General features: G+C 61.1%; 49 protein-coding genes and 1 pseudogene (1 of these 50 running past the window's edge). 14 read left to right on the top strand and 36 right to left on the bottom strand.

All coding sequences use genetic code 11. The features are described 5' to 3' along the window. The 4 genes from CV770_RS22645 to CV770_RS22630 form a co-directional block, all read right to left on the bottom strand. Positions 1-350, bottom strand: partial view of a monovalent cation/H+ antiporter subunit D gene (locus CV770_RS22645; RefSeq protein ID WP_104463920.1) — the 5' portion only. 1,267 nt of this gene lie to the left of the window's left edge; only the first 350 of its 1,617 coding nucleotides appear in the window; it begins with the start codon at positions 348-350; its stop codon lies beyond the left edge, outside the window. Continuing rightward, the gene (locus CV770_RS22640; protein ID WP_104463919.1) at positions 347-688 is read right to left on the bottom strand and encodes a Na+/H+ antiporter subunit C; all 342 of its coding nucleotides are present in this window, start codon (positions 686-688) and stop codon (positions 347-349) included. Before CV770_RS22640 ends, CV770_RS22645 begins: the two co-directional genes overlap by 4 nt. Further along, complete coding sequence (locus CV770_RS22635; RefSeq protein ID WP_104463918.1) at positions 688-3,609, bottom strand: monovalent cation/H+ antiporter subunit A; 2,922 nt, start codon at positions 3,607-3,609, stop codon at positions 688-690. Before CV770_RS22635 ends, CV770_RS22640 begins: the two co-directional genes overlap by 1 nt. A 538-nt stretch (positions 3,610-4,147) precedes the next feature. Beyond that, entirely contained in the window at positions 4,148-4,339 is a 192-nt protein-coding gene (locus tag CV770_RS22630) for a hypothetical protein (RefSeq protein ID WP_104463917.1), read from the bottom strand. A 35-nt stretch (positions 4,340-4,374) separates the two neighbouring features. Here CV770_RS22630 and CV770_RS22625 point away from each other — a divergent pair, with 35 nt between their 5' ends. Next, positions 4,375-4,839, top strand: coding sequence for a GreA/GreB family elongation factor (locus CV770_RS22625; RefSeq protein WP_245453831.1), 465 nt, complete (start codon positions 4,375-4,377; stop codon positions 4,837-4,839). Positions 4,840-5,132: 293 nt separating this feature from the next. Further along, on the top strand, positions 5,133-5,381 hold the full coding sequence (locus tag CV770_RS22620; RefSeq protein WP_104463927.1) for a hypothetical protein: 249 nt from the start codon (positions 5,133-5,135) through the stop codon (positions 5,379-5,381). A gap of 78 nt (positions 5,382-5,459) precedes the next feature. Here the strand turns inward: CV770_RS22620 and CV770_RS22615 are convergent, their stop codons facing one another. Further along, positions 5,460-5,864: a propionyl-CoA synthetase gene (locus tag CV770_RS22615; protein WP_146101336.1), complete on the bottom strand. Its 405-nt coding sequence runs from the start codon at positions 5,862-5,864 to the stop codon at positions 5,460-5,462. A gap of 497 nt (positions 5,865-6,361) precedes the next feature. Between CV770_RS22615 and tal the strand changes: the two genes are divergently transcribed. Further along, a complete protein-coding gene (gene tal / locus CV770_RS22605) occupies positions 6,362-7,447 on the top strand; it encodes a transaldolase (RefSeq protein ID WP_104463915.1) in 1,086 nt (361 codons plus the stop codon). A 343-nt stretch (positions 7,448-7,790) separates the two neighbouring features. Here tal and CV770_RS22600 read toward each other — a convergent pair whose 3' ends face one another. The 9 genes and pseudogenes from CV770_RS22600 to CV770_RS22560 form a co-directional block, all read right to left on the bottom strand. Further along, complete coding sequence (locus tag CV770_RS22600) at positions 7,791-8,294, bottom strand: LabA-like NYN domain-containing protein (RefSeq protein ID WP_104463914.1); 504 nt, start codon at positions 8,292-8,294, stop codon at positions 7,791-7,793. Positions 8,295-8,355: 61 nt separating this feature from the next. Beyond that, positions 8,356-9,975, bottom strand: coding sequence for a cytochrome c oxidase subunit I (ctaD, locus tag CV770_RS22595; RefSeq protein WP_104463913.1), 1,620 nt, complete (start codon positions 9,973-9,975; stop codon positions 8,356-8,358). Positions 9,976-10,322: 347 nt separating this feature from the next. Continuing rightward, positions 10,323-10,562 (bottom strand): hypothetical protein, encoded by a 240-nt coding sequence (locus CV770_RS22590; RefSeq protein ID WP_104463912.1) that lies wholly within the window; start codon positions 10,560-10,562, stop codon positions 10,323-10,325. 107 nt (positions 10,563-10,669) lie between these two features. Next, complete coding sequence (locus CV770_RS22585; protein WP_104463911.1) at positions 10,670-11,404, bottom strand: ABC transporter ATP-binding protein; 735 nt, start codon at positions 11,402-11,404, stop codon at positions 10,670-10,672. Further along, positions 11,401-12,135: an ABC transporter ATP-binding protein gene (locus CV770_RS22580; protein WP_104463910.1), complete on the bottom strand. Its 735-nt coding sequence runs from the start codon at positions 12,133-12,135 to the stop codon at positions 11,401-11,403. The genes CV770_RS22585 and CV770_RS22580 overlap by 4 nt, the downstream gene beginning before the upstream one ends. Continuing rightward, positions 12,132-13,079: a branched-chain amino acid ABC transporter permease gene (locus tag CV770_RS22575; RefSeq protein WP_104463909.1), complete on the bottom strand. Its 948-nt coding sequence runs from the start codon at positions 13,077-13,079 to the stop codon at positions 12,132-12,134. Before CV770_RS22575 ends, CV770_RS22580 begins: the two co-directional genes overlap by 4 nt. Next, a complete protein-coding gene (locus tag CV770_RS22570; protein ID WP_104463908.1) occupies positions 13,076-13,939 on the bottom strand; it encodes a branched-chain amino acid ABC transporter permease in 864 nt (287 codons plus the stop codon). The genes CV770_RS22575 and CV770_RS22570 overlap by 4 nt, the downstream gene beginning before the upstream one ends. A gap of 36 nt (positions 13,940-13,975) precedes the next feature. Then, a pseudogene (locus CV770_RS22565) lies at positions 13,976-15,128 on the bottom strand (amino acid ABC transporter substrate-binding protein). A gap of 57 nt (positions 15,129-15,185) precedes the next feature. Continuing rightward, positions 15,186-15,668: a universal stress protein gene (locus CV770_RS22560; protein ID WP_161500019.1), complete on the bottom strand. Its 483-nt coding sequence runs from the start codon at positions 15,666-15,668 to the stop codon at positions 15,186-15,188. Positions 15,669-16,234: 566 nt separating this feature from the next. Between CV770_RS22560 and CV770_RS22555 the strand changes: the two genes are divergently transcribed. Then, entirely contained in the window at positions 16,235-16,918 is a 684-nt protein-coding gene (locus CV770_RS22555; protein WP_146101334.1) for a hypothetical protein, read from the top strand. A gap of 246 nt (positions 16,919-17,164) precedes the next feature. Here CV770_RS22555 and CV770_RS22550 read toward each other — a convergent pair whose 3' ends face one another. After that, complete coding sequence (locus CV770_RS22550) at positions 17,165-17,614, bottom strand: GreA/GreB family elongation factor (RefSeq protein WP_104463905.1); 450 nt, start codon at positions 17,612-17,614, stop codon at positions 17,165-17,167. Positions 17,615-17,852: 238 nt separating this feature from the next. Between CV770_RS22550 and CV770_RS22545 the strand changes: the two genes are divergently transcribed. From CV770_RS22545 to CV770_RS22525, 4 genes are all read left to right on the top strand, one after another. Further along, positions 17,853-18,257, top strand: a complete 405-nt coding sequence (locus CV770_RS22545) for a PAS domain-containing protein (RefSeq protein WP_104463904.1) — start codon at positions 17,853-17,855, stop codon at positions 18,255-18,257. A 247-nt stretch (positions 18,258-18,504) separates the two neighbouring features. Further along, entirely contained in the window at positions 18,505-19,017 is a 513-nt protein-coding gene (locus tag CV770_RS22540; RefSeq protein ID WP_104463903.1) for a hypothetical protein, read from the top strand. Between the two features lie 339 nt (positions 19,018-19,356). Further along, positions 19,357-19,839: a hypothetical protein gene (locus tag CV770_RS22530; RefSeq protein ID WP_104463901.1), complete on the top strand. Its 483-nt coding sequence runs from the start codon at positions 19,357-19,359 to the stop codon at positions 19,837-19,839. A gap of 49 nt (positions 19,840-19,888) precedes the next feature. Next, a complete protein-coding gene (locus CV770_RS22525) occupies positions 19,889-20,275 on the top strand; it encodes a DUF488 domain-containing protein (protein ID WP_104463900.1) in 387 nt (128 codons plus the stop codon). A 337-nt stretch (positions 20,276-20,612) separates the two neighbouring features. On the opposite strand, the gene CV770_RS42180 is transcribed toward CV770_RS22525, so the two are convergent. The 4 genes from CV770_RS42180 to CV770_RS22505 all read right to left on the bottom strand — a co-directional run bounded on the left by CV770_RS42180 (position 20,613) and on the right by CV770_RS22505 (position 23,083). Then, positions 20,613-20,759 (bottom strand): hypothetical protein, encoded by a 147-nt coding sequence (locus CV770_RS42180; protein ID WP_161500018.1) that lies wholly within the window; start codon positions 20,757-20,759, stop codon positions 20,613-20,615. A 327-nt stretch (positions 20,760-21,086) separates the two neighbouring features. Continuing rightward, positions 21,087-21,215 (bottom strand): putative universal stress family protein, encoded by a 129-nt coding sequence (locus CV770_RS43415; protein ID WP_283811353.1) that lies wholly within the window; start codon positions 21,213-21,215, stop codon positions 21,087-21,089. Between the two features lie 379 nt (positions 21,216-21,594). Further along, a complete protein-coding gene (locus CV770_RS44245) occupies positions 21,595-22,038 on the bottom strand; it encodes a universal stress protein (protein WP_104463898.1) in 444 nt (147 codons plus the stop codon). A 631-nt stretch (positions 22,039-22,669) separates the two neighbouring features. Further along, positions 22,670-23,083: a GreA/GreB family elongation factor gene (locus CV770_RS22505; RefSeq protein WP_245453829.1), complete on the bottom strand. Its 414-nt coding sequence runs from the start codon at positions 23,081-23,083 to the stop codon at positions 22,670-22,672. A gap of 283 nt (positions 23,084-23,366) precedes the next feature. Between CV770_RS22505 and CV770_RS44065 the strand changes: the two genes are divergently transcribed. Continuing rightward, positions 23,367-23,786, top strand: coding sequence for a GreA/GreB family elongation factor (locus tag CV770_RS44065; protein WP_104463925.1), 420 nt, complete (start codon positions 23,367-23,369; stop codon positions 23,784-23,786). A gap of 122 nt (positions 23,787-23,908) precedes the next feature. On the opposite strand, the gene CV770_RS22495 is transcribed toward CV770_RS44065, so the two are convergent. Together CV770_RS22495 and CV770_RS42175 are read right to left on the bottom strand one after the other, a co-directional pair. Beyond that, on the bottom strand, positions 23,909-24,754 hold the full coding sequence (locus CV770_RS22495; RefSeq protein WP_028141329.1) for a LysR family transcriptional regulator: 846 nt from the start codon (positions 24,752-24,754) through the stop codon (positions 23,909-23,911). Positions 24,755-24,786: 32 nt separating this feature from the next. After that, complete coding sequence (locus CV770_RS42175; RefSeq protein ID WP_161500017.1) at positions 24,787-25,164, bottom strand: hypothetical protein; 378 nt, start codon at positions 25,162-25,164, stop codon at positions 24,787-24,789. A 575-nt stretch (positions 25,165-25,739) separates the two neighbouring features. On the opposite strand from CV770_RS42175, the gene CV770_RS22485 reads away from it, so the two are divergent. Continuing rightward, the gene (locus CV770_RS22485; RefSeq protein WP_104463895.1) at positions 25,740-27,104 is read left to right on the top strand and encodes an FAD-binding oxidoreductase; all 1,365 of its coding nucleotides are present in this window, start codon (positions 25,740-25,742) and stop codon (positions 27,102-27,104) included. 253 nt (positions 27,105-27,357) lie between these two features. Here the strand turns inward: CV770_RS22485 and CV770_RS22480 are convergent, their stop codons facing one another. The 10 genes from CV770_RS22480 to CV770_RS22435 all read right to left on the bottom strand — a co-directional run bounded on the left by CV770_RS22480 (position 27,358) and on the right by CV770_RS22435 (position 40,865). Continuing rightward, a complete protein-coding gene (locus tag CV770_RS22480) occupies positions 27,358-28,680 on the bottom strand; it encodes an NAD(P)/FAD-dependent oxidoreductase (protein ID WP_104463894.1) in 1,323 nt (440 codons plus the stop codon). Between the two features lie 148 nt (positions 28,681-28,828). After that, positions 28,829-30,301 (bottom strand): aldehyde dehydrogenase family protein, encoded by a 1,473-nt coding sequence (locus tag CV770_RS22475; protein WP_104463893.1) that lies wholly within the window; start codon positions 30,299-30,301, stop codon positions 28,829-28,831. A gap of 75 nt (positions 30,302-30,376) precedes the next feature. Next, positions 30,377-31,546, bottom strand: coding sequence for an alanine racemase (locus tag CV770_RS22470; protein ID WP_104463892.1), 1,170 nt, complete (start codon positions 31,544-31,546; stop codon positions 30,377-30,379). A 26-nt stretch (positions 31,547-31,572) separates the two neighbouring features. Then, complete coding sequence (locus CV770_RS22465; protein ID WP_104463891.1) at positions 31,573-32,442, bottom strand: GNAT family N-acetyltransferase; 870 nt, start codon at positions 32,440-32,442, stop codon at positions 31,573-31,575. A 276-nt stretch (positions 32,443-32,718) separates the two neighbouring features. After that, positions 32,719-34,146 carry a threonine synthase gene (gene thrC / locus CV770_RS22460; RefSeq protein WP_104463890.1) on the bottom strand — a complete coding sequence of 476 codons (1,428 nt, stop codon included), beginning with the start codon at positions 34,144-34,146 and terminating at the stop codon, positions 32,719-32,721. A gap of 73 nt (positions 34,147-34,219) precedes the next feature. Continuing rightward, positions 34,220-35,530 carry an NAD(P)/FAD-dependent oxidoreductase gene (locus CV770_RS22455; protein ID WP_104463889.1) on the bottom strand — a complete coding sequence of 437 codons (1,311 nt, stop codon included), beginning with the start codon at positions 35,528-35,530 and terminating at the stop codon, positions 34,220-34,222. A gap of 53 nt (positions 35,531-35,583) precedes the next feature. Continuing rightward, entirely contained in the window at positions 35,584-36,462 is an 879-nt protein-coding gene (locus CV770_RS22450) for an ABC transporter permease (protein ID WP_104463888.1), read from the bottom strand. 38 nt (positions 36,463-36,500) lie between these two features. Continuing rightward, a complete protein-coding gene (locus CV770_RS22445; protein WP_018321787.1) occupies positions 36,501-37,451 on the bottom strand; it encodes an ABC transporter permease in 951 nt (316 codons plus the stop codon). Between the two features lie 55 nt (positions 37,452-37,506). Further along, a complete protein-coding gene (locus tag CV770_RS22440; protein WP_104463887.1) occupies positions 37,507-39,177 on the bottom strand; it encodes a peptide ABC transporter substrate-binding protein in 1,671 nt (556 codons plus the stop codon). Then, positions 39,174-40,865 (bottom strand): ABC transporter ATP-binding protein, encoded by a 1,692-nt coding sequence (locus tag CV770_RS22435; RefSeq protein ID WP_104463924.1) that lies wholly within the window; start codon positions 40,863-40,865, stop codon positions 39,174-39,176. The genes CV770_RS22440 and CV770_RS22435 overlap by 4 nt, the downstream gene beginning before the upstream one ends. 647 nt (positions 40,866-41,512) lie before the next feature. Here CV770_RS22435 and CV770_RS22430 point away from each other — a divergent pair. Both CV770_RS22430 and CV770_RS22425 read left to right on the top strand, forming a co-directional pair. Continuing rightward, positions 41,513-42,838, top strand: a complete 1,326-nt coding sequence (locus tag CV770_RS22430) for an NAD(P)/FAD-dependent oxidoreductase (RefSeq protein ID WP_104463886.1) — start codon at positions 41,513-41,515, stop codon at positions 42,836-42,838. A gap of 113 nt (positions 42,839-42,951) precedes the next feature. Next, positions 42,952-43,428, top strand: coding sequence for an Lrp/AsnC family transcriptional regulator (locus CV770_RS22425; protein WP_018321783.1), 477 nt, complete (start codon positions 42,952-42,954; stop codon positions 43,426-43,428). Between the two features lie 28 nt (positions 43,429-43,456). Here the strand turns inward: CV770_RS22425 and CV770_RS22420 are convergent, their stop codons facing one another. Beyond that, positions 43,457-44,833, bottom strand: a complete 1,377-nt coding sequence (locus CV770_RS22420) for an aspartate aminotransferase family protein (RefSeq protein ID WP_104463885.1) — start codon at positions 44,831-44,833, stop codon at positions 43,457-43,459. A 332-nt stretch (positions 44,834-45,165) separates the two neighbouring features. Here CV770_RS22420 and CV770_RS22415 point away from each other — a divergent pair, with 332 nt between their 5' ends. After that, complete coding sequence (locus CV770_RS22415) at positions 45,166-45,855, top strand: haloacid dehalogenase type II (RefSeq protein ID WP_104463884.1); 690 nt, start codon at positions 45,166-45,168, stop codon at positions 45,853-45,855. Between the two features lie 112 nt (positions 45,856-45,967). Here CV770_RS22415 and CV770_RS22410 read toward each other — a convergent pair whose 3' ends face one another. From CV770_RS22410 to CV770_RS22400, 3 genes are all read right to left on the bottom strand, one after another. Continuing rightward, positions 45,968-47,425 carry an NAD-dependent succinate-semialdehyde dehydrogenase gene (locus tag CV770_RS22410; protein WP_104463883.1) on the bottom strand — a complete coding sequence of 486 codons (1,458 nt, stop codon included), beginning with the start codon at positions 47,423-47,425 and terminating at the stop codon, positions 45,968-45,970. A 211-nt stretch (positions 47,426-47,636) separates the two neighbouring features. Next, positions 47,637-47,993: a cupin domain-containing protein gene (locus CV770_RS22405; protein ID WP_092252113.1), complete on the bottom strand. Its 357-nt coding sequence runs from the start codon at positions 47,991-47,993 to the stop codon at positions 47,637-47,639. A 13-nt stretch (positions 47,994-48,006) separates the two neighbouring features. Beyond that, entirely contained in the window at positions 48,007-48,930 is a 924-nt protein-coding gene (locus CV770_RS22400) for a 2-hydroxyacid dehydrogenase (RefSeq protein WP_104463882.1), read from the bottom strand. Between the two features lie 342 nt (positions 48,931-49,272). On the opposite strand from CV770_RS22400, the gene CV770_RS22395 reads away from it, so the two are divergent. Next, on the top strand, positions 49,273-50,151 hold the full coding sequence (locus tag CV770_RS22395; RefSeq protein ID WP_092252109.1) for a GNAT family N-acetyltransferase: 879 nt from the start codon (positions 49,273-49,275) through the stop codon (positions 50,149-50,151). 956 nt (positions 50,152-51,107) lie between these two features. On the opposite strand, the gene CV770_RS22390 is transcribed toward CV770_RS22395, so the two are convergent. After that, positions 51,108-57,656 (bottom strand): autotransporter-associated beta strand repeat-containing protein, encoded by a 6,549-nt coding sequence (locus CV770_RS22390; protein ID WP_210203160.1) that lies wholly within the window; start codon positions 57,654-57,656, stop codon positions 51,108-51,110. Between the last annotated feature and the right edge of the window lie 15 nt (positions 57,657-57,671).

Below are 57,671 nucleotides of genomic sequence, written 5' to 3'. Positions count from 1 at the left end.
TGAAACAGCGAATGGAAATGCGCGCCTGCCCGGTGCCAGCGGGCAAGGGAGTACACAACTGAGGCCAGCGCGAGGATATTGGTCAGCAGCAGCATTAGAGCCGACAGCCGATCGAGAACGAGGACAATTCCGAACGGCGCAGGCCAATTGCCCAGACGATAGACGTCCCTGGTGCCGGCGTCGGAGATTCCCAGCAGGATTGCGGCGACACAGACGAGGGCGACGGTTGCGAAGACGTTGAGGCCCGCTACGATCGGCCTGTATCTCTCTCCGTTGAGCAGCAGCATGCCGGCACCTGCCAGCAGGGGCAGGAGAATCGGGGCAATGACCAGACCAGAGGCGCCGCTCACGCTTCCGGCTCCTGGCCGTCGACATGATCGGTCCGGGCGAGGCCGCGGGATGCCAGCAGCACGACCAGGAAGAGCGCGGTGGTCGCGAAACTGATGACGATTGCAGTCAGTACAAGCGCCTGCGGGAGCGGATCGGCATACCGGGCAGGATCTCCGGCCTCCTTTGCGATGAGCACCGGAGCCCCCGTCCGCACTCGCCCCATGGCCACGATGAAAAGATTAACCGAGTAGGAAAGCAACGACAGCCCGATGATAACCTGAAAGGTGCGCGGCCTGAGGATCAGCCAAACGCCGGACGCGGCAAGCGTACCGATACCGATTGCCAGCACGAACTCCATCAGACCAGTTCCTCCTTCGATGGCTCACTTGCCAAGCCTCGGCCGCTCTGAGGCGGAACTGCGTAGCGACGCAGGGATTGATGCGCGATCGCGATGAGCATCAGCACCGTGGCGCCGATCACGAGTGAGAACACGCCGACGTCGAAAAGGAATGCGCTCGCCGTGGGGACACGGCCAACCAGCGGTAGCTCGGCATACGCAAAGTACGAGGTCAGAAACGGATATCCGAAAACGCAGGCGGCTGCCGCCGTGCACCCAGCGAGCAGAAGCCCGATCCCCATCCAGCGTACCGGTATGACGTGCAGACGAGTTTCCACCCATGTCGTGCCGCGAGCGATGTACTGCAGGATAAACGCGGTCGCCATGGCGACGCCGGCTACGAAGCCTCCGCCCGGAAGATCGTGCCCGCGCAACAGCAGGAAGACCGCCACGACACCGATCACGGGAAACATCAGCCTCATCATTAGCGCCGCGGTCTCCATCGTATCCTTGGCGGTGTCACCCTTCTGTCGGTCGGGATGCGCCTCGTCGTGGCTGTCCTGGGCGTGCTGCTGTTCGGGAACGGGGATGCTCTCCGGCGCCGGACGGAAGCGGCGCAACAGCGCGTAGACGGTGAGCGCAACGACGGCGAGAACTGTGATCTCACCCATTGTGTCGAATCCGCGGAAGTCCACCAGGATGACGTTGACCACGTTGGTTCCGCCACCTTTGGTATAGGCGTTTTCGACGAAGTAGCGCGAGATGCTGTTCGTATCGGGATGCTGCAGGGCTGCAAACGCGAGCGTCGCCAGCCCGACGCCGACAGAGAGCGCGATCGCGAAGTCACGTACGCGGTGCCATCGAATCCTGTCGGCTGGCGCTTCCGTCCCGGCCGGTGCGATACGTTTTGGCAACCATCGCAAGCCGAGTAGCAGGAGCACTGTCGTGACCGTCTCGACGACGATCTGCGTCAGGGCCACGTCGGGAGCCGACAGCCATACGAAGGTGACGCAGGTCACGAGACCGGCAGACCCGAGCAGGATCAGCGCGACGACACGATGAAATTTGGCCTGGATCGCGGCGCCGACCGCGCAGGCGGCGCCGACCGTCCAAAGCAAAGCGAACGCAAGGTCAAATGTAGTCCGCAGGGGATCCGCCAGCGGGACGCCGCGCGAAAAGAGCGGCAGCAAGGCGGCGAGGAACGCCGCGCCGACCAGGACTCTCAATTGTGGCTGGAGACGTCTCGTCCCGAGCTTGCTCTCGAGCCAGCGTGCAAGACGCCAGGATAGCGTCACCATCGTCCAGTCGAAGATCTGCTTCCCGCTGAACCGGCCGAGCAGGGGCGGTCCCTCGTTAACGAGAAGGTAGGAGCGCAGCATCACATAGACGCCGACGCCGCCAACCATCGCCAGGACGCTCATCAGCAATTCGGGCGTGAAGCCGTGCCAGATCCTGAGGTTGTACTCCGGCATGTTGGAACCGAGCACGGCGCCAGCGGCGGTATCGAGGACCGGTGCAACGGTCAACGCCGGAGCGATGCCCACCACGACGCATGCAAGCACGAGAAGCTCGGCTGGAAGCCGCATCAGGAGGGGCGGCTCGTGAGGTGTGCACGGAAGGCCGACGGGAGCGGGACCGAAGAACACGTCGCGAATGAACCGGAGAGAATAGGCAACGGTGAAAGTGCTTGCCGCAGTGACGATGTAGGGAAGCGCCTGATCGACGAATGAATTGTCATGGACTTCGATTGTTTCAGCGAAGAACATCTCTTTCGAGAGGAAGCCATTCAGCAGCGGCACGCCGGCCATCGATCCGGCCGCAACCATGGCCAGCGTCGCGGTGATCGGCATGAACGCGTAGAGACCGCTCAAGCGCCGAATGTCGCGCGTGCCGGTTTCGTGGTCGATGATGCCCGCAGCCATGAACAGCGAGGCCTTGAAGGTGGCATGGTTCATGATGTGAAAGATCGCTGCGATCTGCCCGAACGGCGTGTCCAGTCCAGTCAAGAGCGTGATCAAGCCGAGATGGCTGATGGTCGAGTACGCCAGCAGGCCCTTTAGATCCTGCTGGAATACCGCGAGAAACGCGCCCAGCAGAAAGGTGATCAGACCGGCAGATCCTACCAGCCACAGCCATTCGTTCGATCCGCCGAGGGCGGGCCAGAGCCTGACCAAAAGAAACACACCCGCCTTCACCATCGTTGCCGAGTGCAGATAGGCGGATACGGGAGTCGGAGCCGCCATCGCGTGCGGCAGCCAAAAATGGAAGGGAAATTGGGCGCTCTTGGTCAGGGCGCCGAGCAGGATCAGCACGAGCGCGGGAACATAGAGCGGATGCGAACGGATCGCCTCTCCTGACGCCAACACCTTGTCCAGGTCGTAGCTGCCGACGATGTGACCGATCAGCAGGACGCCGGCAAAGAGGCAGAGTCCGCCACTCGAGGTGATCACCAGCGCCATCCGTGCGCCGTCCCTCGCAGCCGAATTGTGATGCCAATAGCTGATCAGCAAGAACGAAAACAGGCTGGTCAGCTCCCAGAAGAAAACGAGCTGGAGCAGATTGCCGGAGAGCACGATCCCCAACATCGCCCCCATGAAGGCGAGCAGGAGAGAAAAGAACCGCGGAACGGGATCGCTAGGCGACATGTAATAGCGGGCGTACAGCACCACCAGAAATCCGATGCCGGTGACCAGCATGGCGAACGCCCAGGCGAAGCCATCGAGTCTCAGTGCGAACGAAAGCCCAAGTTCGGCAATCCACGTCGTGTGCCAGCCGACGACCCCGCCGTGCGTCACGCTCGGATAGGCCACAGCAATGATGCAAAAGGCCGCAAGTGCAACTCCTCCGGCGAGCCATGCCGCAGCATTGCGCGCATGGACCCGCAGGAGCGCCGCAATGAAGCTCCCGACGAAAGGAAGGACGAGAACGGCAAGGAGGAACATGCCTTCGCTGCCCCAGCTGCTAGGTGGAGGGTATGTTTTCGCGACCCAGCTTGCTTAGCCGAGACAGACGTACATCGCCACTGTAAGGTTTGGCGCGGTTGTGCGAGGTCGACCGGCATGCCCGGGGCCACTGGCCAGCACGTTCACAAAGGAACGGTTCAGATCCAATGAGGGAAAGTGCCGACCAAGGCAGCAATTGCGGCCGCCAGAGCGCCAAGAAACGCGTACGATCCGCAGAGCGCGATCACCCGCCAGCCGCTTAGCGCAAGGGCCTCACCGTCTTTGGGTTCACTGAACTCTGAGCGGCGTCGCATGTGGTGGATGCCATTCATTGTTCCATCGCAGGAGGATCCAGCGTAATATAACGACGTGTTGCGGAATTGCGGCTCACATTCACGTCAAAGGCCGGCTCTGCCGATTGAGGCGACAGAAGTTTGGGCCCTCAGATGCGCGGGCTGCCATGCTGTCCAGCGTAACATGTGCGTGCACAACTATGTAGGCGGATGGCCACCCACCTGCTTCACCTAGCAGGGCTCTTTCACTCGGGCTTCAGTGTTGCAAGCGACTGTGCGGTTTCGCCGCAATGTCGCCGACGGGCTAAGGACACCATATTGGTTGTGCTATGGCTTATAAGATCGACATCGATACGCGCGCGGCGCGCTTTGATCTTCACGCCGGCCTCCTTCATGCAGGCGGTTAGCCGGACGGTGTGCGCGCCGTCCGGGCTCATTTCCAGCTTTCGTGATCTCCACCCGAGAGATCGAATTGAAGCAGAAGGAGTTTGTCATGCTGCCTCTTCCAATAATCGCGCTCACCGCATCTGACTATCCACGACTTGAACAGCTCGCCCACCTTGCCGCCCAGCAAGGAGACTTGGACGGCATCTTCCTTATGGGTGAGATCAACAGGGCCGAGATCGTATCCGAAGAGTCGGAGGATCTTCCCTCATTCGTGACCATAGGATCGTGGGTCACCTATTCCACCAACTGGGGCGTTCCTCGGCGAAGGGTCCAACTGGTCTGGCCCGAGGAGTGTCAATCGGATCTTGCCCGCATTTCAGTTTTGACACCGCTAGGTGCGGCTTTGATCGGACTCCAGGTCGGCGACCAAATGCCATACTTCGTTGCCGGCTGTTTGAACGTTGTCAGGGTGCAAAACGTGACCCAGCCAGATGCCAGGGTAGTGCCCACTCGTGCGCAGGGCGGCGCGTCGGCAGAGCAAGCCATTTGATGATGACCCAGGACCATCTGTGGCATTAGGAACAATCAATGGCCAATTTCGAAGCCGAGAAGCGTCAGCGAATCGACTTCGAGACACCCGGCAGGCGCAAAAGAGATCTGACCGTTCTGTCGGTTTCGGAATGACAGCCAGACAGGTCGGTCGATCGGCGATGCAGGACCCACCATACGAGCGCGGCTTAGAGCACGTTGCCCCCTCGTAAAATGCCACGGATCAGTCCGGCCGCCGCAAGCTTGCAGCCCTACGCACTTGAAACCTCGTCGGGCGGAAGAACGGAGCAGGATATGAGGAAGACTAAAGGCGCGGAAATCGCTCTGTTGACCATTCTAACAGCCATATTGTTGCTCACCGGCGCTGGAGCTCTTGTTACGTGGGGAGCGACCACCGGTGTGGAAATCGGAAAGCATGGCTGGATCGCCCTTGGCCTCGGAACATTCTTCTCCCTGCTAGTCGGTTGCGCGCTGATGTTTTTCAGCAGTCGCAGCGGTCACGACGATATGGCTGACCCCTTCCGTCGGACAGAGGTCAGATAGTTGAAGCGCGCCGCTCAAAAGCGGCTGGACCGTCGCCGCCAAGGATTTGCCTTCTATCGGGCGCAAGCAGTGCTGGGGCTAAGGCGATGGCCTCCTCCATCGCGCCCGTCGAAAGCCGGTGCCCGGCGACGTTGATGACGTCGTCGGTGCAGCCGACCACCCAGACGTATCCATCCTGTCTGGGTATCCGGCGTAGGCCGTGATGAAGCAGCTGGCGTAACGCTGCAGATAGCCTTCCTCGAATCGATCGTTCGCGTTCCAAAGGGTGACGGCCGCGCCGGGCCGGAGCGCCAGCTTCGGCCCGACCTCAACCATCTCGCCGGTAGCGACCTCGGCTTCTTCCGCATCAAGAATCCGGACGTCGTAGCCCGGCATCGAGACGGAGGGCGACCCGTGCTTGATCGGCAGGATGCCGAGCAATCGGGTTCGCAGCGATGGACCGTCCGGTAGCACATCAACAAACGCATCGACTTCGCGCTGCAAACTCTCTCATTTCGATCAGCGCGTCTAGCCGGACGGGATCCGATCCCTCGGCTTGTTTGTCGTTCTTCGGGTGCCGTCCGCGGCTAATCTGGGCCAAGTACTCTTCGCAGTGGCGCGCGCAGTTCGAATCGACATCTCACTAGCATCACCAATAGAAATCTTAATGGATGAAGCCCGCTTGCCGCGCGCGTCAGGTCGCCTTGGACGCTAAAGGTCCTCCGACGCCTTCCGAAGCATGAAGTTTGTTCTTAACTCTCAGGAAAATTCGTTTGTCTGAAGTAAGCGTCAGGCTCACGATAGAGCGTCAGACAATTTGTCGCTTGTCAAATGCGCACAAGAGACAAAACCAACGGCGTGACGTAAGCGCGGTCTTTGGAGATCTGAGGAGCTTCGGTGTAAACAACGGCGCAATCCAATCCCGTCGCCGGACGACCGGAGCGCATCCATCGCCTGGCGCCGGCGTCTATGCCCGTCGCATTCAACACGGAGGTAGCGCGATGAATCCGACAAGAACGCTTCACGATTTCGGTCAAAGCTTGTGGCTCGACAACATCACTCGCGATTTGCTCAACGATGGCACTTTGCAACGTTACATCGACGAGCTCTCGGTGACGGGACTGACGTCGAACCCCGCAATCTTCAATCATGCGATCAACAGCAGCACAACCTATGACGTCGACATTTCCCGGCAGGCGTTGCCGACGAAATCGGCTGAGGATCTTTTCTTCGATCTGGCCCTGGCAGATTTGACCCGCGCCGCCGAATTGTTTCAACCTGTTTTCGCCCGGACAAACGGGATCGACGGCTGGGTGTCGCTGGAAGTCTCGCCCGCCTTAGCTCATGACAGCGACAAGACCGTCGAGGCGGCACTCGAGCTTCACCGGCGAGGCGGCAAGCCCAATCTGTTCATTAAGATTCCCGGCACTGCGGAAGGGCTGCCTGCCATCGAGGCGGCTATCTTTGCCGGCGTTCCCATCAACGTCACGCTGCTTTTTTCACGCGAGCAATACGTCGCGGCTGTCGAGTCCTACCTGCGCGGCGTCGAGCGGCGCATCGCGGCGGGGCTGAATCCGGCAGTCGCCTCGGTCGCCTCGCTCTTCGTCAGCCGCTGGGATGTCGCAGTCGCCGACAAGGTTCCGGGCGCGCTGACAACCCGGCTCGGCATAGCCGTCGCTCAGCGGACCTACAAGGCTTATCGAGAGTTGTTGGCCTCCCCGCGCTTCCTGCGCGCCGCCAACGCCGGCGCACTACCTCAGCGCCTTCTATGGGCCAGCACCGGCACCAAAGATCCGCACGCCTCCGATATCCTCTACATCAAAGCACTCGCGGCACCTTTCACTATCAATACGATACCGGACGCTACCCTCAAGGCCTTTGAAGACCACGGCGAGGTCGACACGACGCTCGATCCTGACGGAGGAGACTGCGAGAGGGTTCTCGCCGAATTCTTGAAGGCCGGCATCGATATCGACGTACTCGCTGCCAAGCTGCAGAACGACGGCGCCCAGTCTTTCGTCAAGTCTTGGAAAGATCTGATGGGCCGTATCAACTCCAAGGGCATCGCGATCCGCAAAGCGAGCTGACGTAGACGGTTATAACGTCCCGTACACCAGGCTTTGTGCGGGAGCATTAGACCGGTCACCCACGCCACGCCCCCGCCTTCCTGTAAAAGCTGCAGCCTATCCCGTGTCCGTGCGCGACGCCGCGGCTCGATCGGCGATCGCGGTCCCGCAAGATCTATTCAAGCGCCGCTTGTATCTCGCCACTCTCGCGCATCGCGTGGAGTGCTATTCACGCAGACCTTTACCTTTACGCCGATTTTCGCCGCACTCGCGGGTCGCCAGCGGGGGCATTTCAAAGCCCCGAAAATGACTTGGATATTGCATCGAGTTTGCGCTACTAACTCTCGCCATTCGTCCACCGCGTCTATCTCTGGATTGAATTCCTTAGCGTTGCCAACTCGAGGAAAGCGTCTGCTTGCCGTCTCAGCTCTTCGGACGCCATCGCCGGTGTGGTCTGTAGACTCGACACGACCGTGACTCTGACCCCCAAACGCTGAACCGCTTCGACGAGGGCACGAAAATCGCCGTCGCCAGAGAAAAGGAACAGTTCATCCAGTTGCGGAGCGATCTCGAGCGCGTCAATGGCGAGGTCTATACCAATGCTGCGCCTCGACCTCCTACCCTCATCCTCATGGCGCCTGATCAACTTCGTACGAACGGTGAACCGATTGACCTCGAGCCAGTCAGTGAGACGCTGAACGTCGCCGGCCGCGCTTTCTCTTATCGCCAAGTAGAAGTAAGAACGGACAATGCTCCCGGATTTTTCGAATTCCAGCAACAATCTTTTGTAGTCGATCTCGAAGCCAAGGTTTCTGGCCGTCCGATCCAGATTGGCTCCATCGATGAAGAGCGCTCTTCGTCCTGTCATGCCTCTTGCTTCCGCGGCGATCTGAGCCGCCTGCTTCTTCGCGCCAACGTGCGCAGGGTCCCTAATGATCTCCCGAAATCCGAGGCAATACTTGGAATTGGTGGAACGGCGGCGGAGACGAAAGCGTCCACTCTAGCGTAGTCGCGCCGGGCCCCCACGGGTTGCTCGCTGCCCTCTCTTTCCGGACGAAGGCATACACCATGGTTACGAAGAACGTGATCAGACCGGCGGCGGAGAGATAGGATCCGATGGAGGCAATCTGATTCATGCCGCCGAATGCGTCCGGATAGTCTGCTATTCGTCGCGGCATTCCCGACAATCCGAGGAAATGCATGGGGAAAAACGCAATGTTGACGCCGACAAACGTCAGCCAGAAGTGCAGTTTGCCGAGGGTTTCCGAAAACATGTATCCGGTCATTTTCGGAAACCAATAATACCAGCCTGCAAAAATTGCGAACACGGCACCAAGCGACAGCACGTAATGGAAATGCGCAACGACGTAGTAGGTGTCCTGCAGCGACCGGTCGATGCCTGGATTGGCAAGCACAACGCCGGTAACTCCTCCGATCGTGAACACGAAGATGAATCCGACTGCCCACAGCATCGGCGTCCTAAAGGTTATCGAGCCGCCCCACATCGTCGCTATCCAGGAAAAGATCTTAATGCCCGTCGGCACAGCGATAACCATGCTGGCCAAGGCGAAATACGCCTGCGCGCTGCTGGACATGCCGACGGTGTACATATGATGGGCCCAGACGAGGAATCCGATGACCCCAATCGCAAGCAGCGCATAGACCATCCCCAGATAGCCGAAGATCGGCTTGCGGCTGAACGTGGAAACGACATGGCTCACGATGCCGAAACCCGGCAGGATCATGATGTAGACCTCGGGATGACCGAAGAACCAGAACAGATGCTGATACAGGATCGGGTCTCCGCCGCCTTCGGGCGCGAAGAACGTCGTTCCGAAATTGCGGTCGGTGAGAAGCATGGTAATGGCGCCGGCCAGTACAGGCAGAGACAGCAGCAGCAGGAAAGCCGTGACGAGGACCGACCAGACGAACAGCGGCATCTTATGCATCGTCATGCCGGGCGCTCGCATATTGAAGATCGTCGTGATAAAGTTAATCGAGCCGAGAATCGACGACGCACCCGCGAGATGCATCGACAGGATCACGAAATCGACTGCCGGTCCCGGATGACCAGAGGTCGACAACGGGGCGTAGAGCGTCCAGCCGGTACCGGCGCCGACCGATCCAGGCGCGCCTTCGACGAACATCGAAATGATGAGCAGAGCAAACGACGCCGGCAGCAGCCAGAATGAAATGTTGTTCATGCGCGGAAACGCCATGTCCGGCGCGCCGATCATGAGCGGCACCATCCAGTTGCCGAATCCACCCATCATCGCAGGCATCAGCGTAAAGAAAATCATGATCAGGCCGTGGCCTGTCACGAATACGTTGTAGACGTGCGGGTCCGTAAAGATCTGCAGGCCGGTATGCTGCAATTCCATCCGAATCAAAACCGAGAAGGTTCCGCCGATGAGACCTGCACATATGGCGAGCACGAAGTACATCGTGCCGATATCTTTGTGGTTAGTCGAATAGAGAAACCGACGCCAGCCGCCCGGATGTGCCTGCCCCCCATCGTGCGCGTCACCGACTGTCGACATGGTTGTCATCGTCAATTCCGATCAAGCATTGGAACGCTAGACCTGCTTGCCTCGCGACCTTCAAAGCAAGTGGTCGCATCTATCTTCCATCAGAGAACCCGAGCGGCAATCGATTTTAGTTGCAGCTTAAATGCATGATTCTTGATCGTTCAAAATTCGCTTCCTTCTTCCAGGCCGACGCCAGAGACGTTGCGGACCACGGTCCATTTGGCTGCGCAATCATCGATGGCGCTTGTGGCTCTTCGGCGAATGAAGACTTGAGCCAAAGGAGCGAGACCAACCCCTTTGCCGGCAGCGAAACGGCATGGCCGCTCCAGACCAAGCCAGCCATCGCGCCCGCCGCTCGTCTCATCCGCCTACGATCGCCCGGAAGGCCTCGAGTATCTGGGGACCGCCACCGGATACATCTCGTGGAGCTTCCGGAATTCGCGCGCGATCTCTTCATAGCCAGCTGCGTCGAGGAAGTCGCAGATCACCGCTTCGGCGCTGCCGTGCACGTTGCAGCCGTCGCTGCTCCGTTGCAGCGATTTCAGTTTATTGATGGCTTGCTGCTTGATGACGGTGTGCTCGACTTTCGGTTTGGGCAGAACCGGCATTTCATCATACTCCCTGTCCAGCATGGCACGAAACTGTCTTCCCGCGGCACGCCTTCACATCGGGTCGATCTTCCTCGATACGGTCGTTCCGTCGGCAGGCCGATGTCTCAAAGCCCGAGATAAGCACGTCGGACTTCTGGATCGTCGATGAGCTGCTTGGCGGACCCGCTGCGAGCGATATGTCCGGTTTCCATGACGTAACCTCGGTCGGCAACCGACAGAGCCAGATTGACGTCCTGTTCGACCAACAGAACTGTCACGCCCTCGCTGCGGATCGCCACCAGCGCATCGATCAACTGCTCGACGACCACGAGTGCCAGTCCCAAGCTCATCTCGTCGATCATCAAGAGGATCGGAGCGGCCATCAATCCGCGGGCCATCGCGCACATCTGCTGTTCGCCTCCCGACAAGCTGCCGGCAAGCTGACGCCGGCGCTCCGCCAGGCGCGGAAATAGAGAGTACATTCTGTCCAGGTCTCGGCTTATTCCAGACTTGTCCGCGCGTACGAACGCGCCCATCAACAGATTGTCCCGCACGCTCATGCGGTCGAAGAGCTGACGACCTTCAGGAACCTGCACGAGGCCGGCTCTAAAGGCACCGTCGGACGTCATCGGCAAGAGGTCTCGGGAATTTAAGGTCATGCTGCCCTGGCAGGGAAGCACGCGCGACAGCGCGCGCAGCAGGGTGGTTTTGCCTGCTCCGTTGCTGCCGACCAGTGCCACCACCTCGGCCGCGTAGATCTTCAGGGTTACGTCCTGCAAGACCGGCATTCCACCGTAGCCCGCACTTACTCCGCGCACGTCAAGCAGCGGGACCGCTTTGGCTGCCGGGTCCAATTTCATGCCCGCCTCTTGCCGAGATAGGCCTCGACGACCGTTTGGTTCGACAGAACGCGGCCCGGATCGCCCTCGGCGATCTTCACCCCATGATTCAGCACCAGCAGCCGATCCGACAGACTCCTGATTGCCTTGATGACGTGCTCGATGACAAGGACGCTGATCCCCTCATTGCGAACTTTGCGGATCACTTCGATCACGTCTTCGATCTCGACCTGATTGAGACCCGCCATGACCTCATCGCACAGAAGAACCTTCGGCTTCATTGCCAACGCCTTTGCCAGCTCGAGCCGCTTGCGGCCCGGCCCCCCCAATTCGTCGGCGCGCTGATCGATATTTTTGGCCAGTCCGACGAAATCCAACTGAGCGCGGGCCTGCTCGCGGGCTTTCGCCATTTGGACCTGTCCGCCTCCCCGTCCGAACAGTGCCCCCACGGCGACGTTGTCTAGAACCGATAAACCGGGAAAGGGACGCATGATCTGGAAGGTGCGGCCTATGCCCAGTCTCGCGCGGCGATATGCAGGCAAGCGGACAATGGACCTTCCTTCGAAGAGGATGTCGCCTGAGCTGGGAGCCAGCGTTCCGCTTATAAGGTTGACCAGCGTGGATTTGCCTGCACCGTTCGGACCGATCAGGCCAAGGATCTCGCCACGCAGCAGCATGAAGCTGACGTCGTCGACGGCGACCAGGCCCTCAAAGCGCCGGGTGAGGTGGCTGATTTCGAGCATCGCCGTCATAGCTGGTGGCTCCGAATATTTTCGGCGAAGTAGCGCCAGCCGGTGCTGCGAAAGCGCCGCAGCACGTCGGCCAGGTCGCGCGGCATCAAGACGACCGCGACGACGACGATAACGCCGAAGAACAGGCCCGCGAGACTGGTGATCTCGCTCGACAGAAGCTCGGAAATCGCCGAAAGCGAAAGCGCTCCGACGACGGGGCCGAAAACCGTCCCGGGTCCGCCGAATACCGCCATGATGATCATCTTGACGTTCAGGCCGATATCGAATGCGCTTTCCGGGTCGATGAACGTAACCCAATAGGCGTGAATGCCGCCCGCCAGCGCACTGAATACGCCCGAGATGGCGAAAGCCACGGTTTTGTAGAGGGTCGTATTGACACCCATCACCGCCGCGCCTTCCTCGTTTTCGCGGATAGCGACCAATCCAAAGCCGAAGCGGCTGCGTGTCAGCCAGTAGACGGTCAGCGTCGCGAGCACGAGCAGCAGCAGCGACAACTCGTAAAACAACGGGTCGTTGTTGAGGGGCGGCAAGACGAGTCCGACGTTCCGCCCGGCCAGTTTCACGTTGGAAACGATCGCGGCCATGACCTGGGCGAGCGCCAGCGTCGCAATCGCGAAGTAGTGCCCCCTCAGCCGCAGCACCGGCATCCCGATGAGCACGGCAAACACGACCGCAAGCGCCGCGCCGAACAGGAGGCCGACCCAGAAAGGCAATTGCCACTGCGCCATCGCGATGGCCACGCCGTAGCTGCCGAGCCCGTAGAAAACCGAATTGCCGAAGGAGGCATAGCCCGCATAGCCCCCAATGACGTTCCAGCCCTGCGCCAGAACGGCCAGAAGCAGTGCATTGATGCCGAACTGGATGAGCACGTCCGAACCGAACCACGGCACCGCCGCCAGGACGGCAAGCGCGGCCAGAAGTAGCATGGTGCGTGCCGCCTTCATGCCGCTTTACCGAGCAGACCGTTGGGGCGCACGATCAGCACCAACACCAGCACGCCGAAGCTTGCCACGTCGGAGAAGGTCGATCCGATATAGAGCGCGGTCAGGGACTCCAGGATTCCCAGGAACAAGCCGCCGACGATCACGCCGAGCGGATTGTCCAATCCGCCGATGATCGAGATGGCAAAGGATTTGGCCGTCAGCGCCGCGCCGATATAGGGGTTGATTTGCGACACCGTTCCGTAGAGGCCTCCGGCGGCGCCAGCCAGCGCAATCCCGATTCCAAACGTCGTGGCGTAGAGGCGCCGGGGCTCGACGCCATAGAGCCGGGCCGCGACCAGATTTTGCGCGGTGGCGCGGATCGCACGTCCGAGCCGTGTGCGCAGCAAGAAGAGCCACATGCCGACCGTCAACACGATTGCAATGCCGAACGCCAGAAGACGCGACACCGGCAGCACCACCGTTCCCAAGGCTATGCTGTTACCGGCAGAGGACGGGTTGATGGCGCGAAAGTCGGTTGAAAACGCCAACTGTGCCAGGTAGGTGAGCACGACCTCGATCCCGAAGGTCACAAGCAGAGTGTTGAACATCGGGGCCCTGACGATCAGGTTCAAAACGCCTCGCTGCACGCCGTATCCCACCGCGAACATCACTACGGCAGTCAGCGGCAGCCCCATAAACGGGTCGATGCCAGCATAAGTGTACAGGTACCAGGACACATAGCCGCCGAGCATGATGAACGCGCCATGCGCAAGGTTGACGATATTGAGCACGCCCCAGACCAGGGCGAGACCGAGCGCCATCACGGCGTACAGACCCCCCAGGAGCATTCCATTGACAAGAACTTGCGCAAGCAGGTCCACATCTTCCTCTTCTCAGTCGAAGGCTTCGCAGCGTGCCTAGCGCACGTCCCAGGCCGGCATGGGATATTTCGGCGGCGCGATCTTGCCATTGCCGCCGTAAATCGCGACCAAGCGGTCCCCTTGGACCTGAATGACCGTCTGGGGCAGATCGATCTGGCCGTTCTCATTGAATGCAACCGGACCATACAGGCTGTCGAACTTCACTTTCGAGAGCGCCGCGCACCTTCGCGGGATCCGTCGAGCCTGCAATTTCCGCGGCCTGCACCAGGGCTTCCACGTCGGCGACCCCCGAGGCGGCATGATAATCGGGGTCGTAGCCGAACTTCGCCTTGTAGACGGCCGCGAACTGCGCGGCATCGCCAAACCAGCGGTCCTTCAGGTCTGCCGAAGGTAGCCAGGCCGTCATGCCGAAGGCGTAATCGGCGTCCTTGCCCAGCGCCTTGCGGAAATCCTCGCTGGGAACGCCCACAGTGAAGGAATACATCTTCGGAGCGACCGCCAGGCTCTTCGCCTGTCGCACGAAGTTCAGGATCTCGGTTTCATGACCGGCGACCAGCACCGCATCGATGTTCTTGCTTTTGATCTGCGCCAGAAGCGAACTGAAGTCCGTGGCGTTCGTGCTGTATCGCTCGTCCAAGACCAACGTCAGGCCAGCCTTCTTCAATTTTGGCCGAGTCCCCTCCGCCACCGAAACGTCGAAGGCGTCGTCCGCGTACAGCAGCGCGACCGATTTGGGAGCGGGATCGAGCCCCTTCAACATCTCGATTGTCGAGCCAAAATAGTTGCTGGCCGGCGCCAGCGTCCCGAAGACGTACTTGAATCCGCGCGAGAAGATCTGGTCGGACGCGCCGCCTCCCTGCACCATGGGAATCTTGTATTTCTCGGACACTGCCGAATCCGCCAGCGCGAAATTGCTCGCAAACGGCCCCAGCAGGAAATCGACCTTGTCCTGCGAAACCAACTGCGTGTACTGACGCACACTCAAGTTCACGTCGGACTGATTGTCGTAGAGCTTGAGCGCGAGCTTGTACGATTCATCGCCGATCTCGATGCCGCCCGCGGCATTAACGCGATCGACCGCGAGCTGATAGGCGTCGCGATAGTAGCGGCCGGTATTGGCGACGGGTCCCGTCAGCTGTACCGACGCTCCCAAGATGATCTCCTTTGCAAGGACCTCGCCCGACGGCATCGAGACGGCTGCGGCAAATAGCAGGAGAGCCGACAGACGGGAGATTGAACACGGAGTTCATGCTTTCCTCCTCGCCTTCGGTTGCGGTATCGGCGCGACGCTGCTCGCTGTCCGCTGGGGCTTAACGGCGATGAGAACGCTGCAGGGTGGTTGATGCAAGATCGATTCGCCGACCGATCCGTTCAACCAGCGCGCAAGGGTCCCTTGATCTCGATGGCCCACAACAATCAACTTGGCGCCCATTTCCCGGGCAGAGAGCACTATCTGCTCGGCCGGCCTTCCATACCGGATCTCGCTGGTCGCGATGCAACCAGCGCGCTGGAAACGCTTGACGCCTTCGTCGAGCACCTTCTGCATCACAAACTGCTGATTTTGGGGGATATAAGTCATCGCTTCCCCGATGAGCATGCTTTCGGCAGCGTCGACAATCGCCAGAAGATGAACCGTCGCACCGCACCTTGATGCCAACGTCTCGGCCTGCGCCAGTGCCTCGCGGCCGTCGGGCGAGCCGTCGAAAGCCAACAAGATTTTCTTATACATGTGGGGTTTCCTTTCCCGGCCGGAAGCGACGCGCCTGACCGCCGACGCATCTGGCAAGCATGGCCCTATAGACGGCGCGAGCGGCAGGCGCCTCCATCGACACATTCAAGCTGCTGGAGCAAGGATGGGCGATAGTCATTGACCCTTCAGGACAGTGTCGACGCCACCGACCGTCGAAGGCCCGCCGAAGCGTTTTGAAAAGAGCGCTTACTGACGTTTGCGTCATCTCGGCATTCCTCCGCCGCACGCGGTCGGCGCCAACGATCTGCACAATTGCGCCGTCATCAACGTATGTCTGGGATCAAGTTTGACAAACGAAAAGTATCAACACTTGATATCGGTTTTGTTGCTGCGGGGTCTCGCATGGCAACAACCCACAATCCGAGAATGCTCTAAGACGTGACATGGTACGAAGCGACAAGGGAGTCGCTGTCCGTTTGAACAGCCACCTGCATCGAACTTGCATTGAACTGGCAACGAATTTCGTTTGCGTCGTTCAACCACGGATGAATACAGTTCTCGCAAGCACACAACAAAGCGGCTCAGGTCCGCCCAAGGAGGTTTCGATGTCGCGAGACGTAGTACGCCAGCTTGCCCATCGTCGTCAGCTTCTCACCGTCGGCGCCGCTATCGCCGGTCTTCTGCCTCTCTCCAACAGCGCGTTCGCGGCCGGCAGGCGCTCGCGCTTCAACAAGGGAAAAACGCGAACCGACAAGACTTCCGAGACGGCGGCCACGCTTCGCGATCTCTGGATCGGACACATTTTTTGGGTAAGAGCCGTCTCGCTCGCGACGATCGAAAAGCAGGGAGCGATCGCAAAAACGGCAGAACGACAAGCCGTTTCCAACGCTCAATCCATCGCCGCGGCCATCGAGCCATTCTACGGCGCAGCGGCCAAGGACGCCTTCTTCAAGCTCCTTGCGGGGCACTATGGTGCCGTAAAAGCCTATCTTACAGCGACGGTCGCAGGCGACGCCACCAGGCAAGGCGCGGCAACTCAGTCTCTGACTTCGAACGCTGAGGAGATTGCAAACTTTCTGAGCAAGGCAAACCCATATCTGCAGAAGGATGCAGTGAACGGCCTGCTCCAGGCCCACGGTAGTCATCACATCCAGCAAATCCAGCAATTGACCGATCACCAGTACGACGCCGAGGCTCAAACCTGGGAAGAGATGAAGATTCACATCTATCAAATCGCAGATGCCACCGCCGACGCTCTGGCAAAGCAATTTGCCGAGAAGTTCTCCTGAACTTCGACGCAGACAACGGGCGCGGAGAGGCACTGCTCGTCGCCGCGATCCATTCTTGCCGACACGAGGGGCAATGATATCAGAACTGGCCAAAGAGACGGGCCGAGCCCCTCGAGCTCGGCCGGAACGAAACGGCGTTCAATCGGATGTGAAGCGCGACCTCTACAGCATGGACGTCATGCGCGGCCATGCGATCCAGCAATTGTGTCGCACGGAAGCCCGTGCCGATCGACATGTATCGCGCAGTCAGTCCCGTTCATGAAGGGCTCGGTCGGATCTTGCCGAACTCGCTGTCGACCGGAGGACAGTCACGCTGCTCGGCTCGCCAATTGCTGAACACCATTCGACCGAGTGGCCTTCCGACAGTCCTATCAAGGCTGCTCCTAGGGGACTCAATACCGAAACCGCGTTCGGTTGTTTCGACGTTTCGTCGGGCATGACGAGGACGACCTGCCTTGTCGTGTCGGCAACATTATCGCGCACGTCCACATGCGAGTTGACTGCTACGACGTTCTTTGGAAGCTCGTCATCAGGGACGATTTTCGCCCGAGATATCTCCCGTAGTACGTTCGACGCGGACGACGCCCTACGGCTGTTCGTCAGCGCGGAGATGGCGATTGCGTACAGCCTGTCTCGGTCCGCCTCTGAAAGCATGACTGGAGGAAGTGCAATCGGATGGCCGTCGGGCGTATTCATCGCGAACTCCTGGCGGGTCGAATGTCGCTATTTTCGCTCACGGCTCGCTCAACACAAGCGAAAAACATTGCGCATCACGATCAAGAAAATTGATCTATCCTCCTGACTCTGACGCTAGAGCGTCGCCTCCGATGTGTTCAACGGTTCAAGCGCCGCTACCGTGAACTCCGGGGCCTCGCGAGAGTTGACGACCGACCGCCCGATCAGGGCTAGACGATATCGTTCACCAGAGGGCCCCATGCAAAACGAACTGTTGTCTGAGGCAATTCTCGATCAAATTGCCGATGCCGTCATCTACGCAGACCGATCGGGTGATATCGCGCGATGGAATCGTGCTTCGGTGGCCATGTTCGGCTTCTCCTCGGAAGAGGCGCTCGGACAACGTCTCGATCTGATCATTCCAGAGCATCTGCGCGCTCCGCACTGGCGGGGCTTCGACGCAGCGATGTCAACGGCCGTAATGAAGCTGCAAGGTCGTCCGACTTTGACGCAAGCCCTGCATAAGAGCGGACGCAAGCTCTACGTCGAGATGACCTTTGCCCTCGTGAAGGGCGACGACGACAACGTGCTTGGCGCGGTCGCCATGGCCCGGGACGTGACCGAACGCATCGAGCGAGAGCGTTCTGCAGCGCGCACGACCTGACTTCGACCGTCATAGCCGATCGCATCCTCGCTTCATGGGGGCAAAGTCAAGAAGGCGCGACATGTGCTTGGCACAAGCGCACCCCCGCGCTCTCACAAGCCAACAACAATCTTGATGCAAACTTACAATACTTTTCGCTTGTAGAACTCGGCCGAATGCCCGGTACTGATGCGCGGCAGCCAAGACATCGATGGCCCAATGAGCCAAGGACTGCAGATCCTTCTCGTTCTCGCAGGGAAACGACATCATGCGGAAAGCCCGGTTACCCCAACAGACAAATGCAGACGTCACAATCCGGCAGCTTACGCCCTCTCCTCTCAAGGTGAATGCACTCGACTCCAGCTACTTCGGCTATTGGTCCAAAGAGGAGATACTGAGTTTTCTCAAGCAACTGCTTGACGGGGAACACATCGGCCTGGCCGCATACGCGGCGATCGGTCGTGCGGCCTGCACTCGTCTTGCAGACCTGGCCTTGGAGGCCGAAATGGGCCAGGGAGCGATTTGCATCCTGCTCAGAAAGGAGATTGCCGCGAGAGGCGGGACCGGCATGCTTCGCGCAAGGGTGGCGAACGCAATTCCCAATATCGATTGCAGCCTCCGAAGCCGGATCAGATTTGCAAGCCGCAATCAGGCCATGCTGGCCGACATGATCGAGGATGCCGTCGTGGACATCTTCGATTCCAAACTGAATGCGAAGCTCATCTACTTGCTGCTGCTACACCGCAAACAAGTCGAGCAGCTTGAAGCCATCGCCGCATAGCCCGCGTGGGGCCAGCAGGTCTTTCGTGTCGCGCTACACATGCAAAAACGAAGGGAGATTGTCGTGACCGCCAGAGATTCTTTTGCTCAGCGGGAAAAGAGAGAGATTGACCGTCAACTGAATCGGGAGCTGGAGGACACATTTCCGGCGAGCGATCCCCCCAAAATTACCCGCTTTTGCGCGAAATCGCATGTCGCCACGGACGATACATGGCGGGGCGCCCGTGTGCCCAAGTTGCGACTGAAGCACCGATCACTCCTGTGATGTTCAATCAAAATCCGCCGACGGCGCGCAGGACGCCGCAGCGCCGATGAGGCAATGAGGTCATGGGAGGATATCATGGCCGGACTGTGCGGTCTCGACTCTCAATACGACGCATTCCTGTTTGCCTCAATATGCGAGACAGACCAGAACAACTTGAGCGTCTTGTCACTACTCGCGCGCCAGGACGTCGATCCCTGGCAGGAGGCGGCTCGCCTAACCAACCTTTCAAAGGCTCAGGCAATACAAAGCTTTGCCGCGACGATTTCACAATCGAAGAGCGAGCAATGGTCTCTGTCGGAGGCAATCGTGCTGGCTGATCGCTTGATCGATCTATTGCCGTCGCATGGCCGTCCCTCATCGGCCGCGCCCTGGGCAGAGGATGGGATCGGTGGGCTGACGGTGTGGGTGGTCGTCGGGGCGCTATTCATCTCGATCGCCATTTCGGGAAACAACATGCGGAATTCGACCAGGGAATCCGGCGAGCCGATCAACGTCGTCAGCAAGACTGCACAGGCGGATACGGTCGCACGATCATCGAGTAGAATCGGTGCAGATTAGATCGTCGTTCGGAATCGAACGGACCGGTCGAGAGAAGGGAGAGGCATCGATGGGAAGCAAGATTGTCGCGGAGAACATCAAGTTGAAGCGCGCATACGATGATGTTCACTCCGGTGACGGCACGCGAATTCTGGTAGACCGTCTTTGGCCCCGCGGTGTCAGGAAAGTGGACGCGGCGATCGACCTATGGGCCAAGGATATTGCGCCTAGCACCGGGCTGCGGAAGTGGTTCGGGCACAATCCCGATCGTTGGCCCGAGTTCCGCCGCCGTTACTCGGAAGAGATGCGCCAGCACCGCGAGCGGCTTGACGAGTTACGCGCCCTTGCCCAACGGGGGCGTATTACGCTCGTTTTCGCAGCGCGTGATGCTGCTCACAACGATGCCGTCGTTCTTAGGGAGCGCTTGCTCGGCCGGAGCACCTCCGGAGCGTCTTAGTCTCGCTCGCATTCAAACCGTAACCAAACGCCATGCGAGACTTGACTATCTCCTGACTAGCAAGGCTTTCTCGCGACCTCGATGGATCAAAGCCAAGTTCGCGCGGCGGATATTTAAGAAACACCTAATCGCAGCGCCCGCCCGCCTGTATCGGTGCGTCTCCGGCAATCAAGAACCGCTATGACTGCGCCGTCCTCATGGCCCAGCACCGCCGCCGGCAGTGGGAATTCAAAGAAGCCCGCTACAGTGAGCCGCCGGGCGCGCCGCTTCCGAGTGGGACGCTCATGGTGATGCCGACATTCGCGCGCGCCAATGCTGCCGCCTAGCTCACGCCTTGTCACATCGGCCGGCGAATTTTGCTTTTCGCCGGAGTGCTGATTGCGGCCACATCGTCGGAAGCTAAAACCTCGACCGCGTGCTCGTATTCGGCGCCGCGATCCGTTCGCACATCCTTTTCACGCACGACGCCGATCACATTGATCACCCTCGTTGGCGCCAGCCGTCTGCGCGGAGAGAATGGGGAAAGAACCGTCAGGGCGCCAATGATCCGCGGCCGCGGAAGCCACGCGGGCCGGACCGTTCTAGCCTACCTGCTTTCCCTAGCTGGAGCAGGGCGCGTGATTTTCGGCGGATCGCTCGCGGGGAATGTTTGTTCCAACTGCCTGTCCAATTCCTCATCCAGTTCCCGCCTCTCGCGCTGTTCTCGGGTCTCGATTTTTCTTGTCACGGTTAATCTCTCCTATCTCGGCGGGCATCGAAGCCCGCTGACCTGTTCTCCGCGACCGCGCTGAATGCACGGCTTGTTCTGCGGCTACCCACTCGCGCGGTCATCGTCCGCGACGTGGACGACGTGCAGTCGTGCTTTGCCGGGTTGTGCGAGCATGCCCGGCTGCCGCAAGGCACGACTCGAGCTGGTGGAAACGTCTGTCGCAACAACAATATTTATTTCAACATCCTCGGGGGCTGTAACCGCAAGACGAGGCCCCCTGCTTCACTGCGGGACCAGATTGGGGGCTTCGGACATCCGGGCGCGAGCACGCGATGCGGCGCACGCCCGGTTCACGAGCAGATATGTCGACACCCCGAGCTGCGAGAATGATTGGAAGCTCCATCAAACATGATTGCTCTCATGTATGCTCTAAAGACGCGATCCCAAGGCAGCTGCGGACTTTTGCCGCACAGTCGCACTGCTGCGAATTCGATTCAGGCGAGCATCATCGATCGGCGTCAGACCAGGAGGGGTTGGTGGTGCGCCGGGGTTCGACAAAAGGAAATGCTGAGGCTGCGCGCTCGGTAGCCACGTCTGATGCTCATGGGCGTTAAGCTGCTTGCGTGTGCTCAGACTTCGCCACTACAAGCACGCTGCATGGCAGTTGAGGCAAGGTCGATCCATCTGCCAGGCCATTCAAGTAGCGGGCAAGCGCTCCTTGATCTCGGCGACCGACGATAATCAGATCCGCGCCTATCTCAACGGCGGCGAGCATTATCTGTTCTGCCGGCCTCCCATAGTTCAGCTTGCCTGCTGCGGCGCATCCGGTGCCCCTGAGCTGCCTCACAGCCTCGTCGAGCAGTGCCCGCGCTTCAGCTCCCTGATTCACGAAAAACGATGCCCCTCCCTCGACGGTGAGCATTCGCTCGGGCGGGTCAACGATCGCAACGAGATGAACTGTCGAACCGCACGCGGCTGCCACATTCTGGGCATGAACGAGTGCGTCGCGGCCATCCGGTGATCCATCAAAAGCCAGGAGAATCCTTCGGTACATCAGAGTCCTTGGTTTGACATACGTTGAAGCTCGGAACAACGACGGCCCCGCAATGGTTCCTCGGGTGCATGGTTTGTCGGCATTTTTCCCGCTCCTGGCGCGCGGACCACGCTGAGGTCAACCTACAGATCAACATTTGACAAACGAAAACCATCATCGGTTGATGCCGATTGGCCGAATGAGAATGGCGCAAGACTTCTTCAGTCTAAACGACCATAGGCGCACGACTTGCCGGCTGTCGCACCTAGCATTCTTGTCGATCAGAACTGACAACATTTTTCGTTTGCAAGACTAGCACAATGGACGACAACTCAGGAGGCCCCATGGAGACGCCGAACGCGGACAATCGACACGGATGCAATGCCTCTGCCGCTCGAAGATTTCGCCAAGCATGCGATGGGCACCCCCGCGCTCACAGCGCCCCAACTGACATTGCTCCTTTTGGCAATTATTGTCTGCCTGGGCATTGCCCTCGTGTGGACCCTTTGGGAGATCGAGCACGAGGCGAATCCGAGACACGATAGACATCGGTCGGATTAGGTATAGCCAATCGCAACCCGGCAACGAGCTGATTGGATCAAAGGGGGCGCGATGGCATCCATCGCGCCCACGTTCTCTCTTCGGCGCCCGACTAGTCTTCGCGGCCGACCTTGAGCACGGCGAGCTCGCGCCTTTCGCCGGTTCTGGTGCGGAACGAAATCATCTGTTTGACCGAAAGTCCCAGAAGTGCGGCGCCGACCGGCGTCAGCACGGACACACGTCGGCGTGCAATATCGGCATCAAACGGATAAACTAGAACTATCTCTTGAACCTTTCCGGTCTGTTCATCCCGAAATTTCACCTTACTGCCGAAACTGGCGCGACGGTCCGCTAAATCAAGACACTCCGTTTGTCCGCGCCGTTTTGTCGCGAACCGCTTCGTACCTCCGTACTTAGACACCTTCCGATCTCCGCGGAATTGAACCGCGATGAGATACGGGCTTGAATTCCCATCGCGGATCAAGTTGGCCCTGCGCGTGAAACCCAGGCCGGAATCAACAACCAACGAGGTAGCTCTCGCCTGACATCTCAGAACAAAGCGCGGATTCGTGATCTAGATAGCGCATCATTCGGAGAACGCAGAGGACCCCACGGTCGTGCGGTCACGTTGGCCCTGCGGAAATTGCACGGCGCGCTTTGTAGCTCTTATCGTGGCGACTTTTGCCACGCTGCCGCATTGGACCTGTGTCGCTCAGCCCAGCATTTTCATTGCATCGAACGGTCAAATAAACTCGTTTGTCGTTGAGGGCGGCCGATGGGAAGATGCTGCTCTCCGGGAGAAGAGTACCATGACCGACGCTGGACAGAGACGTCCTGACCGACCGTCCATAGTTCTGACGAGAATGGACCGACAAAAGCTCCTCAGGCTGCTTCAAGACTTGCCGACGACGAGCGTCGATACCGATTGCCTTCTTCGAGAGGAGATTGATCGCGCCGATATGATTTCAGACACCGCCGCATGGTGTTCGGCCGTCAGACTCGGATGCGAGGTGAAGTTCGTCGATCTTGGAACCTCACATCTTTGTCGCGGTCGTCTCGTTCTTCCGGACGAAACCAGAACCGCTCACTGCATCTCCGTTCTAAGTCCGATTGGCACCGCCCTCATTGGACTTGGACCTGGGCAGTCAATTCATTGGACCGAGCGTGGTAGGGAACGAAGCCTCGCGGTGCTTGAAGTGCGAGCGAGCGAAGTATCACCGCCGACCTAATCGGCGGCACAGCGCGTCGATGCACGGTGGCGGTCTTGGTGACCGCCGGCATTAGCGTTTCGCCAATGCTGACGCGATTGCACGTGTTCTTGCTGAACGAGTCGCCACGCTTTCCTGTCGAGCTACTTGCCGACGCTTGCAGCCTTGCGCAGCGCGACGAGTGCCGCCTCCAACGCCGCGGCATCAACATTTGTCGCGTGTGTGGCGTAAACGGGGAATGAGAACCGAGGCGCGCCAGGAACCAGGTGAAGTGCGCCCTCGGCAAGATATGACTGAACCGCATGCATTCGGAAGTACCCGGAACCTCCCTCCATGAGGATATAGCTCAGCGCAAGCGGACCGAGATTTGTTACGAGACTCGGCACGGTTTCCGGAAAGCTCACTGCATGATGAAGAGCGAACTCAGAACCCCATTCGACGTGAACATATCGAGGATCGTTCTCGTGATACTTCGCGAGATCGGTTGTCACGAGAACGAGTTCTTCCTCCATGACCAGATCGACCTCCAACCCTGGTCGATGTTGGGGAGCGTACATGATCGCGATATCTACAAGCCCGGCAGCAACGTGCGTAATCAAATCCTGAGGAACGTCGACGTGAACGCGAAGCGCAATGTCCGGGTGTGATCGCCTCAACGCCCTGACCCACTCGATTAAAAGCGGCCGCCATAAGCTGACTTCGCTTCCAATCGTCAAGACAGCGCTGTGTCCTTCCGGCACAGCCACTTGCTGTTTTGCGCGCTGCCACAATTGTACGAAAGTCGGTGCGAAACGAAGGAACTGTTCGCCAGCCGGCGTGAGGCTCGCACCGCCCTTGTTTCTAACGAACAGCGGGCGCCCGAGCTGCTGCTCGAGGAGGCGCACACGTGCGCTGACCGTGGTCTGCGCGACATGCAAACGGTCGGCAGCTTTGATGAAACTACCGGTTGACACAATCTCGATGAAAGTTCTGGCGAGTTCGATATCCATCGTTTCCATAGCATAATTGATGTAGCAAAATGTCAATTCAATTCGTTTATTTGCTTGATCGTACGATGGGCGGGAATTGACCTACGGCCAAGCCATTCCTCATGGTCTGCCTGGCCGACACAACGGATTGGCCATGCAACGGGGAAACCACTGAGCTGGCGCGCGACGTAATGGCAGGCAAGCGCCGCCGCAAGAAAAGGCCGTCCCGATCCCAAGCAGATCAAGATCGAGTCCGACCGCATCTTCTTGCCAGAGGCCGGCTGGATCCCGATCGCGATCCATCGACCGATCGCCGGCAAGATCAAGAACGTCACCGTGTCGACCGTCACCGGCGGATGGTTCGTGTCGGCGCAAACGGCGCTGGAGGCTATTATTCCGGCCAACTCGCGCCCCGCGGTCGGGATCGACATCGGAGGTGTCCAGTCGACGGCTCTCTCCGGCGGGACAGTGTTCGGCATCGCGCGGCCAGCGCAAACCGAACTGCGCGACTGGAGGCGCCTCTCGGACCATCCATCGCGCCAGGAACCACGGGTGGTCGTAATCTAGAACCTGAGGTCAAGCAGATGGCGAAGACAAGTCGCGGCAGAAGCTCCCGGATCGAGCCAGACGATTGGCCGGAAACGCCGGTCGATAGGAGATACCAAAGTAATCTGCGCAACCGATCAAAGACGGCGGAGAGAGTGTCAGGGTAGCGACGCCCCACTTCAAGCAACAGGGCCGCGATAGATGACCCGTGAAGTCATCGATTGCTCCTCTCAGTTCCAAAGGCTTCGCGAGAAAGTGTTCGACAGCGGCGCAAGCTGCCGACAATCGTAGCAATTCAGCATTGGTTTCTTCTGAATGACCCCACAACGGCAGCCAATGCGGCACAAACGCGCAAAGATGACCCGATGCCAATCGGGAGCTGAGCATGTCCCAGTCAGTACACGTTCGGGCCTTTCGCGACCTTGTCGGCGACGGAGGCGTCATTGACGACCCGGAGCGGATGGCTGTCTACGTGACGGATCAACGCCAGCTTTCTACGGGCTCGACGTTTGCCGTGCTGAAGCCGACGACGACGAAGCAAGTCGCCGACATCGTGCGGTTGGCGGCGCACCACGGCATCGGAATCCTTCCGCAAGGCGGCAACACCAGCTACTGCGGAGGCGCGACGCCCGACGCCTCCGGACGCCAAATCGTCGTGAGCCTCGAGCGGATGGACAGGATTCGCGAAGTCGATCCCGTCTCCATGAGCATCTCTGTGGACGCCGGCACCATCCTGAAGAACGCACAGGACGCCGCGGCGGCCACCGGACTTCTGTTGCCGCTCAGCCTCGGCGCGGAAGGCAGTTGCCGGATCGGCGGTAACATCGGGACGAATGCCGGCGGACTATCGGTCGTCAGGTACGGGATGACGCGCGATCTTCTGCTCGGAATCGAGGCGGTGCTGGCGGACGGCACGGTGGTTTCCGACATGCGCAAGCTGCGGAAAAACAATACCGGCTACGACGTCAAACAGTGTTTCGTCGGCAGCGAGGGAACTCTCGGCATCGTCACGGGCGCGGTGCTGCGTCTGGCGCCCTTGCCGACCCGCCGCGCGACGGCCTGGCTAAAATTGGCGTGGGGCGCGCCGCTCGCCGATCTTCTCGCCCTGATCCGTCGTGAATCCGCGGACCTGCTGACCGCATTCGAGTTCATGGCGGCCCGATCGATCGCGCTCGCGACCGGAGCAATGACCGATCCGTCCACCCTTCGAGCAGGCCCAGAAGGCGCCGTCCTCGTCGAGTTCGCCTCTTCCTCGCGCCATCTCGATCTCGACGAACTGATGGAAGCCGTTCTGGCGGAGGCGATCGAGGCCGGATGGATCGAGGACGCGCTGCTGGCACAGAGCGGATCGCAGCGGACCGCGATGTGGCGGCTCCGCGAGACCATCCCGGAGGGCGAGAAGCGCCGGAACGGATCGGTCAAGCACGACATCTCGGTACCGCTTTCCTCCATTCAGCGCTTCCTGGATCTGGCCGGCGCGCAGGTGCGATCGTATGACGGCGACCTTGAGCTGTCCGTCTACGGCCATGTCGGCGACGGCAATCTGCACTACAACGTGCTCGTTCCTGCCGGCGTCGACCGGATCGAGTTCACCAAGCGGATCGAAAGCAGCCTGTCTCTGCAACTCTACGATACAGCCGCGGCGCTCGGCGGCACGTTCAGCGCGGAGCATGGCGTCGGCCGGTTCAAGAAGCACCTTCTGGAGCGGTACGGCGATCTCGGGCGTGTCGCGGCGATGCGCCGGATCAAGACCGCCTTTGATCCGGCGGACATTATGAACGCCGGCGCGATCGTTTGCCCATTGGGAGAGAAGTCTGCCCGTTGAATCATCGGCCGGCGAGTTGGCGATGCTTTCCAAGCGGTGGGCCTGGCCTTCGGCCGGTGCACCTCGTTCAGCCAAATCGTCTTGTCCATAAAGAAAGAGCCACTCCGAAGGAGTGGCTCAAGTTGGGGAGGAAACGCCCCTTAGGGACTGCTAAAATCGCGATCAGGTCCCGCACGCAGATGAGGATCTTCGAGCACAGCTCCGAATCCTTTGCTCGCCACGGTACGCGTCGGGCCTGACGTCCGGCTCGTCTTCAGATGGCGGCAATGTCCAGCTTCGAGCCGTCGACCAGACGCGACAGCCGGAACGGTGTGGCATCGACGCAAGGCGTGTCGTTCGCGACAAGCTGTGCGCCCAGATAGCCGAGCCCCGGACCCAGACCGAAGCCGTGACCCGAGCAGCCCGCCGCGAGCACGAGGCCCTTCACCCCGTCCACCTGCGACACCACGGGCACTGCGTCCGGCGTGCAATCGACGAAGCCGCCCCAGGCGCTGTCGATCTTAATCTCGCCGAGTTGGGGGAAGGTTCTCCGGACACTCTTCACCACTTGGCTCACCAGCCATTTCAATGGCGGAGGATCCAGCACGCGATTCTGCTCAAAGATCCGATCATCGTTGGCCAGAAGCGCCGATATCGAATCCGGCCCCGAAACGAACGATTGGCCGATGCCGAGCCTGACGTTCTTCAGGCGACGCAAGAACTGCGGCATGAATTCCCGGCTATACCGGATAGCCTGGGGCGTGATTTCGAGGTTCGCCTTGCCGCTGATCGCAAGCGTGTAGCTGCCATCCAGTCGGCGCGTGATCGTGCAGTAGGGTGTCGAGACCGCCTCGCCGATATTGATTGTGGGGGTGGAACGCAGCGCGGTCTGCCGGATGCTCGCTTGGGGGAAACTGACCCCGAGCGGCCGAAGGAAGCGCGAGGACCAGGCGCCGGCGGCGCACAGCACCGCGCTGGTTCTGATGTAGCCCTTCTCCGTGTGCACGCCCGCAATCTTGCCATTGGCCAAGTCGAGCCCCCGCGCGGCGCATCCCTGATGGATCGTGGCGCCCAGAACTCTGGCCCCCTCAGCGATAGCCGGCGCGGCGAGCGCAGGCTCGGCCTTGCCGTCTCGCTCCGAATAGGTCCCACCGACCCATTTGTCGCGCGCTTCGGGGACGCGCTCGGCCACTTCCGCCCGGCTCAGCACGCGGGTATCGACGTCGTACTCCCTGGCAACCTCGCGCCACTTTTCCCAGCCGGCGAGCACAGCCTCGTCGTGGGTCGCATAGACGAGACCGCAGCGACGAAATCCAAGGTCCCGATTGATATCGCGCGTGAGCTCGTCCCACAGCCGCATGGAGAGCACCGAGAGCGGCAGTTCGCGCCGGTCGCGGTTCTGCTGGCGGCACCAACCCCAGTTTCGGCTCGATTGTTCACAGGCGACGTGCCCCTTCTCGAGGAGCGCCACGGAGAGGCCGCGCTTCGCCAGGTAATAGGCGGCCGTAGAGCCGAGAATGCCGCCGCCAACGATGACGACGTCGGCCTCGGCCGGGAGACGCTCATCGCTGTGAATGCGCTCGACATGGGGCGACATGGTCCAACGAGCCTCGGCTGCCAAAAATGCGGAAGCAAAAAGTTCCGATCAGCCCTTCATCGCATCGTGCGCTCGGTAGAATGTGCTGAAATCATCCAGGACTTCGCAAGATGTTCGGTTTTCTGGCCGTTTGAGCGATACGAGATGCTCAAGCGCGAGAGTGGTAAAATCCGAGGACGGCCTTGGTCTCGAGATACTCCTTCATGCCCTCGATGCCGTATTCGCGACCGTTGCCGGAACGCTTGTATCCGCCAAAGGGAGCATTGGGGTCCCAGTCAGGATAATTGAGATGGACTTGACCCGACTGGATCCGCGCGGCGACGGTTCGCACCGTCTCCATATCAGTGCCCTGCACGTGGGCGCCGAGGCCGTAGACGGTGTCATTGGCGATCGCGATCGCTTCGTCCACGGTGTCGTAGGGAATGATCGACAGCACCGGGCCGAAGATTTCCTCCTGCGCGATCCTCATGTCGGGACGGACGTTCGAGAAAATGGTCGGCCGCGCATAGAAGCCAGTCCGAAGATCGTCGGGCCGCCCTCGCCCGCCGATGACGAGCTTGACGCCTTCTTCCAGTCCGACGCCGATCATGGTCTGGATGCGCTCGAACTGCGGCCGGTTGGCGATCGGACCATGGGTCGTGCTTTCCGCAAGGGGATCGCCGACCACCAGTTCAGAAGCGGCCGCTGCGGCCAAGGTCTCGACCTCCTCGATCCGTGAGCGGGGCACGAGCATGCGCGTCGGCGCGCTGCAGGATTGGCCGAGATTGCGGAAGGCGGCGCCGACGCCGAGCGGAACAGCACGGCTGAGATCGGCGTCCGGCAAGATGATATTTGGCGACTTGCCGCCGAGCTCCTGGGCAACGCGCTTGACGGTGGGCGCTGCCGCTTGCGCGACGAGAACGCCGGCGCGCGTCGAGCCGGTGATCGAGATCATGTCGACCAACGGATGCGACGCGAGAGCGGCTCCCACGATCGGACCTGTCCCATTGACGAGGTTGAAGACGCCGGGTGGGCAACCGGCATCGTCCATCAGTTCCGCGAATAGCAAAGCGCTCAGCGGCGATAATTCGCTCGGTTTCAACACCACCGTGCAACCGGCCGCAATCGCCGGGGCCACCTTCGCAGTAATCTGATAAAGTGGCCAGTTCCATGGCGTGATGAGGCCGCAGACGCCGATTGGCTCGCGCATGATCGCGGTGCTGCCGCGCGCGGCGATGAACGGATAATTCGCGAGATTGTCGCGGGCGACGCGGATATGCTCGGCGGCCAACGGCACCTGAGCGCGGCGCGCATAGGTGATCGCAGCTCCCATCTCACAGGTAAGCGCCTGCGCGAACAGCTCCAGCCGCTCGAGGAGCAAACCATGAACCCGGTCGAGCAGCGCCGCTCTTTCAGCAGGCGGTGTCATGGACCAGCTGGCGAAGGCTCCTCTGGCAGCGGCGATCGCGCAGTCCACATCATCGTCGTCGCCGAGCGCGACGTCGGCGATCGGCTGTTCCGTCGCCGGGTTGACGACAATTGCGGCTGCCGCGACTGGTCCGATCGGCTTCCGCCAGTCTCCGCCGATGTAGAATTTTCCGAGGAAGCCAGCTTCCGTCAGGTGTCGAACGGGCGAGATCATTGGGAGCGATCCTTGATCCGGTAATAGACGCCGATCAGCGGCGGGAACCAGGGGCTGGGAATGGCCCGGCCAGTGCTACCAGCCGCGCATCCGGGGCCATCGGGCGTGAATGGCGTCGCCGCCGGCGGAGACGACGTTGTACAACTCGTGTTGCGACGCCGTCGCACAGGCGTGATTGGGGAGAATCCTGACCTTCGCGCCGATCGGAAGATTGGGCAAAGCGTGCGCCGACCCGGGCCTGATGGCGAGGATCCCGTGCTCCTGGCTTGCTTGCGAAACGATCAGGTCCGGATAGAGGTTGCCGGCCACGTCGCAGACCAGACCATATCCGTGGTCGACCCGCTGCGCCGCGGTGCCGCGGTCGCGCGACAGCGCCATCCACCCGGCATCGACCAAAATCCAACCCTTCTCGGGCTTGGTGCCGATCACGGTGGCGAGCACCGAGATCGCGATGTCGTCTGTCGTGCAGACACCAACACCGTGCATGACCAAGTCGAAGAACATGTAGACGCCCGCCCGCATTTCCGTGACGCCGGTCAGGTCCTCGGCGAAATGCGCTGTCGGGGTCGAGCCGACGCTCACGATGGGGCATTGGTGCCCGGCCGCCCGCAAGGCCTCCGCCGCGGCAACCGCCACCGCTCTCTCATTCTCCGCGGCCGCGACGAGAGCCTCGGGCGTGAAGAGGCTGTAGGATTCGCCGGCATGGGTGAGAACGCCGGCAAGCTCGACGCCGGCCTCGCCCAGCGCGACCGCGACTGCAATGAGCTTTGGATCGTTCGCGGTCAGCCCGCCGCGGTGACCATCGCAGTCAATCTCGATGAACGCAGTGGGTGTCACACCAGCGGCACGACCGGCGGCGCCGAGCATCCTCGCCTGCTCCGGCGAATCGAGCATTACCTTGAGGTCAACGCCTGCTTTGCGCAGACGCATCGCTCTTTCAGCTGTGTGGGGCGCCAGACCCACCGCATAAGTCATGTCGCGAAAACCGTGCCGTGCGAAATACTCGGCTTCCGCCAGGGTAGAGACAGTGATCGGCCCCGATCCGGACGGATAAGCCCGTCGCGCCACGTCGATGGATTTCGCGGTTTTCATGTGGGGACGCAGCACGACGCCCCGCTCCGCCATGCGCGAGGACAGGCGGGCGAGATTGCGATCGAGCCGATGCACGTCGAGCAGGAGAGCCGGCGTTGCCAGCGTGCCGAGCGTTGCAGCCATCTCGGAGTTCTGGTGATCCGTTCCGCTCATCTCCTCGCGTCGCACGTCGATGTCTCCTAGCCGAACGACTGATTGGGAATCGCAAACACGCGCGCCGGCCCGCTTGATGGTGCCGGTGTGCCCAAGATCATTGTGGTGGCATCGCCGACCTGCTCCAGGCCGATGCCTTCAAGCCAATTCCCGAGCTGCGATGTGGCAGAGGTGTCGATGCGGACAAAACCACTGCCGAGCCGCGCGAGCGCAGCCTCGATCAGCGCCTGTGCATCGGTCTCGGTTTCGGCGACGACGGGACCGATGACATGCCCGCGGCCAAAAAGCCGGGAGATGGCGTAGCCGCGGGCCATGCCGTCACGCTGCAGGACATAGCCATCACCGCTTTGGAGCAGCTGTTCGAGCATCTGTCGTCTCTCCAAGCCCGTAGCGTCGCGATCGAGCCGCATGATCGCCTCGAAATCCGAGGCAGCCATTGGCCTGACGAGCCCCGGCGGCGACTCATGGCGTCCTCTGGGAATTCCCTGATGCTGGTGGATGACCCCGATGGGGACGAAACCGCGCCGCTGGTAAAGCGCCTGGCCTTCCGCGGTCGAATTCAGCGCAATGCTTCGTGGACGCGCGGACGCCAGCAACGCATCCATGAGCCGGGCGCCATAGCCACGGCCCTGCGCGGTCCTCGCGACGATAATCATACCTGCGGAAGCATGGGTTTCGCCATACGGCCACCATGCCGCGGTCCCGATCACCGTCCCAGCGCGTTCCAGAACAAAGCCTTTGCCCAGCTGCAACGCGACATCCCAATCTTCGAGCCGATAGGGCCAGGACATCTCCTGCGAGAGCATCAGGGCGCCTTCCAGATGTGATCTGGCGAATGGAATGAGGATCACGTCTTCAGTGACACGATCTTCGGCCTGGTAAGCTGCGGTTTTCATGATCAATAAGCGTCTCTTTCTCGGGTTGCCCGGACCAGGCGCGAGCGCCTGACAGGGCGAGGCCATCTGATGATCCCCGCATGGTCTGCAGCGTACCTTGCGTCCGACAGCATTACGCAATCAGACTCGAGCAAAGTTCGGCATAGAATTTCATCGATGTCGCTTTGGAGTAGCCAATCTGCTGCGAGGGGCTATCAGAACGCTGATCACGTCCTCGAATGACAAACTCCGTAAGCACAGCCATCATTGATGGTGCGCCGATCCGGACTCGATCTTTCAGTTAATCGCATCCACCACAATCCCCCCGATGTAGTTCTTGACCGCCTGCACATCCGGCGGGAGGATCTTGACTCGTCTCGGCAACTCTTCGATGCCCTTTAGCCTTTCTGGACGATCCGCCTCGCGGCCCAACGCTTCCTTAATTGTCGCGCCGAATTTGACGGGCAGTGCGGTTTCGAGCACGACCATCGGCGTGTCGGAAGAGGCGTGCCTGCGTGCGACTCTCACCCCGTCTGCTGTGTGTGGGTCGATTTCGGTCTTGCAGCGCTTCCACGTGTCACGGATGGTCGCGAGCCGGTCGGCATGTGTGCTCCTTCCGCTACGGAAGCCGAAACGCGCTGCAGCCTCTGCAAATCTGGATTCTCCACTCAGGTCGAACGAGCCTCGCTCCCCGAGCTGATCAGCAAACAGCGATTTCGTTCGCTCTGCGTCCCGATCTAACAGGTCGAATACAAAGCGTTCGAGATTTGAAGCCTTGGAGATGTCCATGGACGGGCTTGAGGTTTCGAGCGTGTCTGCGCGACTTCGGACGCGATACACCCCGGTGCGGAAAAACTCGTCGAGCACGTCGTTCTCGTTGGTCGCAAGGACCAGCCGGGATATTGGAAGCCCCATCATGCGCGCAACATGCCCCGCGCAGATGTTGCCGAAATTCCCCGAAGGCACTGCAAAGCTTACACTTGTCGCCCCGCGTTCGAACGCCTGCAGATAACCGGAGAAGTAATAGACGACCTGCGCGAGGAGCCTCGCCCAGTTGATCGAATTCACCGCACCGATCTTGTATCGCTGCTTGAACTCCAGATCGCTCGCCACTCGCTTGACGATGTCCTGGCAATCGTCGAAGACACCATCTATCGCGATGTTGTGGATGTTGTGGTCCTGGAGGCTGAACATCTGAGCTTGTTGAAAGGCGCTCATTCGTCCGCGGGGCGAGAGCATGAACACCCGGACCCCTTTCTTGCCGCGCATAGCGTATTCTGCCGCGCTTCCGGTGTCGCCACTGGTCGCGCCAAGAATGTTCAAATTCTCCTGCCGGCGGTCCAATTCGTACTCGAGCAGATTGCCGAGCAACTGCATGGCCATGTCCTTGAACGCCAGCGTGGGACCATTCGACAGCTCCTGGAGATAAAGTCCCCTCTCCAGCTTTCGCAGCGGCGCGATGTCAGGCTTTCCGAATATCTCCGGCGTGTAGGTCTTTGCACAGATGGCTTTCAGGTCGACGGAGGGAATATCGCCGACATAGAGCGACAGGATCTCGAAAGCCAGGTTGGCGTAGGACAGCGTACGCCACGCATCCAGCGTGGCGTGGTCCACACGAGGATAGGTTTCCGGGACGTACAGCCCGCCATCCGGGGCGAGGCCTTCAAGCAATGCCTCGCAGAATTGCTTGCGGCCTGAATGGCCGCGGGTGGACACGTACTGCATCGTCAATCTTCTTTAGAGAGGCGGAAGTGCCTCCGGAACTCAGACCCTGGGTTGTAAGTTGGGCTGCCGGCCGTCAACGGCTGGCGCGCCACATCGCGATCCGGTCACGCATCCGGTAGCCTTGAATGAAGGCAGGCATGAACCACGGATTGCCTCGATAGAACGGGATGAAGGCCGGAGGCCTGAAGTCGAACGCGGTGCGCGCCCGCTCCTCGTGTCCCATGAGCTTGTGGGCCGCATGCATACCGACCCATGGCGCCCAGACCACGCCCGATCCGCAGAAGCCGCTGGCATAGACGATACCTTCCTTCTCGAAAATGCGCGGAATCATGTCGCGGTTCATGGCCACATGGCCGAACCAGGTGTGAGAGAGGCGAACGGCCTCCAGTTCAGGGAACAGATTCACCAGGCCCTTGCGCAGAAGCAGCTTCGGAGCGACGGGGTCGCCGACCCGAGAGCTGTCGCGACCGCCGAGCAAGATGCGTTTGCCATCAGGCGAGGGCCGATAATAGAAGCCGACCTCCCGGCTCTCCGTGATCATCATGCGTTTCGGCATCAGCCGCGCCATGACTTCGGGCGCAAGCTCCTCCGTCGCAATGATCCGGCTGCGAACCGGGACCAGCCGACGGCGCAGGAAGGGCACGGCGCCATCGGTGTAACCGTTGGTACACACCAGCACCTGATGTGCCTGCACCGGACCGGCCGCGGTGACGACGCGGAAACCGGAGCCATCTCTGTCGATCGAGATCACGGGCGTCCGCGCGTGGACTGTCAATCCGGAAGCGAGCGCGACCCGCAGCAGTTCGGCGTGAAACTTCGCCGGGTGCAGTCCGCCGATGTCCATCCGAACCGTACCGCCGCGATAGACATCGGTGCCGATATACTGGCGCTGCTCGGCATAGGGAACTGCGTAAGCTTCGATCCCAAGCTTCTTTGCGAGCCTCTCCGCGGTGCGCGCCATGGCCTCGTATTGCTCATAGCCGAAGGCGCCTTTGAACTGCCCCACCGGCTGGAAGTCGCAGGCGAGGCCTTCCGTCCTGATGAAATCATACAGGAACTCGCGTGCGGCCTTACCTTCCGCCTCGATCGCCAGCGCCCTCTCCTCTCCGAACCGGCGCGTGAGCGTCGCGTAATCGGGCCGAATGGATCCGCTGGTGATACCGCCGTTGCGCGTCGAAGCTCCTTCACCAGGGTCCATGGCGTCATAGGCCGCAACCGAGCGGCCCTCGCGCGCCAGCACCAGACCGGCCGAGAGCCCTGCATAGCCCGCGCCCACGATCAATACGTCGAGCTTCTTGGCTATTGGCTGCTGAGGCGGCGGCTTAAGCGGCGCGGCTTCCCACCAATAGGGCGTGGCCTTCTCGGCAACTCTCGGCGCGTGCATGGCTTTGCTTCTCGTATGGTCGCTGGTTTCAGCCGCGACTCAGTTGAAATCGTTCAGATGTGGTCGTTTCGAACGTCGAGGGCATCTCGCAAGCCATCGCCGATGAAGTTGAAGCTCGTCACCGCCATCGTAATGGCGGCACCGGGAATGATGGCAAGCCAGGGAGCGCTCGCCAGATATTGCTGGGCGCCATTGAGCATGTTGCCCCAGCTGGGCAGCGGCGGCTGGATGCCGTAGCCGAGAAAGCTGATATAGGCCTCCAGAAGGATCGCGCGCGCGACGGCCAGACTTGCGGCGACGATGATGGGACCCATGGCATTGGGCAGGATCTCGCGGAACATGATGTGCGCCCTGCGAAGCCCGACCATGCGCGCAGCCTGGACGAACTCGCGCTCGCGCAGCGAACGGACCTCGGCCTCGACGATTCGCGCAGTCTCCATCCAGCTCGTGACGGCAATGATCACGGTGATCATCGCCGGGCTCGGCCGCAGCGTTGCGGCCAGCGCCAGCACGAGAAAGATCGAGGGATAGGACAGGAAGCCATCGACCGTCCGCATCAATGCCGCCCCGACCCAACCCCCGCGATAGCCGGCCGTCACGCCAATGAGCGTGCCGATCAACGTCGACAGCAACATGGCGGAGAACCCCACCGCCAGCGAGACGCGCCCGGCCATCAACAGCCGCACCGCGAGGTCTCGCCCTAAGGGATCCGTGCCCAAGTAATGGTTGCCTGTCAGCGGCGGAGCAAAGCGGGCGCGCAGATCGATGTGGAGCGAATCGTAGGGCAAGACATAGGGACCGATGGCGCACGCCAGCACGAGCAGGGTGATCATCGCGATTCCCAAGAGCGCCAGGTGGTGACGCATGAAGCGGATAACGGCACGGCTGTGCCACCAGCGGGCCGGAGCTGCGTGCGCGACGATGGCGGTCATATCTACTCGCTCCTCTTATCTGTCGTGAGTCTGCAGGCTCAGGCCAGGCGAATGCGCGGATCGACGGTGGCGATCACGATGTCTGCGATCAGATTACCCAACAGGACCAGGATGGCCGAGAAGATCAACAGCCCCATCACGACCGGATAGTCGCTGTAACCAAGGCTGTCGAGAAACAGCCGCCCCATGCCCGGCCAGGTGAACACGGTCTCCGTGACCAGCGCGCCGGTGAGAACGCTGGGCAATTGCATCCCTGCCAGCGTGATCATCGGCAACAGCGCATTGCCGATGACATGTTTCAGCAAGATGCGGCGTTCGCTCACGCCCTTGGCCCGGGCCGTCTTGACGAAATCCTGACTGAGCGCATCGAGCGTTGCCGTCCGCATGTAACGGCTCCAGATAGCGACATGAACGAGGGACAGCACCAGGCTCGGCAAGATCAGGTGATGCAGATAGTCCAGTACCGAGCCGTCGCCAATTGTGTACATGTTGCCTGCGGGCACCCAACCCAGCTTCAGGGTGAAGATGTAGATGCCGATCAGGCCGAACCAGAACGTCGGAACGGACAGCGCCACCATGGCGCCGACAGTCGCGCAGTAGTCGAACAGCGAATAGCGGTGGGTGGCGCCGCGGATTCCGATCCAGGCACCGACCCCGATCGCAAATGCGGTGGACGTACCCATAAGCAGTAGCGTCGCCAGCAAGTGTCGACCAATCACCGTCAGCACCGAAGAGCCATCGCGGAACGAGTGTCCCCAATCGCCCTGGAGCAGCCGCCAGGCCCAATCGAGATACTGCATCCATAGCGGCCGGTTCAACCCGAGCTGCGCTGCGAGCCGCTCCACATCCTTCTGGGTCATCCCCGGATCGAGCCCGAACTGCGCCAGAGGACCACCCGGCATGAGGTTGAGAACCGTGAAGCCGATGATCGAGACGATCACCAGCAGCACGATGCTCTGCAAGAGACGATTCAGCAGGAAGGCGGACATTCGAGTCCTCCATTAGCGTGACAACACCGTCCGACGCGGTCCGTCCGGCGAGACATCAGCTCGCCCAATACCAGGCGAGCGCGTTCCAGGACTCCGTGCGCGTGTTGCCATTCGGCACGAATCCATTGATCCCCTTCTTGAGACCTTCGACCGAGTTGCTCTGATACAGCGGTAGGAAAGGCAGATCGCGGCGCACGAGTTCCTGTACGCGAGAGTAGATCGCGCGCCGCGCTTCGGGATCGAAGGTGCGTGCGCCTTTGTCGAGGAGAGCATCGACCTCCGGATTTGCGTATTGGGCATTGTTCGAGCCGCGGCCGCCCTTCGCTGCGATCGAGCGCGAGTGGAGGCGATTGGTGACGTCCGGATCGGCGCCAATCAGATACGAGCTGCCTACGATCACGGAATCGAACTGCGATTGCACCCAGAAATCGCCCCACATCACGGCGGCGGGCAGGTTCGATATCTTCATCTCGACCCCCAGTTGCGCGAACGTCTGCTGCAGGAACTGCTGCACCTGTTCACGAAGGGGATCGCCCGACGTGGTCGAATTGGTAAAGGACAGGCGAACGCCGTTCTTGGCGCGAATGCCGTCCGCGCCCTTTGCCCAGCCGGCCTGATCGAGGATCTTGCCCGCGCGCTTTACATCAAATTGGTGCAGGGGCAGATTGGCGTGGAAGAAGAAGGACTGCCGCGGCATGAACGTCTCTGTCGGGGTAGGCACCCCGTAATAGAGCCCCTGAATGATCGCCTCCTTGTCGATCGCCGCGTAGAGCGCCTCGCGAACGGCCAGCTCCTTGAACTGCGGGCGCTCGAGGTTCAGGTAGAAGGATTCGAACGAGGTCCTTGGGACGAGCGTCACCACACGGTTTGGCAGCGTCTTGGCTTCCCCGTAATGATCGGGCGTGATGTAAGGCTGGCCCACGAGATCAATGTCGCCGCTCTTGAACTGGGTGTAGAGGACCGTGAGATCGGGAATGTATTTGAAGACCAACCTCTCGATGTGAGGGCCATCACCGAAGTATTCGGTGTTCGCAACGAGTTCGAGATGATCACCAGCAACCCTCTTGCTCCACTTGAAGGCGCCGGTGCCGACCGGCGCCTGGTTGAAGGCGGCGTTGTTCGGATTGGCCTCTTTCTCGAGGATGTGCTTGGGGACGATGAAGGATTCGGTCAGGAACGACAGATACGGCGCAAAGGCCTCCTCCATTCGCCACGTGATCTCCGTCGGCGAGACCACCGTGATGTCGCGCACGAGAGCATGGCCGGCCGTGCGCCAACTCCGGAAGTTCGGATTCGTAATCAGCTCGAGCGTGAACTTCACGTCCTCGGCGCTGAACGGTTTGCCGTCGTGCCAGCGGACATCGTCACGCAAACGAATACGCCAATTGAGACCGTCTTCCGAAATGCCGCCATTCTTCTGGTTCGGCACTTCCACGGCCAGGTTGGGCTGAATAACGCCCTGAGGATCGATGCGAAACAGCGCGTCGAAGACCGAGAAATGCACGCCATCATCGACTTCAATGTGTACCATCAGCGGATTGAAGACGGTGGGCTCTTGTCCAAGCCCGACGATCACGCGGCCGGTTGGCTTTGTCGGAGAGGTGCGCGCGTGGGCCGGCTTGCCCAATAGATTGGGCGCGATCAGGCCAGCAGCTCCGCCGATCGCCACCATTCGCAGAGCATCACGCCGCGAGTAGCTCGATGTCGTTGCAGAACCCTTGGTCATAACGTCTCTCCTCCCTTGTGCTGTCCGCCATACTCTGCATGTTCGGGCATGCTCAGGGGTTGCTCGCCCGGGATTGCTGCCACCAGTTCTCGCGTGTAGGTGGATTTCGGATCGAGGAATATCTGGGACGGCGGTCCGCGCTCCACGATTTGTCCTCGATGCATGACGGCGATTTCATCGCAGATTTGGCTTGCGACGCGCAGGTCATGCGTGATGAAGATCATCGAGACGCCGGTCTCCCGCTGGATCTGGTCGAGCAGCTTCAAGATCTGGGCCTGGATCGATACGTCGAGCGCTGAGACCGCTTCGTCGGCAATCAGCAATTTTGGCTTGAACATCAGCGCCCGCGCGATGCCGACGCGCTGGCGCTGCCCGCCGGAGAACTCGTGCGGATAGCGCTCAAAGGCGCCTGCATCCAGGCCGACATGGGACAGAAGCTCCCGCGCACGCTCGCAAGCTTTGTCATAAGGCATGCCATGCGCGACCGGGCCGACAGTGAGAATTTGACCGACCGTCGATCGCGGATTGAGCGATGCGAAAGGATCCTGAAAGATCATCTGGATCTTCGGCCGTAGCGGCCGAAACTCGGCTTCGGAGAGCCCGGCGATGTCGCGGCCTTCGAACAGAATCGAGCCGCCGTCGCACTCCATGAGCTTGATCAACAGCCGACCGAGCGACGACTTGCCCGAACCGCTTTCCCCGACGACGCCGAGCGTGCGACCCGACGTGAGGTCGAAGCTGACCCCATTGACCGCAGGCACGATGCGCTGCGTACGGAAAAGCGCGCTGCCGCTGCGATAAGTCTTTGCCAGGCATTCGACCTTCAGGATCGACGCTCGCTCCAGAGCTTCCGAGGGAACGCGGTCCTTCCCGGTCAGGTGGGGCACGGCTGCGATCAGACGGCGCGTATAGAGATGACCGGGCGACTTCAGCACCTGCGCGGCACTGCCCTGCTCCACGCAATGGCCCTTCTCCATCACCACAACGTGGTCGGCAATCTCCGCGACGACGCCGAAATCATGGGTAATGAACATGACGCTCATTCCCTTGCGGCGCTGAATGTCGCGGATCAGTTGCAGGATCTGCGCCTGGGTCGTCACGTCGAGTGCGGTGGTCGGCTCGTCCGCAATCAGGATCGCAGGTTCGAGAGCCAGAGCCATGGCGATCATCACCCGCTGCCGCTGCCCGCCCGAAAGCCGGAAGGGATATTGGTGATACATGAGCTGCGGATCAGGCAGACCCACTTCAATCAACAAGTCTATGGCCCGGCTGCGGCGCGAGGCCGGCGTGCCCACGTCGTGCGCGGCCATCACCTCCTCGATCTGCGCGCCCACGGTCATCAGCGGGTTGAGCGCCGAGAGAGGATCTTGAAAGATCATCGAGACGACTCGGCCGCGCAGACTGCGGAGCTTTTCTGGCGCGAGGCCTACGATGTTCGTCCCATTCAGGTGGATCGCCCCCGAGGTGACCCTGATCACCTTCGGCAGAAGCCCCATGATCGCATTGGCGGTGACCGACTTGCCCGACCCAGATTCTCCGATGATGCAGAGAATCTGTCCACATTTGAGATCGAAGGAGATGTTCTCGACGGCGTGGGCCCGCTCCATTCCTTCAGGCAGGCTCACGGTCAGCTCCCGCACGGAGAGCGCGACATCGGCGGGGGCTGCAGCCGGCTCACCAGAGGCCATCGGAACATCCTCCCTTTTTAGCTTCGTCCGGCCATCCTGCTGCGAGCTGCGCCTTCGGTTCTTTGCCTTGCCACGCTTCTTCGACAGGTCGACGATTTGACGCTCAACGTGCCATTCCTCCATTGGAGGCTGCGACATGATTCAGGCCTCCTCGCGCAAGAGGCAAGAACTCTTCTTCGGAGCGCGGCGCCGACCGAACGGGTCAGTTCGATCGAAGCGAAGCATGGATGGCGCGGACCTCATAGCTTGATCGCTTCCGCCAAGATCTGCTCCTCGACAAGGCTCATGCGGGTTGCCTCTATGGACTTCGATCCTTCGATCCGTTGTGCCGATCTTGATGATTTCAATCACCGCGGAGTCGCCGAAAGCCGGCATCCGGGCAGCACGAACTTCTGAAAACGAAGTCCGATTTGGCATTTCAATCTGCGCCGCCCGCCGTGCCCCCTGCCAGGAAGGCGCGCGACGGATCGCAGGAGCACATGCATCAGTCTCGCCGCCTGCAAGCTGCGACGCAAGCAAGGTATTTTCGCAATATTAGCCTGCGCCAAAGGCAGTAAACCGCAGGATATTCGGTCTCACGACGAAAGTCCGCGGGGGCTGCCGCAATTCCTCGGTTACGCTACGCAACCACCGGAGATCCCTGTCGGATGAGCGCGCCGCTCCTGCATATCGAATCCAGTCCATCCCTTCCTCGTGAGGCGGACGTCGTCGTCATCGGCGGCGGCGTCGTAGGCGTGTTCACAAGCTACTATCTCGCGCGTCGCGGCCTCAAGGTTGCCTTGCTCGAGAAGGGCCGCGTCGCCGCCGAGCAGTCCAGCCGCAACTGGGGATGGTGCCGCCAACAGAACCGCGACGCACGGGAGCTGCCGCTTGCGACCAAGAGCCTCGATCTCTGGGAACGAGTTGCCCAGGAAACGGGTGAAGACACGGGCTTTCGCCGCTGCGGCCTATTGTATTTGTCGAATGACGAGAATGAGCTGGCAGGCTGGGCCAAGTGGCGAGACTTCGCCAGGACCGTTGGCGTCACGACGCATCTGTTGAGCTCGGAAGAAGCGAGCGGTCGGGGCAAGGCGACGGGTCGCAAGTGGAAGGGCGGCGTCTTCTCGCCGACAGACGGGACGGCGGACACTTCAAAGGCCGTCCCCATCGCCGCGCGTGCGATCATGGCGGCGGGCGGCACGGTGCACCAGCTCTGCGCCGCGCGCGGCATCGAGCTCAGTGCCGGCCGGGTCAACGGCGCGGTGACCGAGGCGGGCACGATCCGGGCGAAGACGGTGGTCATGGCAGGAGGCGCATGGGCATCTTCGTTCTGCAACCAGCTCGGAATTCGCTTCCCGCAGGCATCCGTGCGCTCTTCGATTCTCGCCCTGGCCCCGGGCGCGGCCGGCCTGCCTGATGCCCTTTACGCAGGGCTGGTGTCGGCCACGCGCCGCGGCAATGGCGGATACACGCTGGCCATCAGCGGGCGCGCGCGACTAGATCCGACGCCGCAGCAGGTCAGGTTCGGCCGCGAATTCCTCCCCATGTTCGCCCGCCGCTGGCGAAGCCTCAGCCCCGGCGCCTTCGAGGGCATGCGGCAAGGCCACGAATCCCTGGCGAAATGGAGGCTCGACGAGGTAACCCCGATGGAGCTGAACCGAACGCTCAATCCCCGCCCCGACATGAGGCAGATTCGGCTGACGCATCGACGCGCGTGCGAGCTGGTCCCCGAGCTGCGGCACCTCGCCATCTCAAACGTCTGGGCCGGCTACATCGACAGCACACCGGACGGCATTCCGGCAATCGGCGAAGTTGAATCCATTCCAGGCTTCATCCTTGCGGCGGGGTTCAGTGGCCACGGCTTCGGGATTGGGCCCGGCACCGGGCACATGATCGCCGACATCATCACCGGTCGAGCACCGATCGTCGACCCGCGTCCCTACAGGCCGGAACGGCTGAAAATGAGCGCCTGGGGCAAAGTCAGCGAGTTCTGAATTGCAGTTTCCGCCTCGTTGGGAAAAGCTGCTGGTTGATGCTATGACAATGCATATGACGCTGAAGACTCAAAGCCCTGACGCCGTTGTCGGCCCCATCTGATGGCATTGCTATGAAGCTCGATAAGATCGACATCAGGATTTTATGCGAACTGCAGAAGAACGGGCGCATTTCCAACGTCGAGCTCGCAGAGCTGATAAATCTTTCGCCGAGCCCGTGCCTGATGCGCGTCAAGAGGCTCCAGACGGAGGGCTTCATCACCGGCTATTCCGCCCAGATCGATGTTGCCAAGCTCGGACAAACTCTGACGGTCTTCGCTGAAATCACCCTGAAGAATCATCGGCAGATCGATTTCGCTCGCTTTCTCACGACGATCGAAAAGATCGATTCGGTCGTCGAATGCCATCTGGTTTCGGGCGGGTACGACTATCTCGTCAAGTTCATCACCGCGGGAATCAGCGAATATCAGGCTGTCATGGAACGCCTGGTCGAGATGGATATCGGCATCGACAAGTACTTCAGTTTCGTCGTGCTGAAGTCCCCGATCGTGAAATCCCATCTGCCGCTCGAAAGCATCTTCGATAGCTAAGAACAATCTCCGACCGGCAGCGCGGTGATCATCCCTTCATCGCAGCGCGGACGTCCTTGTCTTCGAGCGTCTGGTCGAGCGTAGTCCTTGTCCGCTCAATAATGCCGTCGATGTCGTCATCGGTGCAGCACAGCGGCGGCGCGTAGCCCAGCACGCCTTGCGCGAAGGCGCGGATCACGAGACCATTGTCCCACGCGCGGTCGAAGATGCGGCGCGCCGCGTCGGCTTCCGCCGGCAGAGGCGTCTTGAGCTCCTTGTCAGTCACGAGCTCGATTGCAGCCAGCATGCCGCGACCGCGGACATCGCCGACAAGCGGATGATCGGCAAGCGCGCGAAGACCTTCCATCAGCCGATGCCCGGCCTTCCGGCCGTTTTCCAGCAAGCCGTTTTCATAGAGATCAAGGCACGCGAGCCCAACGGCTGCGCTGACGGGATGAGCGGAATAGGTGTAGCCGTGGCCGACGGCCGCCTTGCCGGCGCCATCGGCAATCGTGTTGTAGACGGCGTCGGACATGAGTACGGCCCCCATCGGCACGTAGCCCGAGGTCAGCCCCTTTGCCGTGGTCATGAGATCCGGCACGACGTCATCCTCTTCACAGGCGAAGAGCGGACCGACACGGCCAAAGCCGGTGATGACCTCATCGGCAACGAACAGAATATCGTGCTCCTTGCAGACCGCATGCATCGCCTTCAGCCAGGACGGCGGCGGAACGAGGACGCCTCCTGACCCCTGTATCGGCTCGACATAGAAGGCGGCGACGCGTTCGGCGCCGAGCTCGGCGATCTTGGCCCGCAAGGCCGCGACCGACGCCGCAATGATAGCCTGGGGATGGGAACCGACAGGGTTGCGATAGGCGTAGTGCGAGGGGATCTTGTGTTGCCAGTTGTATGGCACCCCAAAGCCCGCATGAAAGGCGGGCAGCGCCGTCAAGCCAGCCCCTGCCGTCGACGATCCATGGTAACCAGACTCGACGGAAATGAACTGATCCTTCTGTGGCCGCCCTTTGGAATGATAGTAGTACCTGATGAACCGAATCGTACTGTCGATGGCATCGGAGCCACCCAGCGTGAAGTAGACATGGTTCAGATCGCCAGGCGCCAATTCAGCCAACCTGGCCGCCAGCCGGATCGCCGGGTCCGAGCCCAAACCGAAATAGCCCGTCGCATAAGGCAGCTCCTGCAGCTGCCGCGTAGCCGCTTCAACGATGCTGTCCTGTCCGTAGCCGGCATTGACACACCACAGACCCGCAAAGCCGTCCAGCAATTGACGTCCCGAGACATCGGTCAGCGTCGCGCCCTTGCCTGACTTCAGCACGCGGACGCCCGTCGCCTCGTGGCTTCGATAAGAAGAGACCGGGTGAATCAGATGCGCGCGATCGAGCTCAATTAGCGAGTTGCTCAGCATATTGTCCTCCAGCTCGGCCGCGATGTTTGTGCGAGCAGCCCGTCATGTCTGGGCTCAACATAGGTTGCCGAAGACAGCACTTGCTCCCAGGTAGGACATGGACGGAGGGCGTTTTGACTTTGATTGGGCACCCGTGCGGCATCTTATGCCGGCATGGTGGGCGAGAGGCTAAACGAGGAGAGCCGATCGTCGCGCAACTCTCTGCCACGGCTCCGATGCGATACGACACAATCTGCTCCCGACCACCGCGACATCGGCGCTTTATCTCGTCGGCTGCTCGCTATGGTGCGTGTCGTACCGGCAAGCGGTGCGAGATCGCAAGGATTGGAGCTATGGCGACATTCAGACCGAAATACATCACCTTCGACTGCTACGGCACGCTGACCAATTTCGACATGGCCGGGGCCGCGACCCGTGTCTATGGCTCGGAGCTTTCTGCCGCGGCGATGGCAAAGCTCATCAAGGACTTTTCAGCCTATCGCCTGGACGAGGTTCTCGGCGCGTGGAAGCCGTATTTCGAGGTGGTGCACAACGCGCTGGAGCGCGCCTGCAAGCGCAATGGTGTCGTCTTTCGGCCGGAGGATGCCCAGCGCATCAATGAAGAGATCCACACATGGGGTCCACATCCGGACGTCCCGGCGGGTCTGGCCAAAGTTGCCAGGGAGATTCCGCTGGTCATCCTGTCGAACTCCATGAAGAACCTCATCATGTCGAACGTCGAAAAGCTCGGCGCCCCCTTCCACATGGTCATCACGGCCGAGGAAACCGGCGCCTACAAGCCACACATGAAGGGCTTCGAATACATGCTCGACAAGCTGGGCTGCGGCCCGGAAGATATCACCCACGTCTCCTCCTCGTTCCGCTACGATCTGATGACCGCCTACGATCTGGGTATCAAGAGCAAGGTATGGGTGAACCGCGGTCACGAGCCGGCGAACCCCTTCTATGAATACACCGAGGTCTCTGGCATCGGCGGCTTGGCTGCCGCAGTCGGCCTGGAGCCTCTTCGTAAAAGCGCCTGAGCGCAGTTCTTTCGGGATCGCTCGCGGCACTTCAGCAATAAAGATCTGCGCTGGTCAAGGAAAAGGGGGCGGTTCAACCGCCCCCTTTTCTTGTTTTAGATCCGATGGACGCTCAATCCAGGCCGCCGACATGAAGGGCCTTGCTCTCGAGATATTCTTCTATCCCGAGCTGAGATCCCTCGCGTCCCAGGCCCGACTGTTTGACACCGCCGAAAGGCGCGACCTCCGTCGAGATCAGGCCGGTGTTCAGGCCGACCATGCCGAACTCCAGCGCTTCAGCAACACGCCAGGAACGCTTCAGGTTTTCAGTGTAGAAATACGCCGCAAGACCGAAGGGCGTACCGTTTGCGATCGCTATCGCCTCGTCCTCCGTCTCGAACCGGAAAAGCGGCGCGACCGGCCCGAAGGTCTCCTCCGAAGCCAGGAGCATCTCAGTCGTCGCGCCACCGAGCACGAGAGGCCGGGCATATTGTCGACCTTCCGGCACCGCCTCACTCTCCGAGATGATCTTTGCGCCCTTGTCCAAGGCGTCCGTGACGTGCCGCCTGATCTTCTCGATCGCCGCGCCATTGATCATCGGCCCGATTGCGACCCCCTCTTCGGTGCCGGCGCCGACCTTCATTTTCGCGACCATGCCGGCGAGCTTCTCTGCGAACGCATCGTAGACGCCTGATTGGACGAGAATGCGATTGCAGCAGACGCAGGTCTGGCCCCCATTGCGGAACTTCGACGCAATCGCGCCCTCGACGGCGCGGTCGATATCGGCATCGTCGAAAACGATGAACGGCGCATTGCCGCCGAGCTCGAGGCTGAGCCGCTTGATGTTGTCGGCGGCCCCTTTCATCAGCAGCGCGCCGACGCGGGTCGACCCCGTGAACGAGATCTTGCGGACGGTCTCATTGGCCATCAGCTCCTTGCCAATGTCGGCCGGCATGCCCGTCACGATGTTGATCACGCCAGGTGGAATTCCTGCCCGCTCCGCCAGCACACCGATCGCGAGGGCCGAAAACGGCGTGAATTCAGAGGGCTTGATGACGACGGTGCAGCCCGCGGCCAGCGCGGGGGCCACTTTGCGTGTAATCATCGCGTTGGGGAAATTCCAGGGCGTAACGATCCCGCAGACGCCGACCGGCTCTTTCAAAACCAGAATGCGGCGATCGACCGTGGGTGACGGGATCGTCGATCCGTTGATCCGGCGCGCCTCTTCCGCAAACCATTTAACGAAAGAGGCCCCATAGCGGATTTCGCCGAGCGATTCCGCCAGTGGCTTGCCCTGCTCCAGCGTGAGCAGAAGAGCCAAATCCTGCTCATGGTGTCGCATGAGCTCGTACCAGCGCTCCAGCAGCGCGGCGCGCTCTGCATGGGCCTTGGTCTTCCAATGCTTGAACGCGTCGGCCGCAGCGCTGATGGCAGCCTTGGTCTCCTCGCACCCCATATCGGGGATGGTGCCAAGAACTTGCTGGCTGGCAGGATCGATGACATCAACCGTCGCCTTCGCACTCGCGTCGCGCCAGTGGCCGCCGATCAGTGCCTGCTGGCGAAACAGATCCTTGTCTTTCAATGCAACCATGTATTTGTTCCCTTACTCTTCGGGGTCAAACCGCCAACACTGCCGGATATGCGATTGGCGAGACAAGCCGTCTCATCTGAGCCATACAGCACCGCGCGCCGCATTTTTCATCGAGAAGGAAGCGTCTGACCGCGTTGAATCCGGTCAGATGGGATTTCGGAAGTCGATTATTCTGGCCGTCGTTCAGTGAGGCCGCCGTCAGGCATCGTGCTCAGTCATAGTGACAGACGTAGATCTTCCGCACGGTCTCGATCGTGCGCCAGACGCCGACAAAGCCCGGCTTCATCACAAAGCTGTCGCCGGCGCGGAAAGTCTTCGTCTCGCCACCCTTTTCCTCGATTTCGATAAGACCCGAGATGATATGGCAGAACTCGAAGGTGGTGCCCTTGATGGAATGGGTCTCGCCGGGGGTTGCCTCCCAGACGCCCGTCAGCACTTTCTCGCCTTTCGAGGCGTCCTGCGCCCAGGTCTTGAAGGACGGATTGCCCGAAATGAGCCGTTCCGGATCTGGCACGGCCTTCTTCGGTACAAAATCCGGATTGGTGTCGATGGCAATCAGAAGTGACATGGCATCTTTCCTGTTAGTAACCGAGCATTCGATCGACGAGGCCGATCGGATTTCGTCCGGCGCGGTGGCGCCGGATGTTCTCTATGACGGATTGCGCGGCCGTATGCGGTTGCGTCACGGACGCGATATGCGGCGTGATGATCACCTTCGGATGCGACCAGAGCGCATGGGCTCCCGGCAGCGGCTCGGGATCGGTCACGTCGAACATCGCTGCGGCGAGGCGCCCGCTATCGAGCGCTTCGATGAGTGCGCCCTGGTCAAGCTGCGGACCGCGGCCGATATGCAGCAGCCTTGCTCCCGCCGGCAGGAGAGAGAACAGCTGTGCGTTCAGGATGCCGCTTGTTTGCTCCGTCAGGGGCAGAAGACAGACGAGAATGTCCGTTCCTTTCAGGAAGCTGCCAAGCTGACCATCGCCGTGGAAGCAGGTGACGCCCCCGATCGTCTTGTTGCTGCGGCTCCACGCGGCAAGCGGAAATCCAAACGGCTTGAGGCGATCAATCGCAGCTTGCGCCAACTTGCCGAGGCCCAGAAAGCCGACGCGCCGATCGGCCGCCTGGGGCGTTGCAAGAGCCTGCCATAGGCCTCTTCCCTGCTGCTCCCGATAGGCAATCATCTCGCGATGGAGTGTCAGCACCCCAAGCACGACGTACTCCTGCATCATGCGTATGATGCCATCCTCGACCATGCGCACGAGCTTGACGTGGCCAGGTAGGGTCTCCGGCTTGAATTGATCGACCCCCGCACCGGTGGAAAAGAGCATTTCGAGATTTCGAAAACGCGAGAGATCGTCGGGCGCGTTCCAGGTTATCAGGTACCGTACCTTTTCCGGCTCGAAGCATTCGCTGGAATGATAGAATTCGAGATCAGGGAGCTCGCGCGCAAAGGCCTGCCGGAATATAGCCGCCCGAGCAGCGTCGGAATTGAAAAGGAACGCCATCGACGTGGTCCTCTCAGGTCCTCGCCCGGGATGCGGCGCGTTGAGACCGGACTGGCCGGCCACCGAGGGCTGGAAAGGCGGCGAGCCCTACGAAGCCTTCAACGTTCACTGGGGTCACCCTGCCTGCTGTTGCAGGATATCGATAGGCCGCAACCAGTAGCTTTCCCTGCTGAATCGAGCTGCACGGGCGGCGAAACATTCCGAGTACCGCCCGCCAAACAGGGGAAACCTGCTGGCCTTCCGCGCTATGCTGCTGCAAAAGAGGGCTTGTGCGGCACGCAGCAGAAGGTCGGCGGGGGATAGGCCGCGGCCTTTGAGCCCGCAAAGGAATGGATGAGCTGAATGGGACGAACGGTACGCGTGAAGTCCTTTGAACTGGTGGCCAAGGACATAAACGACGTTGATGTGAAGCTGCTCCACGCGCTTTCGATCGGTGTCGGCTGGCCGCATCGCCCCAAGGATTGGGATTTCCTACGCCGCGCCGGCCACGGCATCGTCGCCGTTGACGGCATAGGCCGCGTTTTCGGCAGCGCGATGTGGTTCCCTTATAGCCAGGAATTCGCGACGATTGGCCTGGTGATCACATCGCCCCGAACCCAGGCACAAGGTACTGGCCGCTGGCTCATGGAGCAGGTTTTCGAGCGGTGTGGCGACCGGAATTTGACCCTCAATTCAACCCATGCCGCCTATCATCTGTATCTGTCGCTGGGGTTCACGAAGGAAGCCACCGTGCATCTGTGGCAAGGAGAGATCGTCTCACCACCCCCGCCGGTGCCGGGTCTGGCCGGTGAGTTGAGCTCGCTGTCCACGGCTAACATCGGAGAGATCGCGGCACTGGATGAACGCGCGTTCGGAACTAACCGGCAGAAGCTGCTCGCGTTGCTTTCTGAAGGTGCGTCAATCTCCGTCCTGCGCCGCGGCGGAGAGACCGTCGGTTATTCCATGAAGCGCGAATTCGGGCGCGGTCATGTGATCGGCCCGATCATCGCCAGCAATGATTGTGACGCGATCCATCTCACGGCCGTGCATCTCAGGGATCTCGCGAGACAATTCGTCCGCGTCGATACGCGGGAGCAGACGGGTCTGTTTGCCGACTTCCTTCAACAGAGCCGCCTCGGGATGACCGACACCGTCACGACGATGTCTAAGGGCCGGCGATTCCTGAACCGAAAGGAAAATGAGCCGTGGGTGTACGGGCTAGCCGGTCACGCGTTGAGCTGAAGCTATGAAGCGAAGCTCCGTGGGGACTGGTGCCAACGGCCGATCGCGACCCTACAGAGACGGGCCGTGGCTAGGGCGGCTAGCGGAGGGGACGAGTCGCTCGCGAAGCGGACCCAAGCGCACGAATCGTAGTTTGGCGTAGAAATCGTGCAAATGGCGGAGAAAGTGGGAGTCAAACCCACGATTTTCGACTATCCCGCCTCGAACAGCCGAGACTGCCGTAAGCAATCGCCCGCCTCCTGGTCTCGCAAATTCAGATCATGCGCATGCGCATGCGCAACAAGCCTGCTCACGTTGGCCGTGGTGAGATTTTTCTTGATCTCCCGGTGCACACTTCGTGCACACGCCGCCTTCTAACCGATTGAAAACCTTAAACTCTCGCACCAGTCCATCATTGGACAAATCGCGTTCACCGGTGCGGTGCTCGCGTGCGTCTTTTCACTTTGGGCGAGACTCCGTCGCTTGAAAAGACCGTTTGACAAATCAGATCCTCAAACGGTTCTGCCGGGTAAGTCATTGATTTGGTGGGCGCACCAGGGCTCGAACTTGGGACCCGCTGATTAAGAGGCGTGTGATTTCTGTGCACTATCAGCGGCCATTCCGACAAACTTACCATTCAAGCTGCATTGAAATGGCAATTGGATTCGACTTTGTCGGAATGGCGCGCTTCGAATACTGGGGTTCGAAACGGGAGAGCCCTGCCTCAACGACCATCATGTCATGAAAAGCGGCTAACATACATCCGCTTCAATTTCGGGAGGCTGAGTCCGGGGCCGCGATTATCGCGTCGCTTGCGAGCGATTCGAAAGCGATGGGCCTTACGGCGATCCTTCCGATAAACGGCCTGTCATGCGCCAGGATGACTCTCAGCTAGCCAACCTCGGGATTCATAAGGGGTTGCTTTGAGCCCGGCGAGCGGTGATTTGCATCACATACTGGGCTATGGTGATGTCGCCTCACCATTGAAGTCGCACGACGCCTTTTCCGGCATAGCTCGTGGTGGTCCTGGAAAATTCGCCGTCGAAGGTTGCGGCAAGCGAGACCCCATTGAGCCACTTCAATTCGGCCGATGCGGACGCAAGCGCAGTATTTGGAGATTGTCCCGCGCCGTTGACGATAAAACTTGCATCGGGCAGCGTCTGAAAGGTCGCCAGTGCAGCGCGACCGGGATCGAAATCATGCGCCCATGCGGCTCGCCCGCGCAAAGTCAGGATGGCATCGTTCAGCGCGAGGGACTTGTCGGCGCGGACGCCGAGTTCGCTGCGGATTGCGGTGACATGCCGGGAGGCATAGTCGAGCGCAAAGGTATCGGCGCCCGCAATCACCGCTTCCGCATAGGCCGGCAAGGCCATATGAACAACCTGTCCCGCGGCATAAGGCATCACCCCCATCCATGGCGTTGCGATCCGATAGCCGCCCTCGATACGGCCAGACAACGCATTGGCATGGAAGTTCGCCCGCAGACGATCCGCGCCGGACAGCGTCAACATGCGGTCGGTGGTGATATCCTGCCAGCCATAGGCCAGCACGCCGGAGAGATAGGCATTCCCCATGGCGTGTCGCGTGAACACGCCGGCCTGGAACAGGTCGGAGCGTCCCGTGCCCAAGCCGCCGGCGAGATTGAAGCTGGTGCCACCGCCAGCCAGGGCGAAGCCCAGCAGCGTGTCCGACGACACGCGGTAGTCCGCGCCGACCGCTGCGCCATAGATCCGATCCGTGACGTTGTGCGATCCGACAACGCCGTTGCCTGCCGTGGTTCGGGTCCCGCCGAGGCCGGCCACCCACACGCTCCAGCGCTCATCGAACGAAGCCGCGGGCGGCGCCTTGCCGACAGCCCCGGCGAAGGCCCTGCGCACGACATCGGAGTCCTCACGCCCGCCGGACGCATAGGCCAGCGCGGCGCTGCCGTCGGACGCACTCGCACCGCCACCGCGACCGGGAAGGAACGGATCGATCATCGTCCCCATGAAGAGGTTCATCACATCGACGGTCGTCTGCTGCACGCCGGTCGCGAGTTCGCCGGAGGCTTGCGTCAGCCCCGCCGCATCAAGCCTGCCCAATGCCAGGGGGATCTGCCCGTTCTGGTAGAAGTAATTGACCAGCGTGGTGGACACGTTCTGCTGATTGACGGTGAGCCCGCTGATGTTCATGGCGAGCTCGAGGTACACATTTTTGGCGTCGTAGCTCAGACTCGGCGTGAAGTTGGCCGGCAGATCGGTGTTGACCTCGGAACGGAACGTGCTGCCGTCAAGGCCGCCCGCGGCATTCACGATGGTGTAGCGCCGCATCACGTAGGAGCCGGGGTCGAACGTCGCGTGCACGGTGGCGCCGCCCAAATCAGCACTCCCCGTCACATTGACGCGATCGGCCTTGCCGGCAGACACCTCGACCATGTAGCTCGACGCGGCGGTGAAGGACAGGTTGCCCTGGACGGTGAGCAGCCCGATCGAGTTGCCCGGCGCCAGCGCACCGCCATTGATGAACGTCGGGCCGACGATACCGTTGCCGCCGAGCGTGCCGCCGGCATTGACGGTGACCCGTGATGACGACGCGATCGAGCCGTTGACGCTGAGCCGACCGGCTTCGACGACGGTCTCCCCGGTATAGCTGCTGACACCCGCGAGCAACGTCGTACCCGAGCCCAGCTGCACGACGGATCCGGTCCCGGACACCTGACCATCGAACGCGTAGCTGTCCGCGCGATTGAAGACCAGGATGCCGGCGTTTGCCACATTGCCGACAATCGAGCCCGACGTCTGGCCATCCCCGACCACGAGCACACCGGCGGAAATCGTGGTGCCACCCGTATAGGTGCTGTCGCCAGCGAGAACAGTCGCACCGGAGCCGATCTGGGCAAGCGACCCTGTCCCTGAGATCGCGCCGCCGAAAATGAGGACATCCGAGCGGTTGAAGACAAGCCGGCTGTTGTTCGCAACGTCGCCGTCGAGCGAACCCGATGTCCCGCCATCGCCCACTTGCAGCGTTCCGGCGGATATCGTGACGCCGCTACCATAAGCATTGCTGGCGGTGAGGACCGTCGTGCCCGATCCGATCTGCGCCAGAGCGCCCGAACCCCAGACCTTACCGCTGAAGACGACGTTATCGGAGCGGTTGAAGGCGAGCGTGCCGTTGTTCTGCACATCGCCGGTGATCGCCCCCGCGGTGCCGCCATCGCCGATCTGCAGCGTGCCGGCGGCAATCAGGGTGCCGCCGCTATAGGTGCTGGCGCCGGTCAGCACTGTCGTGCCGGCGCCGATCTGCTGCACCGAGCCGGTGCCGGAGATCACGCCGCCGAAGCCGAAAGCATCCGACCGGTTGAAGGCGAGGATGCCGTTGTCAGTCACATCGCCGAGCACGGAGCCCGAGGCGCCGCCGTTGCCAAGCACCAGGGCACCGGCCGTGATCGCGGTGCCGCCCAGATAGGTGTTGTCGGCAGTCAGGACCGTGGCGCCCGATCCCATCTGCCGCACCGCGCCACTGCCCGAGATCACGCCGTCGAGCTGGACATCGTCGGCGCGATTGAAGACGAGCGTGCCGTTGTCGAGGACATTGCCGGTGATCCAGCCGGTTCGGCCGCCATCGCCGAGCTGCAGCGTGCCGGCGGCAATGGTGGTGCCGCCGGTGTAAGTGTTGTTCGCGGTCAGAACCGTCGTCCCCGGGCCGGCCTGCGTAAGCGATCCCGACCCGGCGATCAATCCCGCGAAGCTGGTGACATCCGAACGGTTGAAGGAGAGCGTGCCGTTGTTCAGGACATCGCCGGTGATCGATCCCGATGTGCCGCCATTGCCGAGTTGCAACGTCCCGGCCAAGATGAAGGTATTGCCGGTGTAGGTATTGGTGCCGGTCAGGATGGTGGTGCCGCTGCCGATCTGCGCGACGGCGCCGGTGCCGGAGATCACGCCGCCGAAGTCATAACTATCCGAGCGGTTGAAGGCGAGCAGGCTGTTGTTGAGCACGTTTCCGATAATCGAGCCCGCGTTGCCGCCATTGCCGATCTGCAGGGTGCCCGCGGCGACGGTGGTGCCGCCGTCGTAGGAATTGTCGCCCGCGAGAACCAGCGCGCCTGCGCCCTGCTTGATCAGCGACGCGCCCGACGCTCCGAAGATCTGGTTCGACAGCGTGAATGTCGTGCCGGCGAGCGTGTCGACCGTCGCCGCGCCCCTGAGACTGACCCAGCGATCGAGGCTGATGTCGGCGAGCGTCGCCAGCGTCGCGCCATCGATGAAAACCGTCGACGTCGACGGCCCCGAACCGAGATTGCTGGCGGAGATGATGGCCAGCGTGCCGCCATCGACATGCGTTTCGCCGCCATAGGTGTTGTTGCCGGTCAACAGCAGCGTGCCGGAGCCGGTCTTGGTGAAGTTGCTGAACATGCCGGCACCGGAGATGGTGCCGGCATAGACCGCGTCGAACGCCTGAAGAACGCTGAGACTGGCACCCGCGATCGCGATATTGCCGCCGGTTCCGGCGAGCGATCCCATGTTCAGGTCGTGACCATTGAGATCGAGGGTGCCGCCAGTGAGCACGTAATCGGTGAAGCTCGGCAAGGCGCTGGCAGAATCCGCGCGCAAGGTGCCGGCGGTGATCAGCGTGCCGCCCGACCAGCTGTTGCTGCCCGAGAGCGCCAGCGTGCCGTCGCCAGCCTTGATCAGGCCGCCCGCGCCGGTGATGTTTCCGGAGACACTGAAAGTTGTGCCGGCGGCGGTCTCGAACGCGCCAGATGCGCGCAAGTTGACCGTGCGCGCAGACGCGATGTCCGCCGTGGTACGCAGCGTGGCGTTGTCGAGGGTCAGGCCACCGCTCGCCGCGCCGAGATTGTTGTCGGCCGAAATCTGCAGCGTGCCGCCGCTGACGATGGTGCCGCCGGAATAAGTGTTCGCGCCCGAGAGGATCAAGGTGCCGTCACTCGTCTTCTGCAATCCATCGACGCCGGTGATCGTCACGCCGACCGTCGCGGTCTCGCCGGCGAGGACGTCGATCCCGGGAATGGCGATCTGCAGCGCCGAACTCTTGACCAGTTCCAGCGAGCCGCCCGCACCCGTGGCAAGCGTATATGTCCCGCCCGCAAATTGCAGCCCGATCGCCGATTGCTGCCCCTCCACCGTGACCGTGCCGCCGGTGCCGCGGAAGATGCCGTAGACGCTGCCCCATTGGGTCGGCGCGGTGCCGCCGATCGGATCGAGCCAGTTGGCGTTGCCGGCATTCCATGTGCCGCTGCCCGTGCCGACGCCATCGGTGCCGCCGCCCCACACTTGCACGACGTTGAGGCCATCAGGCCGCACCAGCAGGTCGACGTAATTCGCATAGCTCGACGTATCGATCGAATAGGTATAGGCGACCGGACTGGTGACCGGCGTGCTGCCGACGATCAGACCGCCACCCGACTGCGACAATCCGCCGGTGTAATGGATCAGGCGGTGATAGCCGATGCTCGGGGCGGAGCTGTCGCTGGCGATATCGAGCGTGGCGCCGTTCAAGGCCAGATCGCCATTCACCTTGATCACCGACGAGCCGATGCCGGGCGCGCCGGCCGGCGATGACGATGGATCAGCGAGCCGATAGCCGAACGTCGCTCCTGCCTGCAGCGCCAGGTTTCCGTTGATTGTCAGCGCACCGGCATCGGACGGCGCAATGGTGCCGCCGCTGTTGATCGTCGTCGCGCCGACGGCGCCCGAACCCTCCAGGCGCCCTCCCGCATCGACCGCGAGCGTGCCGCCGAGGCTGCCTGTTTTCGCCATGACAAGCGTGCTGTTGGACACATTCGCGCGGCCGGTAAAGCTGCTGCTGTTGCCGGTGAGGATCGTCGTGCCGGCCAGAAAATTGATCGCGCCTGGGCCCGAAATCGTGGGCGCAAACGTGTAATCGCTGCTGGTGTGGTTGAAATTCAGACTTCCAGAACTCGATCCGAATACGACATTGTTCTTGAGTGTGCCGGGCGCCACCGCCGTGATGTTTGCCGCGGCGCCGATGTTCAACGCCCCGGCAAGGCTGGGATCGGCGGAACTCCCGATGATGAAGCTGCTGCTGTCGCCGAGGATTCCGGCGCTGGCGCCATCGGCGACCGTCAGGCTGTTATTGCTGAAGCCAAAAATACTGATCGACGGCACCGCATTCAGACTGGAGCCAGTTCCCGTCACGGTGACAGTGGCCGAACCCGTGTCGCCGAAACCGATTTGCATCTGGCGGCTATCGACAATGCCGCCATTCTCGATCGTCAATGCACCGCCGACATAGGTCGTCCCATTGACGCTCAGACGCGATCCAGCCCCATCGACGGTCACGGCATCCCCCGTACCGGCGATTGAGTTGGGGCCCGAACCGATGGTCAGATCCCCGGAGACTTTCACGCTGCCGCCGTCCTGGATCGTGAGCGTATCGCTTCCGTATCCGCTCACCGACATCGATCCGGCCGTCCACACCGAGCCCGAACCCGTTATCAAGCCGCCTGCCTGGGACCCGAGAGGAGAGCCGATGATGGCATTGCCACTCGTCAACCTGGCGCCCGATGCCAGCACCAGCGTGCCGCCATAGATGCCGGTGTCACCCGTAAAGGAGGTGGGCGCGCCCGACAGAGTCCAGGTGCCCGCGCCCGTCTTGTTGAAGATCGAGAAGCCCTGATATCGGCCGCCCAGGTCTGACAGATCGAAGCTGGCGTTCCGATCGCCGCCCAGCACCAGCGTGTTGGGATTGTTCGGATCAAGCGTCGCGACGATGTTGCCGATGATATTGGAGCCGGCGCGCAGCTCGAGCGTGTTGTCGCCGCCGCCGAAGACGATCGCGCTGGCGCGCGACCCGTCGATGTTCAGGCCGCCTTCAATCGTGCCGGCATTGATGACATTCATGTTGCCCGACCCGGATACTCCGGCGCCGGCGGCACCATCGGCACCATTCTTACAACAATAGGGATCGTAGGGGTCGCCGCGCCATATACCCGTATTGCCGCCGTGTCCTGCGTCGCCTCCGGCAATTGTTGCACCCGCCGCATTGACGACGGTCGCGCCACCGCTGACGGTGACACCGTTGCCGCCATTGCCACCTGCCCCGCCGTTCCCGGCAACATCCTTCAGGTCGCCAAAAATCTGGATTGTTGCCGAACCGCCGGTGCCACCTCGACCGCCGTTGCCCCCCGACACCGACGTGCCTGCCGATGTCGTGAGGATTGTGCCACCTGTCAGAACCACGCCTGCCCCGCCATCACCGCCTCTCCCGCCATCCCCGCCATCCCCGGTTGCCGAAAATTCCTGCCGGCCGCCATCGCCGCCGTTGCCGCCGTTGCCCCCCGTTCCTCCCTTAATCGACGAACCCTGATCCGTGACCACGATCATGCCGCCGCTCGAAAGCGCAACGGCGCCGTTGCCGCCACTGCCGCCATTGCCGCCAGCGCCGCCATTCCCGTCAATCGAGATTTGACTGATGCAGATGCCGCCGCCGCAGCTGCCGTGTTGAAGCGTGCCAAAACCGCCGGCGCCGCCGTTGCCACCGTTGCCGCCGTTGCCGCCGGACACCGTTCCGCCGTAAGC

Source organism: Bradyrhizobium sp. AC87j1 (assembly GCF_002936975.1).
In the GTDB taxonomy this organism is placed as follows: Bacteria; Pseudomonadota; Alphaproteobacteria; order Rhizobiales; family Xanthobacteraceae; genus Bradyrhizobium; species Bradyrhizobium shewense.
The sequence above is the reverse complement of the archived record's forward strand: the minus strand, read 5'-3'. Positions and strand labels throughout refer to the sequence as shown.

Bases quoted from the DNA above. Each gene is read 5' to 3' on its own strand.
- CV770_RS22640 (WP_104463919.1), bottom strand. From the start codon at position 688: ATGGAGTTCGTGCTGGCAATCGGTATCGGTACGCTTGCCGCGTCCGGC.
- CV770_RS22635 (WP_104463918.1), bottom strand. From the start codon at position 3,609: ATGTTCCTCCTTGCCGTTCTCGTCCTTCCTTTCGTCGGGAGCTTCATT.
- CV770_RS22630 (WP_104463917.1), bottom strand. From the start codon at position 4,339: ATGAGCCCGGACGGCGCGCACACCGTCCGGCTAACCGCCTGCATGAAG.
- CV770_RS22620 (WP_104463927.1), top strand. From the start codon at position 5,133: ATGAGGAAGACTAAAGGCGCGGAAATCGCTCTGTTGACCATTCTAACA.
- tal (WP_104463915.1), top strand. From the start codon at position 6,362: ATGAATCCGACAAGAACGCTTCACGATTTCGGTCAAAGCTTGTGGCTC.
- CV770_RS22600 (WP_104463914.1), bottom strand. From the start codon at position 8,294: ATGACAGGACGAAGAGCGCTCTTCATCGATGGAGCCAATCTGGATCGG.
- ctaD (WP_104463913.1), bottom strand. From the start codon at position 9,975: ATGACAACCATGTCGACAGTCGGTGACGCGCACGATGGGGGGCAGGCA.
- CV770_RS22590 (WP_104463912.1), bottom strand. From the start codon at position 10,562: ATGCCGGTTCTGCCCAAACCGAAAGTCGAGCACACCGTCATCAAGCAG.
- CV770_RS22585 (WP_104463911.1), bottom strand. From the start codon at position 11,404: ATGAAATTGGACCCGGCAGCCAAAGCGGTCCCGCTGCTTGACGTGCGC.
- CV770_RS22580 (WP_104463910.1), bottom strand. From the start codon at position 12,135: ATGACGGCGATGCTCGAAATCAGCCACCTCACCCGGCGCTTTGAGGGC.
- CV770_RS22575 (WP_104463909.1), bottom strand. From the start codon at position 13,079: ATGAAGGCGGCACGCACCATGCTACTTCTGGCCGCGCTTGCCGTCCTG.
- CV770_RS22560 (WP_161500019.1), bottom strand. From the start codon at position 15,668: ATGTATAAGAAAATCTTGTTGGCTTTCGACGGCTCGCCCGACGGCCGC.
- CV770_RS22555 (WP_146101334.1), top strand. From the start codon at position 16,235: ATGTCGCGAGACGTAGTACGCCAGCTTGCCCATCGTCGTCAGCTTCTC.
- CV770_RS22550 (WP_104463905.1), bottom strand. From the start codon at position 17,614: ATGAATACGCCCGACGGCCATCCGATTGCACTTCCTCCAGTCATGCTT.
- CV770_RS22545 (WP_104463904.1), top strand. From the start codon at position 17,853: ATGCAAAACGAACTGTTGTCTGAGGCAATTCTCGATCAAATTGCCGAT.
- CV770_RS22540 (WP_104463903.1), top strand. From the start codon at position 18,505: ATGCGGAAAGCCCGGTTACCCCAACAGACAAATGCAGACGTCACAATC.
- CV770_RS22530 (WP_104463901.1), top strand. From the start codon at position 19,357: ATGGCCGGACTGTGCGGTCTCGACTCTCAATACGACGCATTCCTGTTT.
- CV770_RS22525 (WP_104463900.1), top strand. From the start codon at position 19,889: ATGGGAAGCAAGATTGTCGCGGAGAACATCAAGTTGAAGCGCGCATAC.
- CV770_RS44245 (WP_104463898.1), bottom strand. From the start codon at position 22,038: ATGTACCGAAGGATTCTCCTGGCTTTTGATGGATCACCGGATGGCCGC.
- CV770_RS44065 (WP_104463925.1), top strand. From the start codon at position 23,367: ATGACCGACGCTGGACAGAGACGTCCTGACCGACCGTCCATAGTTCTG.
- CV770_RS22495 (WP_028141329.1), bottom strand. From the start codon at position 24,754: ATGGATATCGAACTCGCCAGAACTTTCATCGAGATTGTGTCAACCGGT.
- CV770_RS42175 (WP_161500017.1), bottom strand. From the start codon at position 25,164: ATGTCGATCCCGACCGCGGGGCGCGAGTTGGCCGGAATAATAGCCTCC.
- CV770_RS22485 (WP_104463895.1), top strand. From the start codon at position 25,740: ATGGCTGTCTACGTGACGGATCAACGCCAGCTTTCTACGGGCTCGACG.
- CV770_RS22480 (WP_104463894.1), bottom strand. From the start codon at position 28,680: ATGTCGCCCCATGTCGAGCGCATTCACAGCGATGAGCGTCTCCCGGCC.
- CV770_RS22475 (WP_104463893.1), bottom strand. From the start codon at position 30,301: ATGATCTCGCCCGTTCGACACCTGACGGAAGCTGGCTTCCTCGGAAAA.
- CV770_RS22470 (WP_104463892.1), bottom strand. From the start codon at position 31,546: ATGAGCGGAACGGATCACCAGAACTCCGAGATGGCTGCAACGCTCGGC.
- CV770_RS22465 (WP_104463891.1), bottom strand. From the start codon at position 32,442: ATGAAAACCGCAGCTTACCAGGCCGAAGATCGTGTCACTGAAGACGTG.
- thrC (WP_104463890.1), bottom strand. From the start codon at position 34,146: ATGCAGTACGTGTCCACCCGCGGCCATTCAGGCCGCAAGCAATTCTGC.
- CV770_RS22455 (WP_104463889.1), bottom strand. From the start codon at position 35,530: ATGCACGCGCCGAGAGTTGCCGAGAAGGCCACGCCCTATTGGTGGGAA.
- CV770_RS22450 (WP_104463888.1), bottom strand. From the start codon at position 36,462: ATGACCGCCATCGTCGCGCACGCAGCTCCGGCCCGCTGGTGGCACAGC.
- CV770_RS22445 (WP_018321787.1), bottom strand. From the start codon at position 37,451: ATGTCCGCCTTCCTGCTGAATCGTCTCTTGCAGAGCATCGTGCTGCTG.
- CV770_RS22440 (WP_104463887.1), bottom strand. From the start codon at position 39,177: ATGACCAAGGGTTCTGCAACGACATCGAGCTACTCGCGGCGTGATGCT.
- CV770_RS22435 (WP_104463924.1), bottom strand. From the start codon at position 40,865: ATGGCCTCTGGTGAGCCGGCTGCAGCCCCCGCCGATGTCGCGCTCTCC.
- CV770_RS22430 (WP_104463886.1), top strand. From the start codon at position 41,513: ATGAGCGCGCCGCTCCTGCATATCGAATCCAGTCCATCCCTTCCTCGT.
- CV770_RS22425 (WP_018321783.1), top strand. From the start codon at position 42,952: ATGAAGCTCGATAAGATCGACATCAGGATTTTATGCGAACTGCAGAAG.
- CV770_RS22420 (WP_104463885.1), bottom strand. From the start codon at position 44,833: ATGCTGAGCAACTCGCTAATTGAGCTCGATCGCGCGCATCTGATTCAC.
- CV770_RS22415 (WP_104463884.1), top strand. From the start codon at position 45,166: ATGGCGACATTCAGACCGAAATACATCACCTTCGACTGCTACGGCACG.
- CV770_RS22410 (WP_104463883.1), bottom strand. From the start codon at position 47,425: ATGGTTGCATTGAAAGACAAGGATCTGTTTCGCCAGCAGGCACTGATC.
- CV770_RS22405 (WP_092252113.1), bottom strand. From the start codon at position 47,993: ATGTCACTTCTGATTGCCATCGACACCAATCCGGATTTTGTACCGAAG.
- CV770_RS22400 (WP_104463882.1), bottom strand. From the start codon at position 48,930: ATGGCGTTCCTTTTCAATTCCGACGCTGCTCGGGCGGCTATATTCCGG.
- CV770_RS22395 (WP_092252109.1), top strand. From the start codon at position 49,273: ATGGGACGAACGGTACGCGTGAAGTCCTTTGAACTGGTGGCCAAGGAC.